The organism is Enterococcus sp. AZ126 (assembly GCF_051714545.1).
Classification (GTDB): Bacteria; Bacillota; Bacilli; order Lactobacillales; family Enterococcaceae; genus Enterococcus_L.
Window position 1 is genome coordinate 1 of sequence record NZ_JBIOSB010000001.1, and the last position, 57,671, is coordinate 57,671.

A 57,671-nucleotide genomic window follows, 5' to 3' on the forward strand; every position below is an offset into this window, starting at 1 on the left:
TTTGCTTGTCATGTAATTTCTATGTGCTTTTTTCTCTTCATCGGAGTTGATTCTTTTTCTGTAGTTTTTACTCGCTCTAATTTGTGATTCTGGCGTGCTGTTTTCCTTTTTCATATCTAGTTCTCCTTATAATTTTTAATAGCTAAGACGAGCCCCACAACTGCTATTATAGCCACAATAATATAAAATATTAGCATTTTTGTTTTCCTCCTTATATTTTGATATAATGGAGATAGAAGAGGGGATTAACCCTCTCTATCAATTTACTCTTTGAGTTTCTTTTTCTTCTTAGTTTGCTTGGAGGCTGTTAAGAAGTTTAGAATCGCTGTGGCTAATAGTGTGAGTGCTGTTAGCCATTTTATTATGTCTTCTATCATTTTTTTACCTCCTTAACTATATATATATTATATCGCATGCGTTATAATATATCAATACTTTTACCAAATTGAACAAGAAAAACCCCCACTTTGTTAGTAGGGATTAAGCTATTCTAGATAAGGGTTTAACCACAAATTTACGAGCAAAATTATCAGGATTTCGCACTGTAAATTTCTCTACTATAAATTGTTTCCTTCTATTATAGTGACCAAATATAGCGAGTTCAAATTTTCCGTCCTCAAGAAACAGTATTAGGTTAGCAAGTTCTTTTTTACTGACTAGGCAATTAATGTTCTTGAAGTCTGTATGCAAAGTAAAACGAAGTAACATATCAGGAAACGATTTTATAACTCTTATCTTATCAACTACACCTACATAACTATTCTTCTGCATAATATTCACCTTCCTCAGCATTTAAATAAAAAATAAACTTTTCCAATCCGACTTCATTAATCAATCTTTGACCACAACCCCATATATAAGTTTGTAATTCTTGGTAGGTTAATAGTCCAGCTTCATAATCTTCTATGATGTTCATGAATCGGCACGCTTTATATCGTCGAATAGATATTCAACTTGTCTTGTTTTCATTTTAAAGTCAGTCCTTTTATAAACTTTATTGGTTGGTAAAGTTAGATATTGCTGTTGATCTGTATATTCTAAAACAATAAAATGATCAATCTTTTCGAGGGGAAACGCAAGTAAGTAATCTCGCTTTTTTATCTTAGGAAATGCCCATAGATTATAAATGGTTCCCTCAATATTCAATCTTTTGGAAGATACTTTTCTAAATGGTACAAGATTCAACGAGTAAAAATATTGTGCTGGTCGTATATGTTCTTTTAGATGCACCGTTTTTACGTATCTCATTATTATCACCTTAGGATATTATACGAACTTTCGTTCGTGTTGTCTACTAGAATTGTCTATTTAAGTGCAACATTTAATATATTTTTCAGAAAAAAGAATTTTGAAAAAGAAGCTACATACGCTAGTGTGTCAATCGGTGCCGTCAGACGCGCCAGCTTGAGGGGCTGGTGGGGGCAACCCCGTGGAAGTTCGAGTCTTCTTGGCCGCATAGTTCAGTGATAAACCTTTACATGATAAGGTTTATCACTCTTTTTTTATGTCTTTATAAAAGTTCTGTTGCACCTAGTGATGCAGTTTTTGTTAAAACTTTATTTTTTAGATAACAGATAGTGGTAGGTTCAATGATAAAAAAAGAGAACATAAAAATAGAAAATTTGGTATAATTAGATATTAAATAAGATAATAAGTTGTATTTATAAAACTAAGGAGGGGTTAAAGAATGGGTGTTAAAAGTAGTATAACTGTTGCAGGCAGTGTATCCGCTTCCTTCAGCAAATCTGCTAGTGCCTTAAATAGTATCAATGCTTCTACGAGTGTAGCAGGAAGAACGAATGTTAGTGGAAATGAGATAGCAAAAAGTTCCACAATTAATTACGGAAAAGGATTAAAACAATTATCTACAAGTATTGTTTCAGCAGGTGATGCTATTCATTCAGTCGCAAAAGACTTTGCTACTATAGACCAACAAGCTTCTCAACAATTTCAATCCAATTCATTAGGGAGCTGGTTTAAATAATGGAGGTAGATTATCAGACAAAAATCCGTCAAGTTCAAGATGAACAAGATTCAATAAGACAAGAAATTCGTTCTGTTGAACAACAACAAGAAGAATTTTTCTCTCTACAACAAGAGGAACAACGTCTTTACTCAGAAATAGTAGAAACAAGTCCTCCAGAAGAACGTCAGTACTTTAAAAGCAGAGGAGAAGATAGTTTCTCTTTAGCCAAAAAAGCACAACGGCAATTGGAAGAACAAGAAGATGAACTGAAAAATACTAGAAGACAACTGATTGATAAAGAGGAAGAATTATATATTGAACAAAGAAAAAAGCAAGTGAAAGAAAAGGAGCAGTAGGATGGGGTTAAAATTTTATGTAGGAGAGATACAGCAACAAGGAAATGAAGCTTCTCGTATGAATAATCAAGCGAATCAAGCAATTTCCTCATTGCAAAGCAGTATTTCACAATTTTTATCTGCACCGCTTTCTGGTAAAGCCTATGATTCAGCAAAAAGTTATTTTAGTACTGTGTATACACCACTCTGTCGGTCTGCTATTTTAACTGGAGAGGCTCTTGAGAGTGCACATAAACGATTGTTAAGTGAATATCAAGGAATGGTCAGCAGTATCGATACCGATGAAGACCAAATCCAAAGCCAAATTCAGCGGTTTGAACAATTAAAACGAGAATTAGAAAGACAAATGCATGTGGCTAAAACTATGCGTCCAGACTTAGAACGACGATACATGAATGCTTGTGATGTTATTTCCAAGAAGAGAGAACAGTTGGAGAAATTCCATGCGTATAATGCCCGTTCTGCTAGTATTTTTGCAGAATATGAAGCCTGTCAGCTAGAATTTAATAATGGTTTAGCACAGGTTAAAGATTGCAAAGCATGGAATTCAGCCTCAGGAACTTTTGACATTGGTCGGTTAAATATGACATGGGCAAGCCCTATTAATGCACGATGGCAACAACGAGAGAAAATGAAACAAGAAGTGAAGAATCGAGAAATGAAACAAACAATTGCAAGTTTAAATGGTTATACTATTATTTGTAGTACCTTAGGAACTAAAAAAAATTGGTATTTAATGAAAGATGGAAAAATTGTATCACCAAATGCTCATCCTAATCTCTATAATCAACTAGAAAAATGCAAAAATTATCTAGGAAAAGACCAATATAAAGTTGAAGAAGTAAAAGTAATGAGAAATGAAATGCCATTATCACCGGCTTTTGGAGGAATATTAGGAAACATTGGTAAAATAGGTAAAGGTATTGATATAATACGAAAAGGTATCGGAACAGTAAAAGTCGGTAAATCTGCGGTAGAAGCAATAAATTCTGCTAGAAGTGTTGAAGCAAGTAAACGAGTAAAAGCCGTTAATCCCAAAGACTTATTACCACAGCAAGGATTAGTAACAGGTGAAGTCGAAGGTGCCCCTCCAGTGGATGCTGGTAAACAAGGGAAACATCAAGAAGGTCCTAAAAATAATGAACAGTCAACAGAAGATAAATCAACTTGGATTGATGGAGAAAATGGTGTATTAGATACGCAGGAGGCTTGGCAAAAAGGGAATTGGCAAAAAGGGAGAGAAGGAACTGTCAAAGAATATGATTCTGGTAGAGTAGTTGGTAGTGATGGGGTAACAACTGAAATTGTAGTCCATATCGACGGAAAAGGAAACATCCATGGATATCCTAATATACCTAAAGAAGTACGGAGGAAATTTAATGAACTCAAATGAGAGAGCAATTGATTTTGTAAATAGAAGTTTGAAAGAAGGGGACTATGGATATGTCCTTAGAAAATATGTATACAGCGATGAATGGGATGAACATTTACTAAAAAACATGGAAGGAATAGTGTTTAAGCCATCAGGTGGTTTTGATTATACTCGGTGTTTTTCTTATTATTTTATGGAAGATATTCAGCTATCAAAACCATTTTTTTCACAAGAAGCAACAAAAGAAGTAATGGAGCGTGGTTATATAGAGTTCATCAATTTACAAATCTCAGCAATAAGTCCATTTTTTATAATTGAAAAGGCACAATATCAAAAACCTGAAGAAGGTATAACTCTTGATATAATCGATTTAATAGAATTTAAAAATAAGAAGTTAGAAAAAAAATATACAGAACTAATAGAAGTATTAACTGAACAAAAGCTAATTTTGGTTGACAGGGAAGAATTAAAAAAAGTACCTTTAAATATTCCATTGGAAAATTATGAACCAGAAGAAGTAAATTGTTTAAGTTATCTGTTTGAATAATAATAACTTAAAGTAGGAAGTGTAGAAACTTCCTACCTCTTTTTTTATGTTTCCCATTAACCCCAGAGAGGCTTTCTAAGGTCTTTTAAAGGGTTAGGGTATTATATCAAATCATATTTAAAATAACGCGATTAAGAAATTTAAATCATATTGAAAAATAAAATAAATCGAATAATATTTCAAAAATAAAGGAGAAGATAGCTTCTCTTTAGCCAAAAAAGCACAATGGCAATTAGAAGAACAAGAAGATGAACTGAAAAATACTAGAAAACAACTGATTGATAAAGAGGAAGAATTATACATTCAACAGAGAAAAGAGCAAATCGAAGAAAAGAAGAAATAGGATGGGATTAAAATTTTATGTAGGGGAGATACAGCAACAAGGAAATGAAGCTTCTCGAATGAACAATCAAGCGAGTCAAGCTATTTCTTCGTTGCAAAGTAGTATTTCACAATTTTTATCTGCACCACTTAAGGTATTTTTGACAAGACATGTATAAGATATCTTGATTTCCTCCTTTTGATTGGTTTTCGTCGACTTAATTCTAAAGGATATCAGGGTGTCTTTTCTATTTTTTACATTAAAAAAAGATGCCGGTGATAGCTCACCGACATCAGAAAATACAGAGTTATCCTTTTCAAAAGAGTCGATTTTCCGTATACGAAAATCACTCTTTAACAGCTTTGAATAGCACTTGGAAAAAGTAAGCTAATCCTATTGTAATAATGATATGCCCCAATCCAGCAATACCTGAAATGGCCGCCGATTCTGGATAGTCTAAGACTTGTAAAATGCCTCGAACAATCATCATCGTCAATGTGACACCTAGCCCGATATTATAGATGATATAGAATTTTTTATAATTTTTCTCTTTGGTTAATTGAAAATTCTTTTCTAAAAGTAAAACAATCAAGAAAAAGAACATGCCTAAAATCAACACGTGTGTGTGTAAAACACTAAGTTGGGTATCACCGGTAAAATTATTCCATTTTGTAAATTCTCGATAAAAAATACCCGCTAATAATCCAAAAATCATATAAGACATACTGACTCTAACTAATTTTTTCATTGTCCACCTCAAATTTTTATTATTCAAACACTTTAACTATAGCAAACCTAAATTCTATTTTCTATAAATTTTTACATTAAATTAAAATTCATGAAACACTATGCATTTTAGACACACTTTTTCACCATATCTTATATAATGAAAAGAAACATCACTTAGGAGGGATATAGATGACGATCAAGCGAACGTGGTGGAAAGAAGCAGTTGGTTATCAGATTTATCCAGCTAGTTTTATGGATACAAACAACGACGGTATTGGTGATTTAAACGGTATCCGATCGAAACTGGACTATCTTAAGGATTTAGGAATTGGCTTTATCTGGATTACGCCGATTTATGAATCGCCCAATGTTGATAACGGCTATGATATTAGTGATTATCAACAAATTCTCAAGACATTTGGCACAATGGAAGAATTTGACTTGTTATTAGAGGAAGCACATAATCTTGGCATTAGAGTAATCATGGATTTGGTCATCAATCATACATCGAATCAACATCCGTGGTTTATAGAATCAAGATCTTCTTTAAAGGACGATTATCGTGATTACTATATTTGGGCAGATGGAACAATCAATGGGCCGCCGAATGATTGGGTTTCAATTTTTGGTGGATCAGCCTGGGAATATGATGAAACAACGAATCAGTATTACCTTCATGTTTTCGCTAAAGAACAACCAGACTTGAATTGGGAAAATCCGCGAGTCAAAAGAGAGTTGTTTTCAATGGTGGATTGGTGGTTAGATAAAGGAATCGATGGATTTCGTGTAGATGCAATTTCTCATATAAAAAAAGCACCACTAGAAACCTCTTCGACAAATGATCCGTTTGAGTCATTTAAAAATGTTCCTGGAATTGAAACTCATCTAGAAGAGTTAAGAGAAATTTTTAAAAAGCGAGATATTTTAACCGTAGGAGAAGCAAATGGGGTTAGTGCTGATCAAGCACACCAATGGGTTGGCGAAACAACAGGCTATTTCAATATGTTGTTTGAATTTGATCATATATCTCTTTGGAATAAAGAAGAGCATGAAATTTTAGATGTTATTCATTTCAAAAAAATGCTCACTAAGTGGCAAAATGCTTTAGCAGATGGAAGAGGTTGGAACGCCTTATATATGGAAAACCATGATATTCCTCGTTCAGTCTCAAGCTTTGGTAGTGAAGAAACCGTGTTTTGGCAAGCTTCTGCAAAAGCTTTGGCATTGACATTTCTCTTGTTACAAGGAACTCCTTTTATTTATCAAGGTCAAGAAATCGGTATGACCAACATGCCATTTGCTTCAATCGATGACATCGATGCAGTGGATACTAAAAATTTTTACTATGAAATGATCCATTCAGGAGTGGCTCCTACAAAAGCGATGAATGTAATACGTAGAACAGCGCGTGACAATGCACGAACGCCAATGCAATGGACAGCAGAAGAATATGCTGGTTTTTCAAAAAGAAAACCTTGGATGGTGATCAATCCAAATAAACAAAAAATCAATGTACTAGATGAGTTATCTGAACCAGATTCTGTCTTAAATTTTTATAAACAGGTCATTCATTTGAGAAATCGAAATGATGCATTGATTTACGGTAGTTATAAACTTTATTTAGCTGATCATCCTCAATTATTTGTTTATGGGCGTCGCTTAGGGGAAGAACGATTTGTGATTATTATCAATTTGTCTAAAGATTTTGCTTCAGCTGATTTACCAGAAAATGTTCAGATTGAAGAGTGGGATCTAGAATTATCGAATCTAAATGATCAAGTGATTCACCAACATACAATTTTTGCTCCTTATGAAGCAAGAGTTTACAAACATAAATAAAAAAACGAGCAATTTTTCTTTACTATAAAGAACGTTGCTCGTTTTTTTATTCAGCTGTTAGAATAAATTTGTTTATAGAGAAAAAAACAACTCCAAAGAAAAGTAAATCTCCTATCCATAATAATTACTAAAAATATCATTATCGTAACTTAAATAGTTAAGTAGAAAGCAGATCGAGTGAAATCAAGAAGAATATTTTTTTAGAAAATTTTCAATTTTCCATTGCTTTTTTTTTCTAGGTGGCGTAACTTTAAAGATATAAATTTTGAAAATGAGGGATACAGTATGAGAAATTTTGAAAAATCTAACAAACTTGATGGTGTAAGTTATGATGTTCGTGGTCCAGTTTTAGAAGAAGCAGACAGAATGCATGAAGAAGGCATTCGTATTTTAAAACTTAATACTGGTAATCCCGCCCCGTTTGGTTTTGATGCACCAAATGAAGTTGTACGTGATATGATCATGAATGTTCGTAATTCTGAAGGTTATTCTGATTCAAAAGGAATCTTTTCAGCACGAAAAGCAATTGAACAATATTGCCAAGTCAAAGGATTTCCCAATGTAACGATCAATGATATTTATACAGGTAATGGTGTTAGTGAGCTTATTTCAATGTGCATGCAAGGACTTTTGAATAACGGAGATGAGGTTTTAGTACCAATGCCGGATTATCCTTTGTGGACAGCTTCAGTTTCTTTAGCTGGCGGTAATCCTGTTCACTATATTTGTGATGAACAAGCGGAATGGTATCCTGATATCGAGGACATTAAATCCAAAGTCACAACGAATACAAAAGCAATCGTTTTGATCAATCCTAATAATCCAACGGGTGCATTGTATCCTAAAGAAATCCTTGAACAGATCGTTGAAATCGCAAGGCAAAATGATTTGATTATTTTTTCAGATGAAATCTATGATCGCTTAGTTATGGATGGATTAACACATATTCCGATTGCAACACTAGCCCCTGATTTGTTTGTCGTCACTTTAAATGGACTCTCTAAATCACATAGAGTAGCTGGTTTCCGTTGTGGCTGGATGGTTCTTAGTGGAAATAAAAAACATGTTAAAGGTTATATAGAAGGCTTAAATATGTTGGCGTCAATGCGTTTGTGCTCAAATGTATTGTCTCAGCAAATTATTCAAACGGCTTTAGGTGGTTATCAAAGTGTAGATGACTTGTTATTGCCAGGTGGGAGAATCTATGAACAACGAGAATACATTTACAACGCAATCAATGATATTCCAGGACTTTCTGCTGTAAAACCGAAAGCTGCTTTCTATATATTTCCTAAAATCGATACCGCTCGTTTTAATATTTATGATGATGAGAAATTTGTACTGGACTTTCTACATGAACATCATATCTTACTTGTACATGGTGGAGGCTTCAACTGGACTCAGCCAGACCATTTTAGAATTGTATACCTACCGAAGATGGAAGACTTAAAATTTACGACTGAAAAAATGCGTGAGTTTTTAAACACCTATAAGCAAAAATAACTACGTTATCATGAAACCAAAAAGAGTGACTCAAAACTGAAAAAGTTTTGAGTCACTCTCATTTTAAGAACTTGTCTTACAAAGAGATTAAAAAATAGTAGTTAATCTGTAGCTTGACAATCTTTTTTACTAATTACCATGCGATTTGTATACTTTTCTTCCATATCCGGACTTGGATCCGAAACAACAACCAAATAAGCATTTTCATATTCTTTTTCTACATAGCCATTATAACTACTTTTATCCCAACTAAAACTAATTTGTTTCTCTTGTGTCATGAGTAACACCCCTTATTTGCAAAGCAAAATTATTTTAAATCGTAGCAGTTTAGCGTTAGGTAATGTTCTTGCAGTATATTATGCAATAAAGTACAATAAATGCATAATGCGAATTCGCATATTTTGGTTCATTTAGTCTAATAAAATTTTTTTGAAATCAAAATAGATAATTGAAATTGCTTAGGAGTGAGCGCGTGGATTCATTTGGAGAGGTCATTAAAGAAATTCGTAAAAATAGAAAATTAACACAAAAAATGTTATCAGAAGATATTTGTTCACAAAGTGTGCTAAGCAGGATTGAAAATAATGAAGAATTACCCAATGTTGTGGTGATGCAGCAAATTTGCCAACGCTTAGGTGTGACTATGGATCAAATCATGCAGTTTAAATCAGATGAAGTTCGTTTGATTACTCAAATGTTTGAAAAAATAGCCGATTATTTTCGACATAAAAAGTATGAAAAAATAATGGATTATATGAGAGATACCCAAATCGAAGAACGGCTCCATTTGGATACGGATTGGCAGCGGTATTATTATTATTTAGGTAGTTGTAAATTTTATCTTTGTAATGATTATGAACAGGCGATACTTGATTTGAAAAAAGGCTTGTCCTTTACTTACCAAGCAAATAAAGTCAATTTGTCTGATTTTGAAATTCAAGTGATCAGCTGTATTGGGAGTACTTACAGCCGTATTGGAAAATTTAAAGAGGCTGAAAAATATTTAAAGTTGAGTATTCATTATTTTCATAAATTACCAAATGAGCGGGTAACAGCAGAACTGACAAAGATATTTTATAATTATTCTAAATTTTTAACGGATCAAAATCGTCTGGAAGAAGCGCAAATATACATCGATCAAGGCATTGTGTGGTCACGACATAGAAATAGTTACTATTATTTAAGCGAATTATTTCAGTTGAAAAGTCAATTGATGGTTGTAAAAGGGATTCAAGATAAAGCAGATGAATATCAAGTTTTATCTGAACAAATATGTCGAATTGAAACAATTAAAATCTAACGAAAGTTAAGTAAATTTTTTTAGAAAAGGTCTACACCATTCTTGACTTTAACTGATTTTAAGAGTACGTTTAAAGTAGAAAATTATAGAAAGAAGGATGAAGATGAGAACGTTTATCTTTGCTGAAAAGTTCTTTTTAAAAAGCGATGTAAAAGGACCTGGATATTTAGAAATCACAGATGGTCTGTTTGGAGAATTTTATAAGGAAGTACCTGTTAGTGATGCAAAAGTAATCAAAGAAGAAGGAAAATGGATTGCACCTGGATTAGTGGATACACACATTCATGGCTATATGAATCATGATGTGATGGATAGCAATGCGGAAGGCTTAAAAGTAATGTCAGAAGGCTTGTTATCTTGTGGTGTTACATCATTTTTACCAACAACATTAACATCAAGTAAAGAACGTTTAAAAGATGTTGCTAAAACAATTGGTGAAGTATACCAAGAAGTTCCTGGCGCAAAAGTCCAAGGAATTTATTTTGAAGGACCATTCTTTACGGAGGAACATAAAGGAGCTCAAAATCCAAGTTATTTTAGTGATCCGGATTTAGCAACATTTAACGAATGGCAAGAAGCTTCTGGTGGGTTGATCAAAAAAATAGCATTAGCACCAGAACGTAAAGGTGTCAAAGAATTTGTAAAAGCTGTAACGGATGAAGGTGTTGTCGTGGCTTTAGGTCACAGTGATGCTACATTAGAACAAGCAACAGATGCAGTTGAATCTGGTGCTAGCGTCTTTGTACATGCCTATAACGGCATGCGTGGCTTAAATCATCGTGAACCTGGAATGGTCGGCGCATTGATGTCATTGAATCATGTCTTTTCTGAATTGATCTGTGATGGACACCATGTGCATCCGAATGCAGCAGATATTTTAATGGAAAAAGCAGGACATGATCATGTGGCATTGATTACTGACTGTATGATGGCAGGTGGTATGCCAGATGGTAATTATAATTTGGGCGAATTTCCAGTTGTTGTTAAAGAAGGAACAGCACGTTTAGAGTCTGGAAATTTAGCAGGTAGTATCTTGAAATTAAAAGAAGCAATCAAAAACGTTGTTGACTGGGAAATTGCTACACCAGAACAGGCCATTATGATGGCGACATTAGTCCCGGCAGTTAGTTGTAAAATTGACGATAAATGCGGTATGATTGCTAAAGGTAGAGATGCTGACTTTATCGTATTGAAACCAACTATGGAATTAGAAGCAACGTATTTAGATGGAGTAGAACGCTATCGCGGATAACAAAAGAGATGAACTTTTAAAGAGTGAAATTATCGACAGATGATTTCCTCTTTTTTTATTAACAAGATTCAAATGATCAAATAGCCCTTCACACCAAAAAACTGTATGATATAATCAGTTGGAAGGGAAGTTGACTAATGAGAAATAATGAAAAACAAGACATATCATTTTCAGTGTCAGATGTAAAAAAATCACCTATGACAATATTTGAAACAGCTCAAAAAATGAATACAGGTGTTTATATTTACAATAGAAAAAAAGTTGCCGGTGTTATGTTGACCGCAGAGCAATATGAAGCGTTGATCAAGAAAAAAACGATGAAGCAAAGTCAAGATGTAAGGATGACACAATTAAACCAGGAGATTCGCCAGAAAATTGCTTTCGGTTCTTTAATATCTACTAAAAATTTAGATGATCAACTAGTTTCATTCGGCTTTATTACTAGAAAAATTGAACTAGATGATTACAGTGAAATGATGAACGAGTTAAATGAAACTGGCAAGATCGAATATCATTTACAAAAAAAAGAAGATCGAACCAATATTTTTGCTGAAGTGATCGGAGAACAAAGTAACCAATCACATTTATCAGACAAATTGATCGTGAAAAAAATCCACCTTAGAGTGGATTAAATTTAAATTGATATGTACAATTCTTGTGAAAGGTTGTATGTATCTTTTTTTTAAACGCATAAATTTAGTCAAAATCGATCATATGACTACGGTATCGTTTAGGTAAATGAGAAAGTTGTGCACGTTCATTTTTTCGTTCTTGAAAAGTAACAGCTTGAAGGAAAGTTCGCCAATTGTCTTGGACTTTTTGCTCTGTTTCTTTAGTATTAAAGGTTGGTAGGTCACTATTTTCAATGAAACGAGTGTGTCCCTGTTCTATAATGCCAAGCAATCGATGTGTCTCATCATAGATTATGATCAGCTCTTGCGGATATCTTTTTGCAAAATGAGGACATAGATAAGGTAACGAAAAATGTTTTGGTTTAATAGAGCTGTAAAGTAATTTTCCAACATATTCAAAGCGAATAAATCCTGTAAAAGAGTGAACTTCACTATACAAAGCTTTTACGGATTTTTGCAAAGCTAAAATGGAAGAATGTCCAAGGTGATTTGTTAGCAAATCACCTGACTCCAATGAAATTTGAATCGCATCTAACAAATATCGTTCCTTTTCTTTAAGCGAGCAATAGAAGCTATCTATAATAAACTGACTATTTTCTTTTCTCACTCGTTTGGTCAACCGTTCATAGATTCTTATTGCCAGTGTTTCATCTGTATCAATATAATAAGGTTGAAATAGGCTTTCTAGAGCGGTAGTTGGCGTTAAGATGATTTCCGGGAATTTTTTTTTAGAGAATGCGTGATAGACAATTGTTAAAAAGCCATAGAAACTACCGTCATATTCCCAAATTTCGTTTGTCTTTTCAATATGCATGACCGGATTCCTTTCGTTTGGTTGTTTCAAAACGTTCTACATCAAATAAAGACAGCTGTTCTTGTTGTGATTGGCTGTTTGCTTTTTTTAAGGTTTCATATTGACGTGATGAAATTAGAGAGGAAATGACCCATTCAGGATCATGTATCAATCCAAACTGTCGGATACCATTACAGCTAACAAAATATTGGGCGCGCTTAATAACGACACCAAGTTTTTTCAAATCAGATAAATGTAATTTATAGTATTTACGTGCTTTTAAAATAGTAAGTGCACTTTTAGGGCCGATCCCAGGAATACGTAACAATTGCTCATAAGTAGCAGTTTGGACATCGATTGGGAACTGGTCATAATTTTGAACAGCCCAATTAGCTTTAGGATCTAAATATAAATTAAAATTAGGCTTGTCTTCAGACAAAATTTCGTCAGCAGAAAAACGATAAAATCGTAGTAACCAATCTGCTTGATATAAGCGATGCTCTCTTAATAAAGGCGGATCAGTCGTGATTGCTGGTAATAGAGAATCTTTATTTACAGGGATGTACGCAGAGTAATAGACTCTTTTTAATTCATACTTTTGATAAAGGTTTTCAGCAATTTTGATTATAGAATGATCGCTTTCAGGAGACGCGCCGATGATCATTTGTGTGGATTGACCAGCTGGGACAAAGGAAGTGGTTTTTTGTGTCGCAGGAACTTGAGAGAGTTCTTTTTTCTTATGTGTGATTTGCTTCATAGGTCGATATAAAGCAAATGGATCTTTGTCAGGAGCTAATAGATTAAGGCTTTCTCGTGAAGGTAACTCGACATTGACACTCATTCGATCAGCTAAAAAACCTAATTCCTCGATCAATTTCGCGTCTGCTCCGGGAATTGCTTTAACGTGAATATAGCCTTTGAACCCTTTTTCATAACGTAAAATCTTTAATGTTTTGATCAATAATTCACTAGTATAGTCAACATTTTTGATAATGGCCGAACTTAGAAAAAGACCTTCTATATAATTTCGCATATAAAAATCCATCGTCAAATCAGCAACTTCTTGCGGGGTGAATGTCGCTCGAGGAATCGAATTTGATTTTCTGTTGATACAATAATGGCAATCGAATATACAAGCATTTGTAAATAACAATTTTAAAAGCGAAACACATCGCCCATCACTTGTGAAAGAATGGCAAATTCCAGCTGTGGAGGTGTTTCCTACGGTTCCTTTGCGAGTGTTGTCAGTCACACCGCTGCTGGAGCACGACACGTCATATTTTGCTGATTCGGCAAGAATTTCTATTTTTCTGGATAAATCCATCATAACTCTCCTTTTCTGAAAGAAATCGAACGTATGTTCTTATTTTAGCAAGAGTTAATGATTTTGTCAAAAAAAGACTAGAACGAAAAGCCACAAGCTTTGTTCTAGTCTTTAAAGTTTATTGATCTTTTAAATTTAAATACCGCTCTAGATAATCAGCCAAACCATCCTCGTCATTGCTTTTTTCAGTAATATCGTTTGCTACAGATTTGATTTTATCCGTCGCATTTTTCATAGCAACGCCCCAACCAACATAGTCCAACATTTCTTCGTCATTATGTTCATCACCAAATGCAATGATATCTGAACGCTTGATGTCTAGATAATTCGCGACTTGTTCCACACCTTTGGCTTTTTGAATTCCTTTAGAAACGATTTCTAAAATAGGTGTTGGCCCACCCCAAGTTCTAACATCCACATAATCACCATATTGCTTCATCAAAGTATCCGAAACAAGAGCTGCTTGATCTTTAGAAGTTCGAACCATCATCGATGTTGGATCTGTAATCAAATTTTTAGCAGTCAAAAGATTGTCTGGAGTAACTTCTGAGGCAAAGAAAGCTGAATCAAAATAATCTAAACTGTCTATATAAAAAGTTTCTTTATTCTCTGCTGCAACAAAATCAAGATTCAATGCTTTCTTTTGGGCTAAAATGTCAAAAACTAAATCTCGTTTTATTCCTGTTTCTTTTTCATCTGCCCATTGTTTCTCAGGCATATGAACGAGCGCTCCATTAAAATTGACCATCGGAGTAGCTAATCCTAATTGGCGATAAAACTGACCACTCATTCGATAAGGACGACCTGTGACAATACTGACATAATGACCCTGTTTCATCGCTTTTTTCAACGCTTTTTCAGTTGTTTCACTAATCAGTGATTGTGTATTTAAAGTTGTACCATCTAAGTCGATTGCAATTAATTTTTTCAAAATCGTTCCTCCCAAAGATTTTTCTTAAACTTAGTCTAGCACAAATTAGCAGAATGACAAGTTTTCAAGAAAATTTTAGAAAAATTTTTCTTTATGATACACTAGATAAAAAAGGATGGTGAAATAGTTGATTCAAATCTCTCGTTGGTCAATACGAATAGCAACTTTGATTTATTGTACGTACATGTTATTTTTTTCTGAAATGTATTCTTTTATGGCATTGAATGTTTTATTGGGGTATATTCCGCTGGAAATTAGTTTCCATTTTAAAAAACTAAGAAACCAGCTTTTTCTTATAGTAGGATTTTTTTGGTTATTATTTTATCCCAATGCTCCGTATTTATTTACAGATTTTTTTCACTTAGAAAATTTGCCTATCAATCAAGGAATGGATCAGATATTCAGTCAGTCGTTGTCTGCCTGGTTCTCATTTAGCCTATTGACAGTTGGGATCTGTGTGTATGGTTTTTTAGGAATGGCGACAGTATTTACGGTACTTAATGAAAGTTTTAGTAGAAATATTTTGCAAAAGAAATGGCAAGGAGCAATCTTTGTTTTGTGTGTAAATATATTGTCCAGTTTGGCAATTTTTGTTGGGCGATTTGATCGTTTACATAGTGTCTATTTATTTACGAAACCGATTGAAACACTGCAAATTATATTTTTGACATGGTCAATAGAAAAAGTATTATTTATTCTTTTATTTACGGTGATGCAGTTGATTTTACTAGCGGCGATTGTTATGGAAAAAGGCTTGGAATTGGTAGATAAAAACGAAAAACTGCATTGACAGAGTGTGAGGAATTTGTTACTCTTTAATTATGTGTTTTTGGAAATAATTGCAGAGGAGTTACAAATATGAAAAAGTGGCAAAGTTCTTTGTTGACTATTTTATTTACTATTGGAGGCATCACTAGCGGCGTCGTGGGGACGACTAAGATCGGTGAGGCACAAACAAATAACGGATCGGATAAGAATAATCTGCCAGTTGTACAACAATCGCAAGCAGAAAACATTCCTTTTCAAATTTTAGGAATCAATGATTTTCATGGTGCTTTGAATACAACGGGTTCCTTCTTTGACGATCAAGGCAATAAAGTAGCGAATGCTGGAAAAGCTCCACTTCTTGCAGGTTACTTGAATCGTGCACAAGAACAATTTAAAGCAGCAAATACGGGTGCTCAAACATTACGTGTACAAGCTGGTGATATGGTTGGAGCAAGTCCAGCCAGTTCAGGGTTGCTTCAGGATGAGCCGACGATCAAAGTATTGAATCAAATGGATTTTTCTGTAGGGACTTTAGGGAATCATGAATTTGATGAAGGACTTCAAGAATTCAATCGAATCATGCTCGGTGAAAAACCAGAAAATGATCCATATGGTATCTTGATGTCTTACCCAAGAGAAGCATCGAAAACTCAGATCGTGATCGGAAACGTCGTAAAAAAAGGAACAGAAGAAATTCCTTTTGGTTGGAAACCCTATACAATCAAAGAAGTAGGAACAGTCAATAATAAGGTGAAAGTTGGATTTATCGGCGTTGTGACAACTGAGATCCCAAATTTAGTTTTAAAAGAACATTATGAAGCATATGACTTTTTAGATGAAGCTGAAACGATAGCCTACTATTCTAGCCAACTTAAAAATCAAGGTGTGAATGCAATTGTCGTGTTGGCTCATATTCCCGCTACGAGTAAAGCGAATAAAGTAAATGGCGAAGCAGCTGAAATTATGACGAAAGTTGATGAAATTTATCCTGATAATAGTGTAGATGTATTTTTCGCAGCGCATAACCATCAATATACGAATGGGGTTGTCAACAAAACAAGAGTGGTCCAGTCAACTTCACAAGGAAAAGGTTATATTGATGTACAAGGAACTCTGGATCCAAAGACCAATGATTTTGTTGATACGCCTAAAGCAAGTGTCCTGCCAGTCGACCCAGCAGCAAAAGATACACCTGAGATTGATGAAAAGGTCGAAGCAACGGTGAAAGATGCTGAAGAACGTGTCGCCAAAGTTACGAATAAAAAAATCGGAACAGCGAAAGAAGCTGGCGCGATCACTCGTGAAGTGAACGAGTCAAAAGAATCACCACTAGGTAATTTGATCACAGATGGTCAAATTGCGATGGCAAAAGCGCAAGGTATTGAAGCAGACTTTGCTATGACGAATAATGGTGGGATTCGTGCGGATTTGGCTGTTGGAGAAAATCGTGCTATTACCTGGGGAGCAGCTCAAGCAGTACAACCTTTTGGAAATATTATGCAAGTAGTCGAAATGACAGGTGCACAAGTAGAACAAGTATTAAACGAGCAGTATGATGAAGAAGAACGTTACTTCTTACAAATTTCTGGTTTGTCGTATACCTATGTTGCGACTGAAGATAAAAATCAACCGTTCAAAGTCCAAGATATGCAGACAAAAGAGGGGACACCTATTCAAGCAGATAAAACCTATCTAGTTGTGGTCAACGACTTTTTATTTGGTGGGGGAGATGGTTTCTCTGGATTTACGAATGCTAGTTTCGTTAATGCGATCAAGCCTGATACAGAGACGTTCATTGAATATATCGAAAGCAAAGAAGCAGCTGGTGAGACGATTGGTGCAACCGTTGAAAACCGTAAAAAACAAGTAGCGCCAACAAAGCCTCTAGAACCAACAGAACCAGAAAAACCAGAAGTGCCTGATACAAGAGAAGCTGAAGAGAAAATCAAAAAAGCAACGATTTTCGATCCCTTATATGAAGACGATGAACTTTTAAGAGGGGTTACGCTAGCAAATGCGACAATTTTACTTTATGATGGAGAAATTCCTCAGATGAGCGTAAGAACAACAGAACCACCAAAAGCGAATTTGATTGGACATGCTGATTCAGAAGGTCGTATTAAAATCAACGTTACGTCATTAAACATAAAAGGGAAAAAGAAGTTGACGGCTATAGTGTTAGATGAAGAGAAAAATAACGTTAGGTTTCCAATAGAGATTTTACCGAAGAAAGAAGCAATCATTGAGTCATCAAATACAAAAGAGCTTTCAGAAAAAGGAGCTAAAAAGAATTTACCTAAAACAGGTGAAAGTCAATCTTCTCTTTCTCTTTTATTTGGAGCAATAACGATCAGTACCAGTTTTATTGTTCTATTAAAACGTAAAGTTTTATAAAAAAGAAGCTCGACAGTTATGGATTTCACATAATAACTGTCGAGCTTCTTTGGCAATAATTAGATAAAATCAAGGAATTGGATGAAAGTATTTAGTTGAAAAAACAAAGAATGGCACTATATTTTTTGTCATTTATCCAGATTTAGAGTTATAAATAAAACGAATCTTTCGTTTTGTCTCGGACTCATTCTCCATGTTATACTATACTTAATGTTATGAATTGAAAAAAAGCAAATCAGCTATAAAATAAGGGAGGTTAATGTATGAAAAAAGATAAGTACCACGTTATTTTGATGGTTTCTCTAGTTCTTTTATTTGTTGTTTCAAACTTTTTTCTTTTTATTTTAGGAGAAACATCCAGAAATGTAACAATCAACCTACTATATGGCCTTTCCTTTGTTCCGGTTGAGGTTTATGCGACAGTTTTCTTGTTGGAACGCTTTTTAAGCAGACGGGACAGACTGCGTGAAGAACTTCGAGAAGATTCCGATTATTTTTCTATTGCAAAAGAAGCGCAGGAGCAATTGATATGGTCGATCAAACAAGGCTTGTTGGAAAATTTTATGGGAACTACCTCTAATGTAGAATCGAATTTTGAGTTATTGTATCAAAAAAGAAAACAAATTTTAACTGTTGATTTGTGGCAAAAAAATTTACTTAAAGAACATTTGCTGATTTCCTCAAAGAAATATATGATCAATGAGGATCAACTTGAAGAAAAAGAGTTGACAGCCCTAGAACTTTCCACAGAAGTTGGGGAGTATATTACAAACGAAATAACTGAATTTTACTCCATTTACCTGAAATTTATTCTTTTAGATATTTTCAAAGAACTTCATGGTATCTACAAAGCGTTGGAGTTAAGTATGATTTTTAGTGATAATCCCTATGTTTTCAAAACGAAACACCAGTTGATCAATCAACAAAAAGCAGGAGAACTAAAATTGAAAGATTGCGAAGAGTTGTCTAGAATTTCACAACACTTGATTGAATCCATTTATCAACATTTAAATGAAATCGATTCCATGACAGAAAAACACTTTGCTGAGTTTTCAAAAACAGAAGATAATAAATAATCTGAAAAAAACGAACATTAACGACTTAAATTGATTATAAAGTTAATAATTTATTGAAATAGACTTTGCTCTACCTTATACTTTAAAAGTATTCATCAGAAAAAAGGAACATGCACTTGTTCTGTAGAAATCGTTGGCTGTCTAAAATAGTTACTTAAACGAGCGAAACGAATCATTCTGATAAACTTAGAGTAAAAAAGGAGAGAGACAATTTCATGGAAAAGTTTTTCAAATTAAAGGAAAACAAAACGACTATCTCAACGGAAATGGTTGCAGGGATAACGACATTTTTTGCAATGAGCTACATTTTATTCGTAAATCCGTCGATTTTATCTCAAACAGGAATGCCGTTTCAGGCAGTATTTTTAGCAACAATTATCGCATCAATCATTGGAACCTTGATCATGGGACTATTTGCAAATGTTCCTTATGCTCAAGCGCCAGGTATGGGTTTAAATGCCTTTTTCACGTTTACAGTTGTTTTCGGTTTAGGCTATACATGGCAGCAGGCCTTAGCAATGGTGTTTATCTGCGGGTTGATCAATGTTTTGATTACGGTAACGAAAATTCGTAAATTGATCATCAAGGCGATTCCAGAGAGCATGCAACACGCAATTGGCGGTGGTATCGGTATCTTTGTTGCTTATGTAGGACTTAAGAATGCAAAATTATTAGATTTTACTATTCAAGCAGAACCTGATAAAGGCATCGTTAATGGAAACAGTATCGTTCCAGCATTAGGAAACTTTAATAATCCTGAAATTATATTAGCAGTTATTGGCTTGGTTTTAACTACAGTTTTAGTAGTTTTAAATGTTCGTGGTGCTATTTTGATTGGTATTGTAGCTACGACGATTGTTGCGATCCCATTTGGTGTCGTTGATCCGTCAAGTATAAACTGGCAAGAGAATTCTTTGGGGCATTCTATTAGTGAATTAGGAACAACTTTTGGTGCGGCATTTGGCGCAGATGGTATGCAGTCGTTATTTAGTGATGCATCAAAAATTCCTCAAGTACTGATGACGGTTATTGCTTTTAGCTTATCTGATACATTTGATACGATTGGTACGTTTATCGGAACAGGACGTCGGACAGGGATATTCTCTAAAGAAGATGAGCTTGCGCTGGAAGACAGTAAAGGTTTTTCAACAAAAATGGACAAAGCCTTGTTTGCGGATGCGATTGCAACTTCGATCGGTGCCGTGTTTGGAACATCTAATACTACGACTTATGTGGAAAGTGCTGCAGGAATTGGTGCTGGGGGCCGAACAGGATTGACGTCAGTAGTGGTTGCTGTTTTATTCGCATTAAGTAGCTTATTTTCTCCACTGATTGCGATTGTTCCAGCACAAGCAACTGCTCCTGCATTGATTTTAGTTGGGGTCATGATGCTTGCGTCATTCAAAGATATTGAATGGACAAATTTAGAAGAAGCAATTCCAGCATTTTTTGCATCGATCTTTATGGGGCTATGTTACAGTATTTCTTACGGGATTGCAGTAGGATTTATCTTTTATGCAGTAGTTAAAGTTGCAAAAGGAAAAATTAAAGAAATTTCTCCAATTCTTTGGGTAGTAAATGCTCTGTTTGTTTTAAACTTCATTATTTTGGCAATTTTATAACGTATGATCGTGTTAAAAAGAAGTCAAAATGGCAATTAATTTTTTTGGTGGTTATTTCTTCTTTTGTCATGTATTGCTATTTAGGTTGTGAAACGAAAGTGAATTTTTACTTTTGTTTCACAACCTTTTTACTTGTTTACGTAAAAATTTTTTGAGAGATTGGAGAATTTGGAGTATAGTTAATAGTGAAGAACTTGTGAGGTGTATTTTAAGATGAAAATTGAATGGAAAAAGAATTTAATGGTTGCCTGGTTGGGCTGTTTTTTTACGGGTGCAAGTATTAGTTTAGTAATGCCTTTTATTCCTGTATATGTTGAGCAGTTGGGGACTCCGAAGAATCAGGTAGAGTTATTTTCTGGTCTTGCCATATCTGTTACGGCTTTTGCAGCAGCAATCGTTGCACCGATTTGGGGGAATTTAGCGGATAGAAAAGGTCGGAAACTGATGATGATCAGAGCAGCGGCTGGAATGACGATCACGATGGGTTCGTTGGCTTTTGTTCCAAATGTTTATTGGCTTTTGATCATGCGTTTTTTTAATGGGATACTCTCTGGATATATTCCTAACGCAACTGCGATGATTGCTTCACAAGCACCAAAAGAAAAAAGTGGATGGGCACTAGGAACTCTTTCGACAGGAGCAATTGCTGGAAACTTGATTGGACCATCGATTGGCGGGGCACTTGCTCAATGGTTTGGGATGGAAAATGTTTTTATTATCACTGGAGTGGTGTTGTTGATCACAACTTTACTAACGATTTTCATGGTGAAAGAAGACTTCCAACCAGTTGAGAAGAAAGATTTATTGAGTACAAAAGAGATTTTTTCAAAGATGGACCATGTATCCATTTTGATTGGATTATTCATTACAACATTGATTTTACAAATTGGTGTTACAAGTATTAGCCCGATATTGACACTATATATTCGCTCGTTGAGCCATGATACTGGCAATATTTTGTTTATTAGTGGGCTAATCGTTTCAGTTGCTGGTGTATCTGCTGTGATCTCTTCACCGGTGTTGGGGAAACTAGGAGATAAGATTGGTAATCATAAGGTTTTATTAGCTGGATTGATTTTATCAATGATCTGTTATATTCCTATGGCCTTTGTCAAAACGCCTTTTCAATTAGGATTACTACGTTTCTTTCTTGGGTTCTCAACAGGGGCGTTGATGCCGTCAATCAATACGCTGATCAGTAAAATCACGCCATCAGAGGGTGTAAGCCGGGTTTACAGTTACAATCAGATGTTTAGTAATTTCGGGCAAGTTTTGGGTCCGATGGTTGGATCAACCGTTGCTCATGGTATGGGTTATAGTGCAGTATTTATTGTAACAGCGTGTTTTGTATTAGGAAATATTTGCTTGTCGTTGTTTAATTTTCGGAAAATTTTAAATAAAAGTCTTTAAACGGTTGAAAACATAAAAAAACCAGTTACAATGTTTGTAATAACTGGTTTTTTTATAATCATCACTTTCACGGAACAAAAGGCGATTCAAAAGCTATTTTTGGAAAGTCAGCTTAAGGAGACGACCTGAAAGTTATTGAGCACTTTTAGTGGTTTCTTTTTTTGGTAATGCAAATTGACCAATCAATAAGATAATCACGCCGGTAATCAATGACATAATCGTTGTCAGCATAAAATCGTAAGTTCCGCCGTTTAAAGCACCACCGATATAACCGACTACTTGTCCTAGTAAGAAGGACCACAACAATACAAGAATGTAACGCATGGAATGCACCTCTTTTCTAGCTATAGTTTAGCACAATTTTTGCAAATGTAAAGAAATTGAAAGTTACATTTTTGATTTAAAACCATCATATATAGAAGGAGATGTCCTATGCCCTTTCCACAATTATATACAATTACTTCCTATTCCTTACTCTCCAGTACTATTCGGATTCAAGAATTAGTGCAACAAGCAAAAAAACTAGGCTATACGACCCTAGGAATTACCGATATCAATGTGCTTCATGGGGCAATCGAATTTTTTGAAGCCTGTAAGAAAGAAGCAATCAAACCGATCATTGGTTTGACAGTAGAATATACGCCACAAAAGTCTGAAGAATCTGCTCAGTTATTATTATATGCAAAAAATTTAGAAGGCTATAAAAACTTGATGCGGATCTCCACTGCCAAGATGAATAGTGAAAGACATTTTTATTTGGACGATATTAAAGAGCATTTAACGCATTTATTTGCCGTGATGTCGTCTGAGAGAGGGGAAGTGGCTTTTGCTTTAAAACAAAGTGAGGTAGAGGCAGCTGAAAGTTTAGATCGGTTAGTGCAATTATTTGACCCAAGCTCCTTTTTTGCGGGCGTCTCATTTACGTGCAATCCAGAAACTGATGCTGCACTTTTTAAGTTTTACGAAGCAAAAGATCAACCACTCCTTGCTTTACAGGAAACACGTTATTTAAATCGAGAAGATGGCTTTGCATTAAAAGTATTAACTCACATTGATAAAGGACAACAAATGACGCTTAATGCGGAAGAAACAGAAATTGAAGGCCCTTTTTATCTCAGAAATCAGACAGATGCAACTGAGCAGTTACGTACAATTGTGAATGAACAAGCTATTCACAATGCGGAAAAACTTGCCGAGCACTGCACGGTGGAGATTCCTTTACATCAGCGCTTATTACCGCATTACCCGATTCCAGAAGGGAAACAGGCAGGCGAATTTTTGAAAGAGTTATGTTTGAAGAAACTTCCTGAACGCATTTCAATTGTTTCACCTGAATATGAAGAGCGCTTAGAAAAAGAGCTTGATATCATCCATACAATGGGGTTTGATGACTATTTCTTGATTGTTTGGGACGCAATGGCATTTGCTCATGATAAAAAAATCGTGACAGGTGCAGGTCGTGGTTCTGCTGCGGGTTCTCTGGTGTCATATGTTTTATCAATCACGGACGTAGATCCAATCAAATATGATCTGCTTTTTGAACGATTCTTAAATCCTGAAAGACACTCGATGCCAGATATTGATTTAGACATCCCAGATAATCGCCGTGAAGAAGTGCTGCAATATGTTCGTGAAAAATATGGGCACTATCATATGGCACAGATTGCTACATTTGGAACGATGGCAGCAAAAATGGTTTTGAGAGACGTTGCTAGAGTCTTTGGTTTGTCTCAAAGTGAGTCAAACCGTTGGTCAAATGCTGTGCCTAGTGCATTGAAAATGACGTTGAAAATAGCTTATGCTGATTCAAAAAATCTTGTGGAATTAGTGAATTCTTCTGAAACGAACCGGTTATTATACGATACGGCTATGCGCTTAGAAGGCTTACCACGTCATGTTTCCACCCACGCAGCTGGTGTGGTGATCAGTGATTTGAACCTTTTAGATATTGTCCCATTACAACCGGGTTCAAATGATATTTTTCTGACACAATTCACGATGAATGACGTTGAAAAAATAGGTTTGCTAAAGATGGATTTCTTAGGACTTAGAAATTTATCGATCATCGATGATACGATTAAATCGATCAAACGAGTGTACAAAAAAGAAGTGATTTTAAACCAAATTCCTTTAGATGATGAATTGACATTGTCCTTATTTAGACGCGGAGAAACGAGTGGTGTTTTTCAGTTTGAGTCAGCAGGTATCAGAAATGTTTTACGAAAACTTGGGCCAACAAGTATTGAAGATATTGCAGCTGTAAATGCCTTGTATCGTCCAGGACCAATGCAGAATATTGATTTGTTTATTCGTCGAAAAAAAGGGCAAGAACCAATCAATTACCCTGACGCTGTTTTAGAACCGATTTTAAAGAATACGTATGGCGTTATTGTGTATCAGGAACAAATCATTCAAGTTGCCTCTACGATGGCAGGTTTTAGTCTAGGACAAGCAGATATTTTACGACGTGCAGTTAGTAAAAAGAAAAAAGATGTATTAGATGAAGAGCGCAAACACTTTGTTGAAGGTGCAATGAAACAAGGGCACAGCGAAGACGTTGCAATGATGATTTACGATTATATCGAGCGTTTTGCTAACTACGGATTCAACCGATCTCATGCCTTTGCTTATTCGTTTATTGGGTTTCAAATGGCGTACTTAAAAGTACATTTTCCTGGCGCTTTTTATGCAGCAATTCTTCATTCGGTAAGACATAATCCTACTAAAATCAAAGAGTATATCGGAGAAGCACGTAAAAATAAAATGGTCATCGTGCAGCCATCGATCAATTCTAGTAACTATAGCTTTTACTTAAATAATGATGATCAAATCATGTTCGGTTTTAGTTCTTTAAAAGGAATCCGCAGAGATTTTATCCAAAATATTTTAGATGAACGAAAAGAGCGAGGTCCATTTAAAACATTTGATCAATTTTTATTACGCATTGATCGAAAGTGGCTGAAAGCTGAGAATATTCAACCATTGATTGCCATTGGTGCCTTTGACGATCTGCAAGCAAATCGTCGTCAATTAGCAGTTAGTCTAGAGAGTGAAATTCAAAACATCATCTATAGTGGCGGTAGCATGAATCTTTTAGAAGATACGTTAAAACTAAAAGAAGTAGAAGTTGCAGATTACTCATTAGAAGAGAAGCTAGAACAAGAAGAACAATATTTAGGTGTATACTTGTCAGGTCATCCTACTGAAGAGTTCAAAAAAACGCGTTTAGCAAAACAAGTGATGCTAGTCAGTGATGTAGTAGAAAACCAAACAGCCCGCTTATTGATCTATGTCAAAGATATTCGCGTGATTCGTACAAAAAAAGGCGAACAAATGGCTTTTGTTGAAGGGGATGATTTAACAGGTTCGTTATCTTTGACGCTTTTCCCTACAGTTTTCAGAACACTCCGTCAAACTGTTGAGCAAAATCAAGTTTACTTTGTAGAAGGAAAAATAGAAAAAAGTAATTATAATCAAGAACTTCAATTATTGGTAAACCAGATTGAAAAAGCGAGTGATATTGAAAACAGTATCAGTGCAACAACGTGTTATTTAAAAATTATTGAAGCGAAAGACCAAAAAGAAATTTTGCAAAGTATTCAAGACGTCATTCAAAAGCACAGAGGGAATACACCAGTAATTATTTACTTTGAAAAAAATGGTAAAAAATTAGTTCTGGGAGAAGAAAATTGGATAGCTGATACAGTAGATGTAAAAGAACAACTAGAAGCGATTTTAGGTGATCAAAATGTTGTTTTCAAATGATTTACGGTAAAAAATACTAATTGTTTTCATCTTTTTTCAATTATTTCTTCTTTAATCAAGACATTTTGCACTATTAATGGTAAAATGAATGACGTGATATTTTTGAGTAATGAATAACTGTGACAAAACTTGTTGCAGCTTAAAAGTATATTATATGAGGTGAAAGAACGAATGAAACGTATCGGTATTTTAACCAGTGGGGGAGACGCCCCAGGAATGAACGCTGCAATTCGTGCAGTGGTACGTAAAGGGATTTTTGATGGAATCGAAGTTTATGGGATCAACTACGGTTTTGCAGGCTTAGTCGCAGGAGATATCCGCCGTTTAGATATTGCGGATGTTGGTGACAAAATTCAACGTGGAGGAACATTTTTATATTCTGCACGTTACCCAGAATTCGCAACAGAAGAAGGACAATTAAAAGGGATCGAACAATTGAAAAAATTCGGCATCGAAGGATTAGTTGTTATTGGTGGTGATGGTTCTTATCACGGAGCAATGGCTTTAACAAAACGTGGATTTCCAGCTGTAGGAATTCCAGGGACGATCGATAATGATATTCCTGGGACTGATTTCACGATCGGGTTTGATACAGCAATCAACACAGTCCTAGAATCAATCGACCGTATTCGTGATACTGCCACTTCACATGTACGTACATTCGTCATTGAAGTAATGGGACGTGGTGCAGGCGATATCGCACTATGGTCAGGTGTTGCAGGTGGAGCGGATGAAATCATCATTCCAGAACATGATTTTGACATGGTTAATGTTGCCAAGCGTATTAGAGAAGGTCGTGATCGCGGCAAAAAACATTGCTTAATTATTTTAGCAGAAGGTGTGATGGGTGGTAACGAATTTGCCGATAAACTTTCTGAACATGGCGATTTCCACACACGTGTGTCTATTTTAGGACACGTTGTCCGTGGCGGCTCACCAAGTGCTCGTGATCGTGTCTTAGCAAGTAAATTTGGTTCTTACGCTGTTGAATTATTAAAAGCAGGTAAAGGTGGACAATGTATCGGCATGCTGAATAACGAAGTTGTTTCTGCAGATATCGTTGATACTTTGGAAAACAACAAACACAAACCAGATTTATCACTTTATGATTTAAATCAAGAGATTTCTTTTTAGATACAAGTTTCATAAAGTATCGCTTGAGGAAAATAGATAATCTTCATAATGTATAAACAAAAATGGAATAGGAGCGTTTGGTAATGAAAAAAACGAAAATCGTATGTACGATCGGACCAGCTAGTGAAACTGTTGATATGCTAGTAAACTTAATGAATGCAGGAATGAATGTTTGCCGTTTGAACTTCTCACATGGTGATTTTGAAGAACATGGAAACCGTATCAAAAATATTCGTGAGGCTGCAAAAATTACAGGGAAACGTGTAGCAATCTTACTTGATACAAAAGGACCTGAAATTCGTACGAACGAAATGGAAAATGGTGCTATTACATTAAAAACTGGCGATTCAGTACGTCTCTCTATGACAGAAATGTTAGGAACAAACGAAAAATTTTCAATCACTTATCCAGAATTGATCAACGACGTAAATGTTGGCTCTCATATTCTTTTAGATGATGGATTGATCGACTTAGAAGTGACAGATATCGATCGTACTGCGAACGAAATCGTTACACTTGTTAAAAACGAAGGCGTTCTTAAAAATAAAAAAGGTGTTAACGTACCTGGCGTTTCAGTAAACCTTCCTGGTATTACAGACAAAGATGCTGCTGATATCCGTTTTGGTATTGAACAAGGTGTTGACTTTATCGCAGCAAGCTTCGTTCGTCGTGCAACAGACGTTTTAGAAATTACTAAAATTTTAGAAGAAGAAAATGCAACACACATCCAAATCATTCCTAAAATCGAAAACCAAGAAGGAATCGACAATATTGACGAAATCCTAAAAGTTTCTGACGGTTTGATGGTTGCTCGTGGTGATATGGGTGTTGAAATTCCAACAGAAGATGTACCTGTTGTTCAAAAAGATTTAATCCAAAAATGTAATGCCTTAGGTAAACCAGTTATTACAGCGACACAAATGCTAGATTCTATGCAACGCAACCCACGTCCAACACGTGCGGAAGCAAATGACGTTGCCAATGCAATTTATGATGGAACAGATGCAGTTATGCTATCTGGTGAAACTGCTGCTGGGGATTACCCATTAGAAGCCGTTCAAACAATGGCTCGTATCGCAGTTCGTACAGAAGAAGCATTGATCAACCAAGATTCATTTGCATTAAAATTATACAGCAAAACAGATATGGCAGAAGCGATTGGTCAATCAGTTGGACATACTGCCCGTAATTTAGGTATTCAAACAATCGTTGCGGCAACTGAGTCAGGACATACTGCCCGCATGATTTCTAAATACCGTCCAAAATCACATATCGTTGCGATTACATTTACAGAACAAAAAGCTCGTAGCTTATCATTATCTTGGGGTGTTTATGCAACAGTGGCAGACAAACCTGCAAGTACTGATGAAATGTTTAATTTAGCAACTCACACTTCTCAAGAAGAAGGTTTTGCAAGTGAAGGTGATTTGATCATCATCACGGCTGGTGTACCAGTAGGTGAAAGAGGTACAACAAACCTAATGAAGATTCAAATGATTGGATCAAAATTAGTTCAAGGTCAAGGAATCGGCGAAGCTTCAGTTATTGCCAAAGCAGTTGTAGCTAATACAGCTGAAGAAGCAGTAGCAAATGCAGTAGAAGGTTCTATTCTAGTTCTTAAAACAACTGACAAAGATTACATGCCTGCAATCGACAAAGCAATTGCTTTGGTAGTCGAAGAAGGCGGATTAACTTCTCATGCAGCAGTAGTTGCAATTGCAAAAGATATTCCTGTAATCGTTGGTGCTGCTGATGCAACAAGCTTGATTGAAAATGATGAATTAATCACTGTTGATCCTCGTCGCGGTATTGTATACCGTGGTGCAACAACAGCAATCTAGACCTTTTATTACAACGTTTAAAGAGCGCGAATGAATCATGCAATGTGATTCATTTTCGCTTTTTTTATATTTTTTGAATCAAATTTCAATGATTTTAAATTTTTTTCTAAACTATATAATCCATTTAAAATAATCCATTTAAATTAAAATTTAATTGAATAGCAAAGCTGCCTTAAGAAGAAGACTTAAATTTCTATCGTTCAAGAGACGATTTTTATATAAAAGAGCGTTCGATTTATCTTAGATAAATAATCATCATTCATAGGTACTTTAATAGCTTCTTAAAATAGATTCTGTTACTATAAATAATAGCGTTTATATACAAGTTGAACCACACATTTTATAAAGGAGGAATCGTTATGAAAGAGAGTGCAAAAGCAGGAGTTTCGTTTGGTTGTGCATTAGCATTGGTCATCTCTTACGTGAACTGGCACAGTATTATTTGGGCAGTATTTCATGGTGCTTTGAGTTGGTTTTATGTCATCTATTACGCAATTGTTTATGGCTTAAATTAAAATAAAATACTAGAAAAAATCAAAATAATACCGAGATTTTAGCAGCAACGGTGATTACTATATACAGTTGAGCCAGATTTAATTTTAAAAGAATATTGAGACTGCCACTTATTTCTGTTTGTTAAGATAGTAAAAAAATTTTTAACAGAGGATTTTAAGAAAAGTTCTGTTAATGAACAGACAAATTATGCTATAATTACATAATTAAGATGGGAGGTTTAGTGCAAATGGAATCCATTTCAAAAGAATTTGCCGTTCAGCTGTTAAACGATGATGCAAACAGGATCATTATGTTGATCCGTAATCAAAAAAATAGCTTGTGTATTTCCCAGTGTAAGGCTTTTGAGGAAGTTGTAGATACACAAATGTATGGTTTTTCTCGTCAGGTGACGTATGCCATTCGAATTGGTATTTTAAGTTCAAAACAAGGACATCAATTACTAAGTGACTTAGAAAAAGAGCTTAATCAATTATATAGTGACGTTTATGAAGAGACACAAGAAAAAAAAGAGAGTGGCAAGGAGGGTTAAGCTTTGCCAAATAAGATAAAAAAGAGACATCTGTTAGACTATAGCATTTTGATCCCGTACTTAGTCCTTAGTGCAATCGGATTGATCATGGTTTATAGTTCGACATCTTCATTATTAGTATCAAAGGGATTATCACCAACAAGTATGGTCATCTCTCAATTACAATTTTGGGTTTTAAGTTTAGTTGCAATGTTTTTTATTTACAAGATGAAAACAACTGTTTTTCAAAATAAAGCCTTTATTATGTTTGCAATTAGTGTGATCTCTGTTTTGCTAATGGCCGTTAAATTTACACCATTGGGAAGAACAATCAATGGGGCTTCTGGCTGGCTATATTTGGGCGCGTTTTCGATGCAACCAGCCGAGTATCTGAAAATTATGGTGATTTGGTATTTAGCTTTTATTTTGGGACGTAGACAGAAATATATCGATAAAGAATTTAAAAAAGCTGTGTTTAGACCAATGCTTTTGGTTGGTTTTTTGATTTTTTTAGTGGCTATACAGCCCGATTTTGGAAATGCAGCGATTCTAACACTAATAGTCATTATTATGTTATTGGCTAGTGGTGTAAACTATATGTATACTTATCTTGTTGGTGGCGCTGGAATTTTAGGTAGTATTGTTGTCATTCAGGCTTTGATACTAAGCAAAGGTAGTTTTATTCCTCAAAGGTATCAATATGTATATCAACGTTTTGCTATATTTTTAAACCCATTTAAAGATGAACGCAATGCCGGACATCAGTTAGCAAATTCATATTATGCGATCAACAATGGTAGTTGGTTTGGAAAAGGTTTAGGTAATAGCATTCAGAAAAAAGGTTTCTTACCAGAAGCACATTCGGATTTTATTTTTGCTATTACGATCGAAGAGTTAGGTCTGTTAGTTTCCTTGATCATTTTAGCAATTTTGATGTTTATGATTGCGCGTATCATTCTAGTCGGAGTGCGTTCTAAAAAACCGTTCAATTCATTGATGTGTGTCGGTATTGGTTCAATGTTATTGTTGCAGGTTTTTATTAATCTTGGCGGTATTACAGGTGTTATTCCTCTAACCGGGATCACATTCCCATTTCTTAGTCATGGAGGAAATAGTGTGTTGATTATTTCTACAGCAGTGGCATTTGTACTGAATATCAGTGCAGATGAAAAAAAACAAAAAATGGATCAGGAATACCGATTACTTAATAATCAATAACTATAAATGAAGGTAATTGTATGGCAAGACAGAAGTAATTTCGATTTATTTTGGCGTTAAATACTTCTCAGTCAGCCTAAATAAACAGGTAGGAGTGAAAGAATGAAAAAAGTTTTAGTAGCAAATCGTGGAGAAATTGCAATTCGAATTTTTAGAGCCTGTACAGAGATGCACATCGGGACAGTGGCGATCTATGCAGCAGAAGATGAATATTCAGTTCATCGTTTTAAAGCGGATGAAGCGTATTTAGTCGGTAAGGGTAAAAAACCAATTGAAGCGTACCTTGACATGGAAGATATTATCAGAATCGCTAAAAAATCTGGTGCGGATGCTATTCATCCAGGCTACGGGTTTCTTTCTGAAAATTTAGAATTTGCTCGTCGCTGTGAAGAAGAAGGGCTCACTTTTGTCGGTCCATCATTACACCATCTAGATATTTTTGGAGATAAGATCAAAGCAAAAGAAGCGGCTGTTGCAGCTGGGATTTCATCAATACCAGGTTCTGATGGTCCAGTTGATACTGTAGAAGGTGTCTTGGATTTTGGACGGACACATGGTTTTCCGATCATGATCAAAGCAGCACTTGGTGGAGGCGGTCGCGGTATGCGAGTTGCTCACGATGAAAAAGAAGCCAGAGAAGGCTATGATCGAGCGAAAAGTGAAGCTAAGGCGGCATTTGGTTCGGATGAGGTCTATGTTGAAAAATATATTTCAAATCCGAAACATATAGAAGTTCAAATTTTAGGGGATACGCATGGCAATGTGATTCACTTATTTGAACGTGACTGTTCAGTACAACGTCGTCACCAAAAGGTCGTCGAAGTAGCGCCTTGTGTTTCGATGAATGAAGAAAAACGGAAAGAAATCTGTGATGCTGCCGTTCAATTGATGAAACATGTTCAGTATATCAATGCTGGAACAGTTGAATTCCTGGTTGAAGGAGATCAATTTTACTTTATTGAAGTGAATCCTCGTGTTCAAGTAGAACATACGATTACTGAGATGATCACAGATATCGATATTGTAGTATCTCAATTGCAAATCGCTCAAGGGCTTGATTTACATAAAGATATGAAAATTCCGAAACAAGAAAAAATTACGTTGAATGGTGCAGCAATCCAGTGTCGAATCACAACAGAAGATCCACTGAATCACTTTATGCCAGATACTGGTAAAATCGATACTTATCGTTCGCCAGGCGGTTTTGGTGTCCGTTTAGATGTTGGAAATGCTTATTCTGGTGCAGTCGTTACGCCTTATTTTGATTCATTGCTAGTAAAAGTTTGTACCCATGGCTTTACCTTTGAAAAAGCAATCCAAAAGATGGAACGCTGTTTAAGAGAGTTTAGAATTCGCGGCGTTAAAACAAACATCCCATTCCTTCACAAAGTGATTGGTCACCCTGAGTTTCAGTCAGGTGAGGCAAAAACAACGTTTATTGATAATACTCCGCAATTATTTGAATTTCCAAAATTAAGAGATCGCGGAAATAAAACAATGAAATATATTGGTGAAGTAACGGTCAATGGATTTCCTGGCATTGAAAAGTTAGAAAAAAAATATTTTGATGCACCGCGTATTCCGACAGATTTAGAATTACGTAGTGATTATGTGACAGCAAAGAATATTTTAGATAAAGATGGAGCGCAAGGTGTGATCGACTGGGTCAAAAAGCAAGAAAATGTTTTATTGACTGATACGACCTTCCGTGATGCACACCAAAGCTTATTAGCGACTCGTATAAGAACACAAGATTTTAAAGAAATTGCACGATTGACAGGTGAAGGATTGCCAGAGCTATTTTCAAGTGAAATGTGGGGTGGCGCAACATTTGATGTTGCCTATCGTTTCTTAAATGAAGACCCTTGGCAACGACTACGTAAGATTCGTAAATTAATGCCGAATACATTGCTCCAAATGCTGTTTAGAGGTTCGAATGCTGTTGGCTATCAAAATTATTCTGATAATGTTATTGAAGAGTTCATTAAAGAATCAGCAAGACAAGGCATTGATGTTTTCCGTATTTTTGATAGTTTGAATTGGCTGCCTCAAATGGAAAAAAGTATTCAAACCGTTAGAGACACAGGGAAAATTGCTGAAGCGGCTATTTGTTACACAGCTGATATCAATGATCCATCAAGAGCAAAATACAATGTTGAATATTACAAAAATATGGCGAAAGAACTTGAAAAAATGGGTGCTCATATTATTGCGATCAAAGACATGGCTGGTTTGTTAAAACCACAAGCAGCCTATCGTTTGATCAGTGAATTGAAAGATACGACAGATTTACCGATTCATTTGCATACACATGATACAAGTGGAAATGGTATTATCACTTACTCGGCTGCGACAAAAGCCGGCGTTGACATCGTTGATGTCGCGACAAGTGCAATGAGTGGGGCAACAAGTCAGCCAAGCATGAGCAGTTTGTATTATGCTTTAGTTAATGGCGATCGTACGCCTGATGTCAATATCGATAATACGCAAAAAATCAACCATTATTGGGAAGATGTTCGTATGTATTATCAGCCATTTGAAAATGGCTTGAATGCTCCGCAAACGGAAGTCTATATGCATGAAATGCCAGGTGGACAATACTCTAATTTGCAACAGCAAGCAAAAGCGGTTGGTTTAGGTCATCAGTGGGATGATATTAAAAAAATGTATCATACTGTCAATCTGATGTTTGGCGATATCGTAAAAGTGACACCCTCTTCAAAAGTTGTAGGGGATATGGCACTATTCATGGTTCAAAATAATTTAACAGAAGAGGATATCTACGCTAATGGAGAAGAATTAAGTTTCCCTGAATCAGTCGTTACATTTTTCCAAGGAGACTTAGGCCAACCAGTTGGTGGATTTCCAAAAGATTTACAAAGAATTATTTTGAAAGGACGTCCAGCATTTACTGAAAGACCTGGAAGTTTGGCAGCACCTGTAAACTTTGATAAAGTAAAAGCAGAATTAGCTGAAAAAATCGGCTACGAACCAAAATTAGAAGAGATATTGAGTTATTTGATGTACCCACAAGTATTCTTAGATTACCGTACTTCTTACCAAAATTTTGGTGATGTTACTTTATTAGACACACCAACGTTTTTCCAAGGGATTCGCCAAGGTGAATCGGTTGAAGTCCAGATTGAAAAAGGTAAAACATTGATTATTCGTTTAGATGAAATTGGTGATCCTGATATTGAAGGAAATAGAGTATTGTTCTTCAATTTAAACGGACAACGCCGTGAAGTAGTCATCAAAGATACCTCTATCAAATCTTCCGTTCAAGCAAAACGTAAAGCAGAACCAACGAATAAAGAACAAATTGGCGCAACGATGTCAGGCTCTGTCCTTCAGGTTTTAGTTAAAAAAGGCGATAAAGTCAAAAAAGGCGATGCCCTATTAGTAACAGAAGCGATGAAGATGGAAACTACGATTGAAGCTCGTTTTGATGGTATTGTTGAGCATCTTTACGTGTTTGAAGAGGAACCGATCAGTTCAGGCGACCTCTTAATTGAAGTAAAAGAACATTAAACGAAAAGTGGGGGAAAAGATGAAACGATTTTTAGCTTTCGTAGGCGTTTTCTTGGTAGTCCTGATAGGCGGATACTTGCAGCCAGTCTTTTTCCCCGCTGAAAAAATGCAGCAAAAAGCAGAAAGTGGGAGACAAGATATCTCCCATACTGCTTTACCATATGAGGAAATTTCCACATCTGGTTATGCTGCTTACATAGGTGAAAAAACAGATGACTTTGTAAAAGTGTTTGGTGAACCAATTGAAAAACTGAACACAGCTATGGGATATGAGCTATGGATCTATGGCGAAAAAGATGCAGATTATCTAGAAATGAATGTCCAAAACGAAAAAATTTCTGCAATTAAAGCATTCAACGATTCAAAAGAAACAAAACCATTCTCAATTGGTATGAAGTTATCTGATGTTTCAGAACTGATGACAATATATTCAAATTTTGCGTTTACATACAAAGAAAGCAACTATGATGTGGAACTGATGGAAGAAGATATGAATTATCGACCATTGATTGCTTTTGATAACAAAACATTTGCTATTTTATTTTTCAATCATGGTACAGGTAAACTTTCAGCTGTTACGTATTTAGACAAAAAAACATTATTGACATTAATGCCTTATCAATTGATTGAAGGAGAAGTTGTGCCTTTCTTTATAACAGAACAGACCTCTGGATTTGATGCTATTAGAAGCAATCAAATAATCAGAACGATCAATTTGCTGAAACTTGAGGAAGATTTACCTAGTTATCGTGTGAATACTGAAAGTCAAAAAAATGCTCAAAAACTATTTGATACTTTAAATAAAAATCAAAAAAATATTTTTTCGCTTGAAAGAGCAGAAATTTGGCAGTATAGCAAAGAACAAATGATGGCAACTGCTAGTTTTACACTCACAAATGATGAATATCAAAAATTATTGAAAATTGCTCAATTAGACAAGAAAAAAGCAACGGGTATGTATACAGAACCGGTTTATGACTCAACGTTCACTGTGCTTTCTTGGTTTTCTGATTCACTGTATTATTCTCGTTTCGCACATCAAGAAAACGAAAACATAGGCGTTGCTTTCTCTAAAGCAAGTATGTTAGTCTTATTACAAGAATCAGAAAAAGAAATATCACAAACAGAGGAAAGTGAATAAGGATGATAGTAACAGAAAAACTTTTTGAAATAGAAGATCAAACAGAAAAACTTGTTCAAGCCATTTTGACAAGTGAAAGCATTGAATCTTATAAAATAAATCGTCAAACAATGTACGGATCAAAAGATGTTCGAGACAAACAAAAGGCATTTTTAGACGCAAAAGATTCATTTGAGCGAATCGAAGCCTATGGGAATCATGCACCAGATTTTCGGACTAAACAACGTGCCGTTCGTCAAGCAAAGCGAGCTTTGGATATGAGCGAAGAAGTCGCAGAATTTCGTTTTTCTGAGACAGGTGTCCAAACGATCTTAGATTTAGTAGGTATGGCAGTAGCAAAAACAATTTCAGACGATATTAAAGTAGATGCTGGAAATCCCTTTTTTGAAAAAGGAAAACACTCGGGTTGTGGGGGTAATTGTCATGCAAGTTAAAGAAGAAAAAGAATTTACTATTCAAAAACGACGTTGTTTAGTTGTTTTTGTGTACAGTTTAAAGCAATTAAAAACGCTGAAGCGCTTTGGGTTGATCCACTATGTATCACGCAGAATGAAGTATGTTGTCATTTATATGAATGAAGAAGATATCGAAAGTTCAGAAGCTAAAATCAATGGTCTGCATTTTGTTCGTAAAGTAGAACGTTCTTACCGTCCGGATGTAGAGATGAATTTTGCTGAAAAAATTGGCACAAAAGCTGCTTATCAGTATAAGAAAGAAGAAGGATTTGAAGTGGAAGAATTAAGTACTCAAATTCGTTTAGCTGAAAATGTGTAAAAATTGAGATGAAAAATGTGAAAGAACGTCAAACATTTTTCATCTTTTTTCTGTATAATTACTATACTATTAAAGTATAGTAGTCGATTAAGTAAAGGAGCGTTAAAAGATGCGGGTTATTTCTGGAGAATATGGCGGACGCCGTTTAAAGGCATTGGATGGTGACAATACACGTCCTACAACGGATAAGGTAAAAGAATCGATTTTTAATATGATCGGTCCGTATTTTGATGGAGGTACAGTATTAGATTTATATGCAGGTAGTGGAGGTCTCGCAATTGAAGCAGTCTCAAGAGGAATGGATATTGGGATTTGTATTGAAAAAAATTTCTCTGCTGTTAAAATCATCAAAGAAAATATTGAAGTAACAAAAGAATCTTCCAAGTTTATAATCAAGAAAATGGACGCCAATAAAGCGTTGGCATTTTTAAAAGAAGAAAAAATAACAATCGATTTGGTTTTACTTGATCCACCGTATGCTAAACAGGAAATCGAAAAACAAATAGAACTAATGCTTGACTATAATTTACTAAGTGAAGATGGCGTCGTTGTTTGTGAGACGGATAAATCTGTCGTACTTCCTGAAACGATCGGTACATATGCAAAAACGCGCGAAACAACTTATGGTATCACTCAAATAACGATTTATAAACGGGAGGTACATGATGACTAAAATTGCTCTTTTTCCTGGCAGTTTCGATCCGTTGACAAATGGCCATCTAAATATGATAGAACGCAGCACAAAAATGTTTGATAAAGTCATTGTGGGAGTCTTTGTGAACACAAACAAAACGGCACTTTTTACCTTAGAGGAAAAACTTGTTTTAATTAAAGCAGCAGTTGCCCATTTAGAGAATGTGGAAGTAATCATTCAAGAAACGAAACTCACTGTTGAGGGTGCAGCAGAATTAGGTGCAACCTTTTTAATTCGAGGAATAAGAAATGTAAAAGATTATGAGTATGAAAAAGATATTGCTAGAATGAATCACCATTTAGCACCTGATTTAGAGACTGTTTTTCTACTAGCCGATGAAGCGTATGCCCACATCAGTTCAAGTCTATTAAAGGAAGTACTTAGATTTGGTGGAGATGTTTCTATGTATTTACCTGACTCTATTAATCAAGCACTAAATCAAAAGAATCGTGAGATGAAACTAAATGAAGAATAAACATGAAGAAAAACGATCAATCAAGTCGATGCTCCCTTTCATAATAGTTATTTTATTAATTGTTATAATGATTTTTCCCATACCTTATTACATTGAAGGCCCAGGAACAACCGAAAATTTAAAAGATTTTGTGACAGTGAATAATAAAAAAGATGCCGAACCAGGTGCTTTCTATTTAACAACAGTTGGGGTTCGTAAAGCAACATTAGGCTCAGCATTAAAAGCAAAATTCTCTGATTTTCAAGAATTAGTTAGTAAAGAAGAGCTGATGGGATCAAGTACCAGCAGTGAATACGATCGAATTCAGCAATATTATATGGATTCGTCAAAAAATGCTGCAATTGAGCAAGCGTTAAAACTTGCTGATGTTCCATATAAAATGATTTTTAAAGGTGTCTACGTTTTAGCAATTGAAGATAATTCTAGTTTTAAAGGGAAAATTTCTGTTGGAGATACTGTGACAGGAATCGACGGAAAAACATTTAAAAGTAGTGAAGAATTTGTCGACTATGTAAAAAAACAAAAAGTCGGACAAAACGTCACTGTAAGCTATTTACAAGATGGTAAATCTAAAGAGGCGGAAGGTAAATTGATCGAATTGCCAACAGATAAAAAAGCAGGGATCGGAATTGGCCTGACAGATCATACTGAAATTGAATCTTCAATTCCTGTTGAAATCGATGCAGGAAATATTGGAGGACCTTCAGCAGGTCTGATGTTTACCTTGGAGACGTATGAACAATTAACACAAAAAGAAATCCGCAAAGGACATAAAATTGCTGGGACAGGAACGATCAATACTCAAGGAGTGGTTGGACGAATCGGTGGTATCGACAAAAAGGTTGTGACTGCTAGCAAAAATGAAATGGAAATTTTCTTTGCTCCTGATGATGAAATCACGAAAGAAATGAAAAAAGCTGAGCCAGGAATCAAAACCAACTACGAAGAAGCAAAAGCTGCTGCTGAAAAAATTGGAACTAAAATGAAAATCGTACCTGTAAAGAACGTGCAGGATGCATTAGATTATCTTGATGCGTTGAAAGAAAAATAAAAAAGGAAAGTTGGGACAGAAAGAGTTTTTTCTGCTACCGTTTATTCGGATTCCTTAAGTCTAGGGTATAACTCGTAGAGTTATGTCCTAGGCTTTTTTTATTTTAGTGTAAAAGTCAAATGAACTTCATATCAGGCAGATTCAGTGGGACAAACTACTAAAAGTTCTTAAAAACTATAATTTTTCGACGAATGAACTTTCATATTTTCTAACATGAAAAAATAAAAAGAATGCGTATCTTTATTTAGAAGGGGGAAAATCATGGGATATCGTATGTTGTTACAGAAATACAAGCAATATATCATCGGCTGCATTATTCTGCTGATAATTATTGGTAGTATCATACTCTTTACTTTTTTTAAAGCTGCACCTGATAAACTACCAGATGACGAGTTGATGATGAGCTCAGTCCATTCATCCCAGTCAAGTGAGATAGAATCGTCTTCTCAGCAAATATACGTAGATATAAAGGGAGCTGTGGAAAAACCAGGAATGTATGAAGGGACAACGAACATGCGTGTCTGGGACGCTGTGATGCTTGCTGGAGGTGTTAGTGATGTGGCAGATACAAAACAAGTCAATTTCTCTGAGCGAATTTCAGATCAAATGGTCATTTATGTACCAAAAATAGGTGAAGAAATTCAAATATCTGAGAAAAATAGTGAGTCACAAGAGAGCCAAAGTAAAGATACAAGTAAAATCAATCTAAATCAAGCTAGTGAGACCGAATTACAAACTTTACCTGGCGTTGGTCAAAAGAAAGCACAAGAAATCATTCGTTATAGGGAAGAAAATGGCGGGTTTAAAACCATTGAAGATTTAAAGAATATTTCAGGTTTTGGTGAGAAAACATTCGAGAAATTAAAAGAGTTAATCACTTCTTAAAAAATTTTACTTAAGTGAAAAAAAAACAACTATTTTCAAAATATTTTGTGCAGGTTCTTGACGGGACTTTTTCTATAATTTACTATTTGTATATCCTATTCATAATTTAAACTCAGCAAAAATAGATTTAACAATAACAAGTTAAAAAAAGGAGCAGAATATGACATTAGAACGAATTCCTTGGGATCAATACTTTATGGCACAAAGTGTCTTATTATCATTAAGAAGTACTTGTACACGTCTAGAAGTTGGTGCAACTGTAGTCAGAGACAAACGCATAATAGCTGGTGGATACAATGGATCAGTTAGTGGCGATACTCATTGTATTGATGACGGTTGTTATATGGTTGAGGGTCACTGTGTTCGAACGATCCATGCTGAAATGAATGCCATTTTGCAATGTGCTAAGTTTGGTATTCCGACAGATGAAGCTGAAATTTATGTGACTCATTTTCCTTGTTTGCAATGCACAAAGATGATTTTACAAGCAGGAATCAAAAAGATCCATTATTTAAAAGACTACCGAAATGACGAATATGCTATGGCATTGATCAAACAAGTTGGTGCAACTGTAGATCAAGTAACACTATCGAAGAAATACTTTGCTGAATTACAATTAGGAGAAGATGAGACTGCTTCAGTGGAAGAAGCACCTCAAACAGATCAATAATTACTGGATTTTTCCAGTATTATTAACTATAGGAACGGTTTTTTTAATTTTAGAACCAAGCTTATTAACAGGTATGGTTTGGTTCTATCTTATCAGTCGAGTGCTTTACACACGAAATAAAATGATTATTGGCGTAAGTTTTTTGTGCATGTTCATTCTGACAATTTCTTGTTGGCAGACCTTAAACAGAGAAAAACAAGAAAAGTTTGTGGAATCAATTGAAATGACAGGTTATTTATCTGTATTACCGGATAAGATTAAAATCGATGGTGATCGTCTTCAATTGGAAGGTCATTTTTCTACGCGTAAAAAACAAAAACAAAAAATAATAGCCTTTTACAAAATTACATCAGAACAGGAAAAACAAAACTGGCAAGAAGAGAATCTACCTTTAAGAATGAAACTTGTCGGTGAATTTGAGACACCATTACCACAAACCAATCTCAATGGATTTGATTATCGAAAGTATTTGAAAGAAAATGGAATATATCAAACCTTATCGGTCAGTAATATTCATAAAATCGAAAGAGAAAGTCCAAAATGGTACGATGTTTTAGCTTTTTTTAGTAGTTTTAGAAAAAGAGCGATTGATTATTGTGACAATGTATTTTTGAAAGAAACAGCTTTGCATCTTAAAACGTTGATTTTTGGGTTTAAATCCAATGAGTTTGCTAAAAAAGAAAGTGTATTAGCAAACTTAGGTATTCTTCATTTATTCAGTTTATCTGGAATGCATGTGACGTTTTTTGTTGGAAGTTTTAGGTATTTATTTTTAAGATGTGGTATCACAATAGAAAAATTATTTTGGTTGCAGCTGTTGTTTTCAATTGTTTATGCAGGATTAACTGGTTTTTCCATCAGTGTTGTTCGGGCATTATTGCAAAGTATGATTTCACTTAGTAATCGCGAATTTAAATGGCGTTTATCGGGGTTGGATTGTTGGAGTTTATCATTGATAGGTGGCTTAATTTTCCAACCTTACTTGTTATTTTCTGCAGGTGGTCAGTTAAGTTACGGTTTATCTTTTTTTATTTTGTATGTCCATCCTATTCTAGAAAGAATCAGCAATCAGTATATTCGAATGTATTGTTTTTCTCTATTATTGAATATTACGATGATTCCGTTGATTGGGCTAACATTTTTTGAATGGCAATTAACAAGTAGTCTTTTTACATTTTTGTTATTGCCGATTTTTGAGCGAGCAATCTTACCTGTATTAACCATTAGTTTGTTAAGTTCATTTCTCTGCAAGATCCAACTATTGATAGATGGTTTAGAAATATATTTTGTGATTCAGCAATCAATATTTGAGTGGTTCAGTCGTTATAGTACGTTCACATTGATTACAGGAGTTTTTCCACCAGTTCTTTTTTTGTTCATGTGTCTCTTACTTTTTTCATTACTTCATATGATGTACACACGTTCAAAAAAAGCCTATTTGATAGGTGCAGGATTACTGTTGATGATGAACAATAAATATTTTTCTCCCAAAGGGACGATTGCTTTTATCGATGTTGGGCAAGGGGACAGCATTTTTATTCAAACACCATTTCATAAAGAGAATATTTTGATCGATACTGGTGGGAAGATCGAGTTCGAAAAAGAAAAATGGGCTGTTAAGGCAAAACAATCAGCTAATGCAGACTACTCGGTAATTCCTTATTTAAAAAGCAAAGGGGTAAAGTATCTTGATAAAGTTTTGATCAGTCATGGGGATATGGATCATTGCGGTGATTTGCTTGCAATCAATGAAAAGATACCGATTCGTTCATTGTACTTTCCTGTAGGAACAGAAAATAAACTCGCTTTTCAACAGATACTAGAGCAGTTAAAATTGAAAGGGACAAAAATTTATCCAATCTTAGCTGGTGCATCAATCAGTCGTTCGATTTCTTTGAAAATACTGGCTCCAATCGTCTCAGGAGTTGGGGAAAATAAAGACTCGATGGTGGTTTATACAAAAGTTTCTGATCGACGTTTCTTATTTACAGGTGATTTGGAAAAAGAAGGCGAACAGCAATTAATAAGACACTTTCCAACACTGAAAGTAGATGTACTAAAAGTGGGTCATCACGGAAGTAAGACATCATCTGATCCTTTGTTTATCCGAAAAATTGGCCTCGAGGACGGAATTATTTCTTGTGGGCGTAATAATCGATTCAACCATCCTCATACAGAAACCGTTGAGGTATTAAACCAAGAGCAGATAACCCAGTTCCAAACAGATAAAAACGGAATGATTTATTATGAATGGACACCATTTTCAAGAATGTCTCCAGCTAGAACAGTCATGGAATAAGACTAGCATTTCTTGAATTGCCATGATAGGATGGAAAAGAGAAATGAGGGAATTTATGAACTTACAAGAGGCATTAAAACAGGTGAGACAACAGCATTTTGCTTCTGTTTATTTAATTCAAGGAACAGAAGAATATTTAAGTGAGTTATTTAAAACAGAATTAATGAATCAATTGATCAAAACAGAAGATGATCAATTTAATTATTCTTCATTTGATATGGAAGAAGTACCACTTTCTGTAGCAATGGAAGAAGCTGAAACGATTCCTTTTTTTGGTGATTATCGATTAGTTTTTATCGAAAATCCTTATTTTTTAACAGCAGAAAGAAAAACGAATGGATTGGATCATGATATCGATAGTTTAATAAACTATTTGGAGCAACCTTCACCGACGACTATTTTAGTATTTAGTGCAAATGTTGAAAAATTAGATGAACGAAAAAAAGTAACAAAAGCAATAAAAAAGAAAGCTGAAGTCATTGACGTTAATCCAATGGGAGAACGTGAAGTAAGGCAATATGTGGAACAGACGATTCAAAGTGAAGGGTATGAGATTCGCCCAGAAGCATTTGATTTATTGTTACAGCTGACAGATTTGAATTTATCGAAAGCGATGGGAGAACTACAAAAATTATTTTTGTATTCTTCTGACAAAAAGATAATCTCGTTAATCGGCGTCAAAGAACTTGTCCCAAAATCATTAGAACATAACGTATTTGATCTGACCAATGATGTTTTGTCTGGTAACGGGGAAAAAGCAATTCAGTTGTATGAAGACTTATTACTTCAAGGGGAAGAAACGATTAAATTAAATGCGATTTTGTTAAATCAAATTCGCTTATTCTTACAAACAAAAATCTTAGCAAAATTAGGTTATCAACAAGCGAATATTGCCGAAACGCTAAAAATTCATCCCTATCGTGTAAAACTAGCTTTGCAGCAAGTCCGTCGATTTGAGTTGGACCGTTTGGAAGCTATTTATGATGAACTAGTGGAGAATGATTTTAAAATGAAAACGGGTAAGATGGACAAAGAGCTGTTGTTTGAATTGTTTATTCTTAAACTATCTGGACAAGTGAACAGATAGTTTAAGAATATATATGATCGATTGCTATGATACACTCAAGAAATATAGCTGATGTCAAGAAGGTCTATAGCTGCTTTAAGCTGGGCAAAAAATTAAAATGGACATAGAATATGATTATCTAAATCGTTAGCGCCTTTTATTTAGTTGAAAGAAGAAAGTTTGTTGAATATAAGAGTTAGATCGATCGTAAAGATAGTGAGGTTCAACTAAAATAAATAGAAAGTATGGAATTAAACTTGAAGCGAATTTAATTCCATACTTTTTTACCATAAAAAAGAAGCTAACACGAGGTTAGCTTCTACAATATCATTATTTTGCTAATTGTTTGCTTAGACGTGATTTGTCACGGCCTGCTTTGTTTTTATGGATTAATCCTTTTGTTTCAGCCATATCAACAGCTTTAATAGCTTCTGTATATAACGCATCAACGTTGTCAGCACCAGCAGCTACAGCATCTTCAAATTTCTTGATAGCTGTACGCATTGCATTTTTTTGAGATGAATTTTGAGCATTCTTATTAGCGTTAGTACGTACACGTTTAATTGCAGATTCAATATTTGGCATTTCTTTCACCTCCGATAAATTAAGGTCTTACACAGGAAAATCCATATGTAATTCAACACTAATCATTATACCTAATCCAAACAGGCATTGCAATAAAAGATGACAAGTTTTTTTCCTTAACAGTAAAAAATATTGATTTCATCAATTGGAAATTAGTTTGAATTTAAGTGTGACAAGAAAAAACAGATACATTTTATAAAAAATATGTTATTATGACAGGGGAAAAATGAAATGGTGGTGTTACTATGAATATTGCTCTAATTACAACAATTACTCTTGTGATGGGCGTTATTTTTGTTAATGGTTGGACAGATGCACCAAATGCTATTGCAACCGCTGTCTCTACTCGTGTCTTAAAACCAAATGTTGCGATTTGGATGGCTGTTGTAATGAACTTCTTTGGTGCATTAGTAATGACATATTTTAATGCACAAGTTGCCGAAACAATCAGTAACATTGTTAGTTTTGATGCACAGGGAAATGCATCGCAGGTCGCTTTAGCAGCGTCTTTATTTTCGATTGTCGTGTGGTCTGTGGCGGCGTGGTATTTTGGCATTCCAACGAGTGAAAGTCATGCGCTGATTGCTGGTTTGACCGGTTCTGCAATGGCCTTAGGTGGCATTGGCGCAGTAAATGGTTCTGAATGGGCGAAAGTGCTTATAGGCTTAATTGTCTCCACAGTTATGGGCTTTGGTGGCGGTTTTATTGTTACAAAGCTAATTGTAATCCTTTTCAAAGGAGTAGCGAGAAGAACAGCAAATAAAGTCTTCACTTATGGACAAGCGATCGGTGCAGCTGCAAATGCTTTTTTACATGGCGCTCAAGATGGTCAAAAATTCATGGGTGTATTTATGCTAGGTCTATACTATAATAATCTGGCGGAAAAGTCTGGTTCAGGATTTATTATCCCGATTTGGGTCATGGTTCTTTGTTCTGTTACAATGGGATTTGGCACATCAGTAGGTGGTATGAGAATTATTAAATCAGTTGGGATGGACATGGTAAGATTAGAACGCTATCAAGGATTTGCGGCCGATTTAAGTACAGCAGTTTGTTTATTTGCAGCGTCCCTTTTCGGTATTCCAGTTTCTACTACGCACACCAAAACAACTGCGATCATGGGTGTAGGCGCTTCAAAACGAGTATCTAGTGTGGATTGGCGGATTGTAAAAGAAATGCTGATTGCTTGGATCTTGACGTTTCCAGGTTGTGGGATCATTGCTTTTATTATGGCAAAATTATTTATAGCACTATTTTAAGGAGAGAGTAAAATGGCTAGAAAAAAACAATTTGATTACTTTAGTGAATTGGAACATTTAGCAAAAAGTGCTCATCAAGCAGCAGAGCTTTTAGAGCTGATTGCACTCAATTATTCGCTTGAAACATTAGAAGATGAAGCAGAAAAAATTCATGTCTTAGAACGTGAGGGAGACCAAATTGTTCAAAAAATTATGAGTGAGTTATATATTTCATTTATCACGCCTATTGATCGAGAGGATATCGTTAAAATTACACAACGTTTAGATGATGTCCTTGATACCATAAATAGTATTGTTTATTTACTCAGTAGCCTAGTGGTAAAAGAGTTGAAGGATAATGCTATGATATTCATTACGTACGCTGTAGAAGCTACGGCCGGCGTATTAACAGCAACAAAAGAGTTTGCAAAGTTTAAAAATTCAAAAACGTTGCATACGATGATAAATGAAGTAAGTGAAATAGAGGGGAAAGCTGATAAATTATATAGTGATTCTCTCAAAGATTTATTTACGAATGAGCAAAATCCGATTGAAGTGATTCGCTGGAAAAATGTCTATGATCAACTAGAAGAATTATTAAATGCTAGTGAATCGGTTGTTGATGTAATCGGTGGTTTGGTCATAAAAAATAGTTAAGCGTGTAGAGATCGAAGCAGAAAGACTTGATCATTGTTAGAGGTGAAGAAGTTTCTTATATGCACTCATTATTTTATTCGTATTTCAAATTTTAAACGAAAAAGGAATTTACTGTTGTTCTTGTATACTCAGTCGGAGGGATTAGATGGATAATCAAAAAATTCTAGCAATAAAACAATTTGCACAGTCGAAAATGAAAAAAGATCAATCAGGTCATGGCATGGATCATATAAATAGGGTGGTCCGCTTAGCGGAAAAAATTTCAGCTACTGAAACGTGCGATCGTTTTATTATTACAGCAGCAGCTTATCTTCACGATACTGTCGATGATAAATTGGTTTCTGATTCTGAGCTAGCGTTTCAAGAACTAACTGAATTTTTAAAAGAAATTCAACTTTCAACTATCCAAATCCAGCAAATCACACATATAATCAAGAATCTTTCTTTTAGTCAAGCACTTAATGGGAACTCAGAAAAACTTACAATCGAAGGTCAAATTGTGCAAGATGCGGATCGTTTAGACGCTATGGGGGCTATTGGTATTACACGAACAATTTATTATGGTGCATCTAAAGGAAATCAACTCTATGATCCTAAAATCAAACCTAGAACACTTGGCTCAAAAGCTGAGTATAGAGAAGAAAGTACGATTATCAATCATTTTTATGAAAAAATTCTTTTGCTTAATGAGACGCTCAATACGGATTATGCTAAAGTTTTAGGTAAAAAAAGACATGAGTTTTTAGAGTCTTTTTTGACAGAGTTTTTTGAGGAATGGGATTAAGAAAAAGAGATTGTTTCTGCTCCACCGTTTATTTGGATTACTTAAGGCTAGAATGTAACTCGTAGAGTTATATTCTAGTCTCTTTTTTGATTAAACTAATTCTGTTTTTTGTGTATGAAATGGTTGAAGAGATTTTTTTTCAATGGGAATTGTTTTTAACATTCTTAATCCATTTAAAATGACAAAGATCGTACTTCCTTCGTGTCCTACAACGCCAAGAGGCAAATTAATAATTTGAAAAAAATTGGAGAGAATAAGTATTGCAATGACTCCAGCAGAAAAAGCAATGTTTTGAGTAACGATTCGTTTTAATTTTTTTGAAAGCAAGTGACTCATTTGTAATTTTTTTAAGTCATTTTTCATTAAGACCATATCTGCTACATCCATTGCTATATCGGTGCCTTGGCCCATAGCAACACCAATAGCTGCATTCGCTAAGGCTGGCGCATCATTAATACCATCTCCGACCATCGCATTGATTCCGTACATCGCTTTTTGTTTTTTGACCAAAATTGTTTTGTCTTCAGGCAAACAATCTGCATAAATATCATCCACTTCAAGCTCAGCTGCTACAGCCGTAGCTGTTTTCTCGTGATCTCCAGTAATCATTGTGGTATGAATACCCGATTGTTTAAAATAAGTGATTACTTCCTTAGCTTCAGGTTTTGGAACATCTAATAATCCAAAGTAAGCGACGATCTCTTGATCCTGAAATAGATAAATGACCGTTTTTCCAGCATTTTGTAGTTGCTCGATTTCAATTTCTAATTCTTTACTTATCGTTGTATATTCATTGAATGCACTTTTTCCGACACGCCAAGTTGTTGCACCAATCGTTGTTTCCATTCCAAAACCAATAATATTTTTCACTTCGATTTGGTCATAGACAGCAGTATTTTCATGTTCAAATCGAGTAATTATTGCCTGAGCTAAAGGGTGGGTGGATTGTCTTTCCATTGCTAACAATATATTTAGGCTTTCTTGCTTATTTTTTAAAAATATAGCATCTGTGACTACAGGAACACCAAGAGTCAGAGTTCCCGTTTTATCAAAAGCTATTGCTTTTAATGAAGCTAAGTTTTCTAAATAAGCGCCACCTTTGAATAGTACGCCATTTCTTGCGCCATTAGAAATGGCAGCTAGTGTTGCTGGCGTGGCTGATGCAACCAGAGCACAAGGTGAGGCAACAACTAATAATACCATTCCTCTATAAAAGCTTTCATTCCATGACCAGCCTAAAAATACAAACGGAATGATGATCATCATAGGAATTGCAACTAAGACGATTTTTACATAGGTATTTTCCAGTTTTTCAATAAAACTAGCTGTTTGTGATGGTGTATTTTGCGCTTCTTCTACTAAACGTATAATTTTAGCAAATAATGTATCTTCACTATTTTTGTTGACGGTCATCGTGATCGCTTCACCTAAATTAATTGTTCCGCCAAATAATTCATCGTTGATTCCTTTTTCAACGGGAACAGATTCCCCTGTGATAGCTGCCTCATCAATAGTTGAGGACCCTTTAATCAAAATACCATCGATTGGAATACGTGCACCTTTTGGTACAAGCAAACGATCACCTATTTGTAATTGAGTAACAGTGACGTCTGTTGTTTTGCCTTGATCGTCAAGTAAAAGAGCTGTTTCAGGCTGCATATTCATCAAACTGGCGATTTCTTTTTTACTTTTGTTAGTTGTGTATTCTTCCAGTGCACTACTAAGACAGAAAATGAAGGTCAACATTGCGCCTTCAAACCAATTTCCAATGATACAAGCTCCGATTGCTGCCAAAGCCATTAGTAAATCGACATTTAGATGCTTATTTTCAAACGTATCTACTATGCCTTCCTTTGTTTGCTTGAAGCCGCCAAAAAAGATAGCGAGAATAAAACTGATTGGGTAAAATACTGTTCCTGATTTTTCTAAGATAAAGCCGATGATCATAAAAATTAAACATAAAATAGTGGATAATAATGCTTTTTTTTCTTCTGAAAGTTTCATGGTTATCACTCCTCATAACGAGAATAGCATAAAATAAATATAATTGATAATGAATTATTCTAAATGAGAACGATAGTGATTATCAATTAGTTAAATCCTTTATTTTAAAGGGAATTTGATTATGTTTTTTGAATACTTATTCTAATTAAGAGTGATAATCATTATCACTGGTTTAAGTTGATTTACTCATTTTTCTATAAAAAAAGAACCGATTCAATCGGTTCTGATATGAATTATGAAAATAGCCAATAACTGATAAGTAAAACACCTAATATTATACGGTACCAACCAAAAACAGTGAAATCGTTTCGTTTTAGATAGTTCAATAAGAACTTGATGACGATTATAGAGACAACAAACGCCACAATAGAACCAGTCAATAAGATAACTATTTCACTAAATCCAAATGAATTTCCTTTCATAACAAACTTCACTATCTTTAGAAAACTTGCTCCAAACATGACAGGAATACCAAGGAAAAATGAAAATTCTGTTGCTACAAATCGCGATGCGCCGATAATAATAGCGCCAAGAATCGTTGCTCCTGAGCGAGAGGTACCTGGAATCAAGGATAGGACTTGAAAGAATCCTACAATTGCTGCAGCTTTATACGTAAAGTCTCTCAAATCTGTGCATTTTGGGTTGCGATCTCTATTTCTTTTTTCAATCACTACAAATGCAATTCCATAGACGATCAGCATCAAAGCAACGGTAAAGAAATTATGAAATTTTGCTTCTAGCCAGTCATCTAATGGGATTCCTATTATTGCAGCCGGAGCACACGCAACAACAACTTTTGACCATAGAATCCAAGTATCTTTTTTCTCAACTTCATTTTTTTGTGGTGAGAAAGGGTTTAACTTATGGAAATAAAGAACAACGACAGCCATGATCGCACCAAGTTGGATCACGACATTAAACATTTCCATAAAATCTTTGCTGAGGTTCATTTTAATAAATTCATCGACTAAAATTAAATGACCAGTACTACTAATTGGAAGCCACTCTGTTACTCCCTCGATAATACCTAAAATAATTGCTTTCCATAAATTTGATAAAAGCATAGCTTCAATCCTTTCCAGCATAAAATAATAAATCAATAATAGTATACCTTTTACAGTCAGAAAAACCAACTAACTTTTGATAAGTGTAAGAAAATTTTAGATTCAAGCATATTGAGTGTTGTAATTATCCGTGGAATTTCCTATACTGTTACTATTCATGAAAATTGGAGGGAAAAGAAATGTTCGGATTTTTAAAAAAGAAAGAACCAGTTCAATTAAACGAAACAATGTATGCAGTAGCAACAGGAAATTTAATTCCAATCAGTGAAGTCAATGATCCTGTCTTTTCACAAAAAATGATGGGTGATGGTTTTGCAGTTATTCCAGAATCAGGCGAGATTTATTCACCAATTGATGGCGTTGTATTAAGTGTTTTTCAAACAAAGCATGCTGTTGGGATGAAGATGGCAAATGGACTTGAAATTTTACTTCATATGGGAATCGATACTGTTGAACTTAATGGAGCCCCTTTTGAGGTAAAAGTAAGTGAAGGTTCTAAAGTATCTCAAGGAACGTTGATTGCGACGGTTGATTTAGAGGCTATTAAAAATGCAGGAAAAGCAATCGATATGGTTGTTGTGATCACGAATATGGATGCAGTAAAAAGCTTTGATCTTAGCCGTACTGGACAAGTTAAAGCAGGAGATGAAGTTGGTACTGCTAAAGCATAATTAAGTTGAAAAGAGTAGAAAACATTAAATTGTTTTCTCTTTTTTTTGTTCCTTTATGAAAAAAAATTTCATTTTAAAAATAAAAATGATGTTTAAGTTGAAATAATATTTCAAATGATCTATAATGAAAGCGGATTAGGAAGGAGCGACTAAAATGTATGGCATTTCGATTTTTTTGAGTGAAGAGATGACAGATGAAACACGCACATATATTGAAAAAATGAGCGAAATTGGTTTTAAAGGAATTTTTACTTCTCTACATATCCCAGAAGATGATGCTGCGTTATATGCTCAAAGATTAAAAGAACTTGGTCAAATTGCACAAAATACCGATATGAAACTGATGGTTGATATCTCAGGTGAAGCAATAAATCGAGCGGGATTTTCTTTTGAACGACTGGATGAAATTTTATCTATAGGAGTTACTGGTTTACGTATGGATTATGCTATTTCAAACCAAGAGATTGCGAAGGCTTCTCAATATTTAACAATTGGATTGAATGCTAGCACAATCACTGTAGAAGATGTGAAAGAATTGCAATCCTTCAACGCCGATTTCACAAATTTTGAAGCTTGGCACAATTATTATCCGAGACCCGAAACTGGGTTATCTAGTCAATTTTTCCGAGAAAAAAATCGTTGGCTAAAACAATCAGGTTTTCAGGTATTTGCGTTCGTTCCAGGAAATCAGCAGTTAAGAGGACCATTATATGAAGGTCTGCCAACACTAGAAAAGCATCGATATGACAATCCGTTTTCAGCAGCTTTGGATTTGAATGAAAATTATGAAGTGGATGGTGTTTATCTGGGTGATCCTGAGATTACCAAGCGTACAATGCATCAATTTGAAGCCTATAGTTGTGATCAAATTCTGTCACTTGAAGTAGCGGATATCGGCAGTAGCTATTACACACATATTCTAGGGGTCCACAAAAATCGTCAAGATGAAGCACGTGATGTAATTCGTAGTGCAGATGCGCGATTTAAAGAGATACCAACAGTTGATCCGGAAAGAGTATTAGAACGAAATCAGGGCAGTGTGACTATTGATAATCTTCACTACGGAAGATATATGGGCGAAATACAAGTAACAAAAAAAGATTTACCGGCGAATAAAAAAATTAATATTGCAGCAAAAATTGTATCAGAAGACTGCTCATTGCTTCATTTAATAAACGCAGGTAGAGTCTTCAATTTAATAGAGAAGGGAACTTTGTAAAATGAACTTAGAAAACTTAACTACAGAACGTAGAAATCAGGAAACTATGAACTTGGATAAACTAACGATAAAAGAAGCCTTAGATAAAATGAATCAAGAAGACCAGAAAGTCGCTTTGGCAGTAAAAGAAGCACTTCCTCAAATCGAACCAGTGATAGAATCGATCATCGCAGCCTTTAATAACGGTGGCCGTCTGATATATATGGGTGCTGGAACGAGTGGACGTTTAGGTGTACTTGATGCAGCAGAGTGTGTACCAACATTTGGCGTAGATGCATCTATGGTCCAAGGCCTGATTGCTGGTGGCCAAAAAGCTATGACTGTAGCGGTTGAAGGCGCAGAAGACTCTAGAGAGTTAGGACAACAAGACTTAGTAGACCTTGCGTTGACAGACAAAGATGTTGTGATTGGAATCGCAGCCAGTGGTCGGACACCGTATGTAATCGGAGCTTTGATATATGCAGATTCAATTGGTGCTGCTACAGCGTCGATATCTTGTAATAAAGAAGCTGAAATCAGTCAATACGCTCAAATGCCAATCGAAGTCGATGCAGGACCAGAATTTTTAACAGGATCTACTCGATTAAAATCAGGTACAGCACAAAAATTGATCTTAAATATGTTGTCGACGATTTCAATGATTGGAATCGGCAAGGTATACAACAATTTAATGGTCGATGTAAAACCTACAAACGAAAAATTAGTTGAACGATCAAAACGAATTATCATGGAAGCGACGAATTGTGACTATGAAACGGCCGCAGATTATTTTGTAAAGGCAGATGAAAATGTAAAACTTGCTATTGTCATGTTGCTAACAAATTCTTCAAAAGAAGAAGCAGTAGAAAAATTAAATCAAGGCAATAATTTTATAAAGAATACAATTTAAAAAAAGTTTAAAGGAGAAAAGACTATGGCAGAAGATAAAATCAAACGTATAGCGAGGGAAATCTATGATGAAGTAGGTGGCCAAGGGAATGTTTTGAAACTTAGACATTGTATGACTCGTGTTCGTATGGATATTCGTGATTATGATGAAGTTAATTTAGAAGGATTGAAAAATATTGATGGCGTAATGGGTGTTGTAGAAGATGATACGCTACAAGTTGTAATCGGTCCTGGAACAGTCAATAAAGTAGCACAAGAAATGGTCGATATGGCTGGTGTAAAACTTGGAGAATCCTTTGCAAGTTCTAATGAGCAAGATTCAACTGGAAAAGAATTAGTTGAAGAAAAAGCAGCACAAATGAAAGCGGCACAAAAAGAAAAAAACAAAAGTAATTCTAAGTTTAAAGTAGTTTTGAAATCTATTTCCAATATTTTTGTTCCACTGATTCCAGCATTTGTTGGAGCGGGTATTATTGGTGGGATCGCGGCAGTTATGTCCAATCTTTTAGTCGCTGGAACAATTGGTGATTCTTGGCAACAATATATTGATGTTTTAAATATTATTAAAAATGGGATCTTTGCTTATTTAGCATTATATACGGGGATTAATAGTGCCAGCGAATTTGGTGCAACTCCAGCACTTGGTGGTGTAATTGGAGCAGTGACAATGTTGACAGGAATGAATCCTGAGACACCTCTACCAAATATTTTGACTGGCGATAATTTATCAGCAGGGCAAGGGGGAATTATCGGAGTTATCTTTGCAGTTTGGTTGCTTTCTTTAATCGAAAAACGACTACACAAAGTAATTCCTGATTCAATTGATATCATTATTACTCCAACAGTCTCATTGCTTGTGATCGGATTGATTACAATATTCCTCATAATGCCTGTCGCGGGATTAATTTCAAATAGTCTCGTAGGGGTAATCAATGTTGTATTAGAAAAAGGTGGTATTCTAGCCGGGTTTACTCTAGGTGCTACATTCTTACCAATGGTAATGTTTGGATTGCATCAAATATTGACACCTATTCACATCGAAATGATAAACCAAACGGGAATGACTTTATTGTTACCAATCCTAGCAATGGCTGGTGGTGGTCAAGTTGGTGCGGCATTGGCTTTATGGATTCGTTGTAAAGATGACAAAAAACTTGTCGAAATGATCAAAGGTGCGTTGCCAGTAGGAATTTTAGGTATTGGGGAACCGTTGATTTACGGCGTGACATTGCCTCTGGGACGTCCGTTTATTACAGCTTGTATTGGTGGCGGTATTGGTGGAGCTGTGATTGGTGCTTTTGGGAATGTAGGCTCGATTGCAATTGGTCCAAGTGGTGCAGCTTTAATCCCATTAATCGCAAATAACCAATGGTTGGTTTATATTTTAGGATTACTGGCAGCGTACGCAGGTGGTTTTATTGCAACATTTTTCTTTGGTATTCCAAAAGACCTACAAGAAAAATAAGTCTAAATAATTGTTAGTTAAAGAACAACTGGTTTCTTAGCATAAGGCATTTGAATGCTGAGCTAGATAAAATCAGTTGTTTTTTTTATTAACTCTTTCTGATTTAATAGACGGATTTCCTTTCTGTTTTTTTTTAGCTATAATAAAGAAGTAAACTGCTGAAATAGATATTAAAATAAAATTGATTTCGGTAAGAAAAAGGATGTGTAGGAAATGCAGCAAAATATAATTTTAACAATTCAAGATCATCAAAAACATTTGCCTGGTTCTGAGCAAAAAGTAGCAGAATATATTTTAAAAAATACGAGCGAAGTCATTAATTTAAGTGCCCAAGAATTAGCTAAAAAGTCTGGGTCTAGCCCGGCAGCAATCATTCGTTTTTGCCGATCGATTGAGGTCAGTGGTTTTACTGATCTAAAATTATTGCTTTCAGCGAACCTTGGATCTGTGCATACTCAAATGTCTACCGAAGTCGAAAATGGTGAGACTACGAATGCGATTAAAGAGAAGCTTCAGCACCGCTTGATTCATATTTTAGAACGTACCAATGAACATTTGGAAAGTGAAGCAATTGATCAGGCAGTTGTGGATTTGCAATGTGCTGAAATTATTTTTGTTTATGGTCTTGGGGCATCGTCATTAGTTGCTCAAGATATTTATCAAAAATTTACCCGTTTAGGATTGAATGTGTTTTTTACGATGGATCATCATTTGTTTGCTTCTGCGCTGGGGACAAACGGGTTGAAAGGGATTTTTATAGGCGTTTCAAATTCAGGGAAAAATCAGGAAACAAATGCATTGGCAGATCTGGCTATTGAAAAAGGGCTGATGGTGATTGGATTGACTGCTGATTCTGATTCATTATTGGCGAAGAAAAGTTCTATTTTACTATTGACACCAGCAGGAGGAGAAGCCCCATTGCGAAGTGCAGCAACTGTTTCATTAACAGCACAACTCTATGTAGTTGACGTCTTATTCTTTGCTTATGCTGCTAAAAATTATCAGGAAACATTAGAAAAAATCCAATATTCTAAGCAAGCTGTTGAGATTGTAAAAAAAGACTTGAATTAAAAAATATGTAAAAGTAAGAGAGGGTAATTTTTGTACCCACCTCTTACTTTTTAAATATCGTGAAACAAAGCTGAAGGTTACTAATGTTTCACAATGTACTTATTCTGGATTGATTAATTATATGAGGCACTACGTCCATTTTCAATATAGTGGGTATCATTGACGGAATCAATCGTAAATTTTCCATTTTCATAGATAAGTTTAGTCACACTGCCATTTTCAAGACCAATCTGCATAGGTAAGCTATCATCGATCAAGGACATTAAAAATGAAATCGTCAATCCATGGGAAACAATCAAAACATTGCCACCACCATTTTTTTCTCGATAATAGGCAATATCTTCAAAACCACTCCAAACGCGTTCACGAATTTTTTCATAAGGTTCAGCCCAGTTAGCTGTGTCTGCAGCAACGATGGCTTCAGCCAACTCTTTATAACTGATCCGATTAGTCATCATATCTTCATAATTGTTAAACGCTAGAATTCTAGGAACGACGCCCCAAAGTTCTCCATCATAACCGCCATCTAAAGAACCGAAGCACCATTCACGAATACGGCTATCTGTGCCATAAGGAATAGCTTCGCCTTTAAGATGTTCTTGTAAAATAATGCGTGCGGTCTGCATTGCACGACCGCTATCACTGGAATAGGCTTCTTTGAAATCAATCTCTTTTAAACCAAGCCCCAAATAGTGAATGACTTGTTCCCCATCTTTCGTCAAGGGGGTATCAGACCAGCCCTGAGTTCTGCCTATTGTGTTAAACATCGTTTTGCCATGTCGAACAATGTACAGCGTTGTTGGTTCATTCATACTTTATTTCCTCCCTTATTAGATAAATAACAATAGTATACGTTGTTTTTAGTTAAAAAAAGGATTTGTTTTCTTCTCATGCTCGATCGTAGTTGCATCGCCATGTCCAGAGTAAGCTGGAAATTCATCTGGTAATGTGAAAAGATAGGTATTGATACTGTGAATAAGTTGTTGCATGTCACCCGTGTGTAAGTCAGTTCTACCGATGCTTCCTTTAAATAAGGCATCACCTGTAACAACAAAGTCATCAAATACAAAACTCACACTGCCGATCGAATGTCCAGGTGTCGGTACAACAGAAAAGGTCATTCCACCCAACTCATAATCGGTCAATTCAAATTCTACTTCAGCAGGCTGAACGATAATATCTGCAATATCGTCATGACGGCCTAGTCCAGATAAATTAAGGATAGGGTTTGACAACCATTCTTGTTCCAGCGGACTGACATAAACAGGGATAGTATATTGGTGACGTAGCTCTTCGACCGCACCGATATGATCATAATGTGTGTGTGTTAATAAAATAGCAATTGGTTTTTTTCCTGTCTTTTCAATAAATGTGGCTATTTTGTCTGCTTCAGCACCTGGATCAATAATCAATAAATTTTCTTCATTATAAATTAAATAGCAATTTTCTTGAATAACACCAGTTTGAATACGTTCGATTTTCAGCATAATTAGTTGCCTCCTAGTAGTATGATTCATTATTAAGTATAACTCAATTCTACTCAGAATCAAAAGGCAGTGTAGTAATTTTAAGCATAAAATCAAAATTTAGCTGGATGGTTGAACGCAATGATTTTTTACTTTTATTTTGCTATCCAGCATAATAGAGAGAGTTTTCTAAAAGAGAATGCAAGATAAGGAGTTGATCGGAAATGAAAAAAATAAATCAATTTTTAGAACAAATTCCAGCGTTGTTAGCTAGTAAAATATCTATTTTCATTTACCTGTTTCTTTTTTTCTATTTAGTTGTTTTCGCTGTTTTAACAATGTGGATCCCTCTATTAAAAAATGTACAACCATCCGCTAATGTACAGTTGATTCTGGGAAATTATACGAATGTTTTGAGTGCTTTAGGTGCTTCTTTGGCAGCAGGTAGCGGCACACTTATTCATCACAGCTTGTCAACGCTACACAAAAAACACGATAAAATGCATGATGAACTGCAAAAAACAATCGCTGAACTTCATGATAAGATCGACCGTTTAGAAAGAGAAAAGCAATAGCTTGAATGGTGAATCAAATTATTTAAAAGAAGATAAAATGTTTTATCCGATTATAACGAGGACGCAAAACGATATTTTAGTTTTGTGTCTTTTTTTGCTAAATTCGATTAAAGTTCGTGTTTTGAATGATTCGAGAAAGTTTTTACAGATGTTTGACAGAAAAACATAGAATAAAAACGAATTATTTTATATAATGTTTTTGTATCGTTATGAAAGGGGTTTTCATTTTGTATAAGTTTGTCGTAAAAGGAACAGCATTTTCAAGTAGTGATTCAAAGAA

The 57,671-nt window shown here is 35.2% G+C and carries 56 protein-coding genes (1 of these 56 running past the window's edge); 42 read left to right on the forward strand and 14 right to left on the reverse strand.

What is annotated here, in order from left to right; all coding sequences use genetic code 11:
• Positions 1 to 480 precede the first annotated feature (480 nt).
• Genes IGI43_RS00005 through IGI43_RS00015 form a run of 3 tightly spaced genes read right to left on the reverse strand, consistent with a single transcriptional unit; the run spans position 481 to position 1,248 of the window.
• Positions 481 to 771 carry a hypothetical protein gene (locus IGI43_RS00005; protein ID WP_438755745.1) on the reverse strand — a complete coding sequence of 97 codons (291 nt, stop codon included), beginning with the start codon at positions 769 to 771 and terminating at the stop codon, positions 481 to 483.
• Positions 758 to 916: a hypothetical protein gene (locus IGI43_RS00010; protein ID WP_438755746.1), complete on the reverse strand. Its 159-nt coding sequence runs from the start codon at positions 914 to 916 to the stop codon at positions 758 to 760. Before IGI43_RS00010 ends, IGI43_RS00005 begins: the two co-directional genes overlap by 14 nt.
• The gene (locus tag IGI43_RS00015) at positions 913 to 1,248 is read right to left on the reverse strand and encodes a hypothetical protein (RefSeq protein WP_438755747.1); all 336 of its coding nucleotides are present in this window, start codon (positions 1,246 to 1,248) and stop codon (positions 913 to 915) included. Before IGI43_RS00015 ends, IGI43_RS00010 begins: the two co-directional genes overlap by 4 nt.
• A gap of 439 nt (positions 1,249 to 1,687) precedes the next feature.
• On the opposite strand from IGI43_RS00015, the gene IGI43_RS00020 reads away from it, so the two are divergent.
• The 5 genes from IGI43_RS00020 (at position 1,688) to IGI43_RS00040 (ending at position 4,741) form a co-directional block, all read left to right on the forward strand.
• Positions 1,688 to 1,984, forward strand: a complete 297-nt coding sequence (locus IGI43_RS00020) for a TIGR04197 family type VII secretion effector (protein WP_438755748.1) — start codon at positions 1,688 to 1,690, stop codon at positions 1,982 to 1,984.
• The gene (locus tag IGI43_RS00025) at positions 1,984 to 2,322 is read left to right on the forward strand and encodes a DUF3958 family protein (protein WP_438755749.1); all 339 of its coding nucleotides are present in this window, start codon (positions 1,984 to 1,986) and stop codon (positions 2,320 to 2,322) included. The genes IGI43_RS00020 and IGI43_RS00025 overlap by 1 nt, the downstream gene beginning before the upstream one ends.
• Position 2,323: 1 nt before the next feature.
• On the forward strand, positions 2,324 to 3,715 hold the full coding sequence (locus tag IGI43_RS00030) for a T7SS effector LXG polymorphic toxin (RefSeq protein ID WP_438755750.1): 1,392 nt from the start codon (positions 2,324 to 2,326) through the stop codon (positions 3,713 to 3,715).
• Positions 3,702 to 4,241: a hypothetical protein gene (locus IGI43_RS00035; RefSeq protein ID WP_438755751.1), complete on the forward strand. Its 540-nt coding sequence runs from the start codon at positions 3,702 to 3,704 to the stop codon at positions 4,239 to 4,241. The genes IGI43_RS00030 and IGI43_RS00035 overlap by 14 nt, the downstream gene beginning before the upstream one ends.
• 344 nt (positions 4,242 to 4,585) lie before the next feature.
• Positions 4,586 to 4,741 (forward strand): hypothetical protein, encoded by a 156-nt coding sequence (locus IGI43_RS00040; protein WP_438755752.1) that lies wholly within the window; start codon positions 4,586 to 4,588, stop codon positions 4,739 to 4,741.
• A 168-nt stretch (positions 4,742 to 4,909) separates the two neighbouring features.
• On the opposite strand, the gene IGI43_RS00045 is transcribed toward IGI43_RS00040, so the two are convergent.
• Positions 4,910 to 5,311: a DUF2871 domain-containing protein gene (locus tag IGI43_RS00045; RefSeq protein WP_438755753.1), complete on the reverse strand. Its 402-nt coding sequence runs from the start codon at positions 5,309 to 5,311 to the stop codon at positions 4,910 to 4,912.
• 170 nt (positions 5,312 to 5,481) lie between these two features.
• Here IGI43_RS00045 and IGI43_RS00050 point away from each other — a divergent pair, with 170 nt between their 5' ends.
• Together IGI43_RS00050 and IGI43_RS00055 are read left to right on the forward strand one after the other, a co-directional pair.
• Positions 5,482 to 7,131, forward strand: a complete 1,650-nt coding sequence (locus IGI43_RS00050) for a glycoside hydrolase family 13 protein (RefSeq protein ID WP_438755754.1) — start codon at positions 5,482 to 5,484, stop codon at positions 7,129 to 7,131.
• Positions 7,132 to 7,416: 285 nt separating this feature from the next.
• Positions 7,417 to 8,634, forward strand: a complete 1,218-nt coding sequence (locus tag IGI43_RS00055) for a pyridoxal phosphate-dependent aminotransferase (RefSeq protein ID WP_438755755.1) — start codon at positions 7,417 to 7,419, stop codon at positions 8,632 to 8,634.
• A 101-nt stretch (positions 8,635 to 8,735) separates the two neighbouring features.
• On the opposite strand, the gene IGI43_RS00060 is transcribed toward IGI43_RS00055, so the two are convergent.
• Positions 8,736 to 8,912 carry a hypothetical protein gene (locus IGI43_RS00060; protein ID WP_438755756.1) on the reverse strand — a complete coding sequence of 59 codons (177 nt, stop codon included), beginning with the start codon at positions 8,910 to 8,912 and terminating at the stop codon, positions 8,736 to 8,738.
• 194 nt (positions 8,913 to 9,106) lie between these two features.
• On the opposite strand from IGI43_RS00060, the gene IGI43_RS00065 reads away from it, so the two are divergent.
• The 3 genes from IGI43_RS00065 (at position 9,107) to IGI43_RS00075 (ending at position 11,818) form a co-directional block, all read left to right on the forward strand.
• Positions 9,107 to 9,934, forward strand: coding sequence for a helix-turn-helix domain-containing protein (locus tag IGI43_RS00065; RefSeq protein WP_438755757.1), 828 nt, complete (start codon positions 9,107 to 9,109; stop codon positions 9,932 to 9,934).
• A 103-nt stretch (positions 9,935 to 10,037) separates the two neighbouring features.
• Complete coding sequence (gene nagA, locus IGI43_RS00070) at positions 10,038 to 11,186, forward strand: N-acetylglucosamine-6-phosphate deacetylase (protein WP_438755758.1); 1,149 nt, start codon at positions 10,038 to 10,040, stop codon at positions 11,184 to 11,186.
• Between the two features lie 137 nt (positions 11,187 to 11,323).
• Positions 11,324 to 11,818 (forward strand): type II toxin-antitoxin system Phd/YefM family antitoxin, encoded by a 495-nt coding sequence (locus IGI43_RS00075; RefSeq protein ID WP_438755759.1) that lies wholly within the window; start codon positions 11,324 to 11,326, stop codon positions 11,816 to 11,818.
• Positions 11,819 to 11,882: 64 nt separating this feature from the next.
• Here IGI43_RS00075 and IGI43_RS00080 read toward each other — a convergent pair whose 3' ends face one another.
• The 3 genes from IGI43_RS00080 to IGI43_RS00090 form a co-directional block, all read right to left on the reverse strand.
• Positions 11,883 to 12,632 (reverse strand): TIGR03915 family putative DNA repair protein, encoded by a 750-nt coding sequence (locus tag IGI43_RS00080; RefSeq protein WP_438755760.1) that lies wholly within the window; start codon positions 12,630 to 12,632, stop codon positions 11,883 to 11,885.
• Complete coding sequence (locus IGI43_RS00085) at positions 12,622 to 13,935, reverse strand: putative DNA modification/repair radical SAM protein (protein ID WP_438755762.1); 1,314 nt, start codon at positions 13,933 to 13,935, stop codon at positions 12,622 to 12,624. The genes IGI43_RS00080 and IGI43_RS00085 overlap by 11 nt, the downstream gene beginning before the upstream one ends.
• A 118-nt stretch (positions 13,936 to 14,053) precedes the next feature.
• On the reverse strand, positions 14,054 to 14,866 hold the full coding sequence (locus IGI43_RS00090) for a Cof-type HAD-IIB family hydrolase (RefSeq protein ID WP_438755763.1): 813 nt from the start codon (positions 14,864 to 14,866) through the stop codon (positions 14,054 to 14,056).
• Between the two features lie 184 nt (positions 14,867 to 15,050).
• Here IGI43_RS00090 and IGI43_RS00095 point away from each other — a divergent pair, with 184 nt between their 5' ends.
• From IGI43_RS00095 to IGI43_RS00115, 5 genes are all read left to right on the forward strand, one after another.
• The gene (locus tag IGI43_RS00095; protein WP_438758786.1) at positions 15,051 to 15,656 is read left to right on the forward strand and encodes a DUF1361 domain-containing protein; all 606 of its coding nucleotides are present in this window, start codon (positions 15,051 to 15,053) and stop codon (positions 15,654 to 15,656) included.
• A 68-nt stretch (positions 15,657 to 15,724) separates the two neighbouring features.
• A complete protein-coding gene (locus IGI43_RS00100; protein ID WP_438755764.1) occupies positions 15,725 to 18,028 on the forward strand; it encodes a 5'-nucleotidase C-terminal domain-containing protein in 2,304 nt (767 codons plus the stop codon).
• 263 nt (positions 18,029 to 18,291) lie between these two features.
• Positions 18,292 to 19,104: a hypothetical protein gene (locus IGI43_RS00105; protein WP_438755765.1), complete on the forward strand. Its 813-nt coding sequence runs from the start codon at positions 18,292 to 18,294 to the stop codon at positions 19,102 to 19,104.
• Positions 19,105 to 19,319: 215 nt separating this feature from the next.
• Entirely contained in the window at positions 19,320 to 20,726 is a 1,407-nt protein-coding gene (locus IGI43_RS00110; RefSeq protein WP_438755766.1) for an NCS2 family permease, read from the forward strand.
• 213 nt (positions 20,727 to 20,939) lie between these two features.
• Positions 20,940 to 22,136, forward strand: coding sequence for a multidrug efflux MFS transporter (locus IGI43_RS00115; protein WP_438755767.1), 1,197 nt, complete (start codon positions 20,940 to 20,942; stop codon positions 22,134 to 22,136).
• Positions 22,137 to 22,268: 132 nt separating this feature from the next.
• Here the strand turns inward: IGI43_RS00115 and IGI43_RS00120 are convergent, their stop codons facing one another.
• Positions 22,269 to 22,460 carry a YjzD family protein gene (locus IGI43_RS00120; protein WP_206841920.1) on the reverse strand — a complete coding sequence of 64 codons (192 nt, stop codon included), beginning with the start codon at positions 22,458 to 22,460 and terminating at the stop codon, positions 22,269 to 22,271.
• A 108-nt stretch (positions 22,461 to 22,568) separates the two neighbouring features.
• Here IGI43_RS00120 and dnaE point away from each other — a divergent pair, with 108 nt between their 5' ends.
• The 17 genes from dnaE to holA all read left to right on the forward strand — a co-directional run bounded on the left by dnaE (position 22,569) and on the right by holA (position 43,725).
• Positions 22,569 to 25,901, forward strand: coding sequence for a DNA polymerase III subunit alpha (gene dnaE / locus IGI43_RS00125; protein ID WP_438755768.1), 3,333 nt, complete (start codon positions 22,569 to 22,571; stop codon positions 25,899 to 25,901).
• Between the two features lie 171 nt (positions 25,902 to 26,072).
• Positions 26,073 to 27,035 carry a 6-phosphofructokinase gene (pfkA, locus tag IGI43_RS00130; protein ID WP_438755769.1) on the forward strand — a complete coding sequence of 321 codons (963 nt, stop codon included), beginning with the start codon at positions 26,073 to 26,075 and terminating at the stop codon, positions 27,033 to 27,035.
• An 83-nt stretch (positions 27,036 to 27,118) separates the two neighbouring features.
• A complete protein-coding gene (gene pyk, locus IGI43_RS00135; RefSeq protein ID WP_438755770.1) occupies positions 27,119 to 28,876 on the forward strand; it encodes a pyruvate kinase in 1,758 nt (585 codons plus the stop codon).
• Positions 28,877 to 29,235: 359 nt separating this feature from the next.
• The gene (locus tag IGI43_RS00140) at positions 29,236 to 29,391 is read left to right on the forward strand and encodes a hypothetical protein (protein WP_438755771.1); all 156 of its coding nucleotides are present in this window, start codon (positions 29,236 to 29,238) and stop codon (positions 29,389 to 29,391) included.
• Between the two features lie 227 nt (positions 29,392 to 29,618).
• Positions 29,619 to 29,921 (forward strand): YlaN family protein, encoded by a 303-nt coding sequence (locus IGI43_RS00145; RefSeq protein WP_438755772.1) that lies wholly within the window; start codon positions 29,619 to 29,621, stop codon positions 29,919 to 29,921.
• Between the two features lie 3 nt (positions 29,922 to 29,924).
• Positions 29,925 to 31,118: an FtsW/RodA/SpoVE family cell cycle protein gene (locus IGI43_RS00150; RefSeq protein ID WP_438755773.1), complete on the forward strand. Its 1,194-nt coding sequence runs from the start codon at positions 29,925 to 29,927 to the stop codon at positions 31,116 to 31,118.
• A 102-nt stretch (positions 31,119 to 31,220) separates the two neighbouring features.
• Positions 31,221 to 34,649: a pyruvate carboxylase gene (locus tag IGI43_RS00155; protein WP_438755774.1), complete on the forward strand. Its 3,429-nt coding sequence runs from the start codon at positions 31,221 to 31,223 to the stop codon at positions 34,647 to 34,649.
• 19 nt (positions 34,650 to 34,668) lie between these two features.
• Entirely contained in the window at positions 34,669 to 35,790 is a 1,122-nt protein-coding gene (locus IGI43_RS00160) for a CAP-associated domain-containing protein (protein ID WP_438755775.1), read from the forward strand.
• Between the two features lie 2 nt (positions 35,791 to 35,792).
• Positions 35,793 to 36,224: a YlbF family regulator gene (locus tag IGI43_RS00165; RefSeq protein ID WP_438755776.1), complete on the forward strand. Its 432-nt coding sequence runs from the start codon at positions 35,793 to 35,795 to the stop codon at positions 36,222 to 36,224.
• A complete protein-coding gene (locus IGI43_RS00170) occupies positions 36,214 to 36,564 on the forward strand; it encodes a YlbG family protein (RefSeq protein WP_438755777.1) in 351 nt (116 codons plus the stop codon). Before IGI43_RS00165 ends, IGI43_RS00170 begins: the two co-directional genes overlap by 11 nt.
• A gap of 109 nt (positions 36,565 to 36,673) precedes the next feature.
• On the forward strand, positions 36,674 to 37,237 hold the full coding sequence (gene rsmD / locus IGI43_RS00175) for a 16S rRNA (guanine(966)-N(2))-methyltransferase RsmD (protein ID WP_438755778.1): 564 nt from the start codon (positions 36,674 to 36,676) through the stop codon (positions 37,235 to 37,237).
• Positions 37,230 to 37,733, forward strand: coding sequence for a pantetheine-phosphate adenylyltransferase (gene coaD, locus IGI43_RS00180; RefSeq protein ID WP_438755780.1), 504 nt, complete (start codon positions 37,230 to 37,232; stop codon positions 37,731 to 37,733). The genes rsmD and coaD overlap by 8 nt, the downstream gene beginning before the upstream one ends.
• Positions 37,723 to 38,784 carry a SepM family pheromone-processing serine protease gene (locus IGI43_RS00185; protein ID WP_438755781.1) on the forward strand — a complete coding sequence of 354 codons (1,062 nt, stop codon included), beginning with the start codon at positions 37,723 to 37,725 and terminating at the stop codon, positions 38,782 to 38,784. Before coaD ends, IGI43_RS00185 begins: the two co-directional genes overlap by 11 nt.
• 261 nt (positions 38,785 to 39,045) lie before the next feature.
• Entirely contained in the window at positions 39,046 to 39,669 is a 624-nt protein-coding gene (locus IGI43_RS00190; RefSeq protein WP_438755782.1) for a helix-hairpin-helix domain-containing protein, read from the forward strand.
• 160 nt (positions 39,670 to 39,829) lie between these two features.
• Positions 39,830 to 40,339 carry a ComE operon protein 2 gene (locus tag IGI43_RS00195; protein WP_438755783.1) on the forward strand — a complete coding sequence of 170 codons (510 nt, stop codon included), beginning with the start codon at positions 39,830 to 39,832 and terminating at the stop codon, positions 40,337 to 40,339.
• Positions 40,296 to 42,638, forward strand: a complete 2,343-nt coding sequence (locus IGI43_RS00200; RefSeq protein WP_438755784.1) for a DNA internalization-related competence protein ComEC/Rec2 — start codon at positions 40,296 to 40,298, stop codon at positions 42,636 to 42,638. The genes IGI43_RS00195 and IGI43_RS00200 overlap by 44 nt, the downstream gene beginning before the upstream one ends.
• Before the next feature lie 55 nt (positions 42,639 to 42,693).
• Positions 42,694 to 43,725, forward strand: coding sequence for a DNA polymerase III subunit delta (gene holA / locus IGI43_RS00205; RefSeq protein WP_438755785.1), 1,032 nt, complete (start codon positions 42,694 to 42,696; stop codon positions 43,723 to 43,725).
• 309 nt (positions 43,726 to 44,034) lie between these two features.
• On the opposite strand, the gene rpsT is transcribed toward holA, so the two are convergent.
• A complete protein-coding gene (rpsT, locus tag IGI43_RS00210; RefSeq protein WP_438755786.1) occupies positions 44,035 to 44,289 on the reverse strand; it encodes a 30S ribosomal protein S20 in 255 nt (84 codons plus the stop codon).
• A 245-nt stretch (positions 44,290 to 44,534) separates the two neighbouring features.
• Between rpsT and IGI43_RS00215 the strand changes: the two genes are divergently transcribed.
• The 3 genes from IGI43_RS00215 to IGI43_RS00225 all read left to right on the forward strand — a co-directional run bounded on the left by IGI43_RS00215 (position 44,535) and on the right by IGI43_RS00225 (position 46,968).
• A complete protein-coding gene (locus IGI43_RS00215) occupies positions 44,535 to 45,548 on the forward strand; it encodes an inorganic phosphate transporter (RefSeq protein WP_438755787.1) in 1,014 nt (337 codons plus the stop codon).
• A gap of 12 nt (positions 45,549 to 45,560) precedes the next feature.
• Positions 45,561 to 46,184, forward strand: coding sequence for a DUF47 domain-containing protein (locus tag IGI43_RS00220; RefSeq protein ID WP_438755788.1), 624 nt, complete (start codon positions 45,561 to 45,563; stop codon positions 46,182 to 46,184).
• Positions 46,185 to 46,329: 145 nt separating this feature from the next.
• A complete protein-coding gene (locus IGI43_RS00225) occupies positions 46,330 to 46,968 on the forward strand; it encodes an HD domain-containing protein (RefSeq protein ID WP_438755789.1) in 639 nt (212 codons plus the stop codon).
• A 90-nt stretch (positions 46,969 to 47,058) separates the two neighbouring features.
• Here the strand turns inward: IGI43_RS00225 and IGI43_RS00230 are convergent, their stop codons facing one another.
• Together IGI43_RS00230 and IGI43_RS00235 are read right to left on the reverse strand one after the other, a co-directional pair.
• Positions 47,059 to 48,972 carry a heavy metal translocating P-type ATPase gene (locus IGI43_RS00230; RefSeq protein WP_438755790.1) on the reverse strand — a complete coding sequence of 638 codons (1,914 nt, stop codon included), beginning with the start codon at positions 48,970 to 48,972 and terminating at the stop codon, positions 47,059 to 47,061.
• 233 nt (positions 48,973 to 49,205) lie between these two features.
• A complete protein-coding gene (locus IGI43_RS00235) occupies positions 49,206 to 50,036 on the reverse strand; it encodes an undecaprenyl-diphosphate phosphatase (protein ID WP_438755791.1) in 831 nt (276 codons plus the stop codon).
• Between the two features lie 179 nt (positions 50,037 to 50,215).
• Between IGI43_RS00235 and IGI43_RS00240 the strand changes: the two genes are divergently transcribed.
• From IGI43_RS00240 to IGI43_RS00260, 5 genes are all read left to right on the forward strand, one after another.
• The gene (locus IGI43_RS00240) at positions 50,216 to 50,707 is read left to right on the forward strand and encodes a PTS sugar transporter subunit IIA (protein ID WP_438755792.1); all 492 of its coding nucleotides are present in this window, start codon (positions 50,216 to 50,218) and stop codon (positions 50,705 to 50,707) included.
• Positions 50,708 to 50,861: 154 nt separating this feature from the next.
• Positions 50,862 to 51,926 carry a DUF871 domain-containing protein gene (locus IGI43_RS00245; RefSeq protein ID WP_438755793.1) on the forward strand — a complete coding sequence of 355 codons (1,065 nt, stop codon included), beginning with the start codon at positions 50,862 to 50,864 and terminating at the stop codon, positions 51,924 to 51,926.
• A 1-nt stretch (position 51,927) separates the two neighbouring features.
• Positions 51,928 to 52,815, forward strand: a complete 888-nt coding sequence (gene murQ, locus IGI43_RS00250) for an N-acetylmuramic acid 6-phosphate etherase (RefSeq protein WP_438755794.1) — start codon at positions 51,928 to 51,930, stop codon at positions 52,813 to 52,815.
• A 24-nt stretch (positions 52,816 to 52,839) separates the two neighbouring features.
• Positions 52,840 to 54,279 (forward strand): PTS transporter subunit EIIC, encoded by a 1,440-nt coding sequence (locus IGI43_RS00255; RefSeq protein ID WP_438755795.1) that lies wholly within the window; start codon positions 52,840 to 52,842, stop codon positions 54,277 to 54,279.
• A gap of 213 nt (positions 54,280 to 54,492) precedes the next feature.
• Positions 54,493 to 55,350: a MurR/RpiR family transcriptional regulator gene (locus IGI43_RS00260; RefSeq protein ID WP_438755796.1), complete on the forward strand. Its 858-nt coding sequence runs from the start codon at positions 54,493 to 54,495 to the stop codon at positions 55,348 to 55,350.
• 113 nt (positions 55,351 to 55,463) lie between these two features.
• Here IGI43_RS00260 and IGI43_RS00265 read toward each other — a convergent pair whose 3' ends face one another.
• Positions 55,464 to 56,162 (reverse strand): histidine phosphatase family protein, encoded by a 699-nt coding sequence (locus tag IGI43_RS00265; RefSeq protein WP_438755797.1) that lies wholly within the window; start codon positions 56,160 to 56,162, stop codon positions 55,464 to 55,466.
• Between the two features lie 48 nt (positions 56,163 to 56,210).
• Positions 56,211 to 56,837, reverse strand: coding sequence for an MBL fold metallo-hydrolase (locus IGI43_RS00270; protein ID WP_438755798.1), 627 nt, complete (start codon positions 56,835 to 56,837; stop codon positions 56,211 to 56,213).
• Positions 56,838 to 57,040: 203 nt separating this feature from the next.
• Here IGI43_RS00270 and IGI43_RS00275 point away from each other — a divergent pair, with 203 nt between their 5' ends.
• Together IGI43_RS00275 and guaD are read left to right on the forward strand one after the other, a co-directional pair.
• Complete coding sequence (locus tag IGI43_RS00275; RefSeq protein ID WP_438755799.1) at positions 57,041 to 57,391, forward strand: hypothetical protein; 351 nt, start codon at positions 57,041 to 57,043, stop codon at positions 57,389 to 57,391.
• Between the two features lie 227 nt (positions 57,392 to 57,618).
• Positions 57,619 to 57,671 carry the beginning of a guanine deaminase gene (guaD, locus tag IGI43_RS00280; protein ID WP_438755800.1) on the forward strand. 1,318 nt of this gene lie beyond the right edge of the window, so only the first 53 of its 1,371 coding nucleotides appear in the window; it begins with the start codon at positions 57,619 to 57,621; its stop codon lies beyond the right edge, outside the window.

Excerpts from the sequence above, each read along its gene's own strand:
- IGI43_RS00005 (WP_438755745.1), bottom strand. The coding sequence starts at position 771 with ATGCAGAAGAATAGTTATGTAGGTGTAGTTGATAAGATAAGAGTTATA.
- IGI43_RS00010 (WP_438755746.1), bottom strand. The coding sequence starts at position 916 with ATGAACATCATAGAAGATTATGAAGCTGGACTATTAACCTACCAAGAA.
- IGI43_RS00015 (WP_438755747.1), bottom strand. The coding sequence starts at position 1,248 with ATGAGATACGTAAAAACGGTGCATCTAAAAGAACATATACGACCAGCA.
- IGI43_RS00020 (WP_438755748.1), top strand. The coding sequence starts at position 1,688 with ATGGGTGTTAAAAGTAGTATAACTGTTGCAGGCAGTGTATCCGCTTCC.
- IGI43_RS00025 (WP_438755749.1), top strand. The coding sequence starts at position 1,984 with ATGGAGGTAGATTATCAGACAAAAATCCGTCAAGTTCAAGATGAACAA.
- IGI43_RS00030 (WP_438755750.1), top strand. The coding sequence starts at position 2,324 with ATGGGGTTAAAATTTTATGTAGGAGAGATACAGCAACAAGGAAATGAA.
- IGI43_RS00035 (WP_438755751.1), top strand. The coding sequence starts at position 3,702 with ATGAACTCAAATGAGAGAGCAATTGATTTTGTAAATAGAAGTTTGAAA.
- IGI43_RS00040 (WP_438755752.1), top strand. The coding sequence starts at position 4,586 with ATGGGATTAAAATTTTATGTAGGGGAGATACAGCAACAAGGAAATGAA.
- IGI43_RS00045 (WP_438755753.1), bottom strand. The coding sequence starts at position 5,311 with ATGAAAAAATTAGTTAGAGTCAGTATGTCTTATATGATTTTTGGATTA.
- IGI43_RS00050 (WP_438755754.1), top strand. The coding sequence starts at position 5,482 with ATGACGATCAAGCGAACGTGGTGGAAAGAAGCAGTTGGTTATCAGATT.
- IGI43_RS00055 (WP_438755755.1), top strand. The coding sequence starts at position 7,417 with ATGAGAAATTTTGAAAAATCTAACAAACTTGATGGTGTAAGTTATGAT.
- IGI43_RS00060 (WP_438755756.1), bottom strand. The coding sequence starts at position 8,912 with ATGACACAAGAGAAACAAATTAGTTTTAGTTGGGATAAAAGTAGTTAT.
- nagA (WP_438755758.1), top strand. The coding sequence starts at position 10,038 with ATGAGAACGTTTATCTTTGCTGAAAAGTTCTTTTTAAAAAGCGATGTA.
- IGI43_RS00075 (WP_438755759.1), top strand. The coding sequence starts at position 11,324 with ATGAGAAATAATGAAAAACAAGACATATCATTTTCAGTGTCAGATGTA.
- IGI43_RS00080 (WP_438755760.1), bottom strand. The coding sequence starts at position 12,632 with ATGCATATTGAAAAGACAAACGAAATTTGGGAATATGACGGTAGTTTC.
- IGI43_RS00085 (WP_438755762.1), bottom strand. The coding sequence starts at position 13,935 with ATGGATTTATCCAGAAAAATAGAAATTCTTGCCGAATCAGCAAAATAT.
- IGI43_RS00095 (WP_438758786.1), top strand. The coding sequence starts at position 15,051 with ATGTTATTTTTTTCTGAAATGTATTCTTTTATGGCATTGAATGTTTTA.
- IGI43_RS00100 (WP_438755764.1), top strand. The coding sequence starts at position 15,725 with ATGAAAAAGTGGCAAAGTTCTTTGTTGACTATTTTATTTACTATTGGA.
- IGI43_RS00105 (WP_438755765.1), top strand. The coding sequence starts at position 18,292 with ATGAAAAAAGATAAGTACCACGTTATTTTGATGGTTTCTCTAGTTCTT.
- IGI43_RS00110 (WP_438755766.1), top strand. The coding sequence starts at position 19,320 with ATGGAAAAGTTTTTCAAATTAAAGGAAAACAAAACGACTATCTCAACG.
- IGI43_RS00115 (WP_438755767.1), top strand. The coding sequence starts at position 20,940 with ATGAAAATTGAATGGAAAAAGAATTTAATGGTTGCCTGGTTGGGCTGT.
- IGI43_RS00120 (WP_206841920.1), bottom strand. The coding sequence starts at position 22,460 with ATGCGTTACATTCTTGTATTGTTGTGGTCCTTCTTACTAGGACAAGTA.
- dnaE (WP_438755768.1), top strand. The coding sequence starts at position 22,569 with ATGCCCTTTCCACAATTATATACAATTACTTCCTATTCCTTACTCTCC.
- pfkA (WP_438755769.1), top strand. The coding sequence starts at position 26,073 with ATGAAACGTATCGGTATTTTAACCAGTGGGGGAGACGCCCCAGGAATG.
- pyk (WP_438755770.1), top strand. The coding sequence starts at position 27,119 with ATGAAAAAAACGAAAATCGTATGTACGATCGGACCAGCTAGTGAAACT.
- IGI43_RS00140 (WP_438755771.1), top strand. The coding sequence starts at position 29,236 with ATGAAAGAGAGTGCAAAAGCAGGAGTTTCGTTTGGTTGTGCATTAGCA.
- IGI43_RS00145 (WP_438755772.1), top strand. The coding sequence starts at position 29,619 with ATGGAATCCATTTCAAAAGAATTTGCCGTTCAGCTGTTAAACGATGAT.
- IGI43_RS00155 (WP_438755774.1), top strand. The coding sequence starts at position 31,221 with ATGAAAAAAGTTTTAGTAGCAAATCGTGGAGAAATTGCAATTCGAATT.
- IGI43_RS00160 (WP_438755775.1), top strand. The coding sequence starts at position 34,669 with ATGAAACGATTTTTAGCTTTCGTAGGCGTTTTCTTGGTAGTCCTGATA.
- IGI43_RS00165 (WP_438755776.1), top strand. The coding sequence starts at position 35,793 with ATGATAGTAACAGAAAAACTTTTTGAAATAGAAGATCAAACAGAAAAA.
- IGI43_RS00170 (WP_438755777.1), top strand. The coding sequence starts at position 36,214 with ATGCAAGTTAAAGAAGAAAAAGAATTTACTATTCAAAAACGACGTTGT.
- rsmD (WP_438755778.1), top strand. The coding sequence starts at position 36,674 with ATGCGGGTTATTTCTGGAGAATATGGCGGACGCCGTTTAAAGGCATTG.
- coaD (WP_438755780.1), top strand. The coding sequence starts at position 37,230 with ATGACTAAAATTGCTCTTTTTCCTGGCAGTTTCGATCCGTTGACAAAT.
- IGI43_RS00185 (WP_438755781.1), top strand. The coding sequence starts at position 37,723 with ATGAAGAATAAACATGAAGAAAAACGATCAATCAAGTCGATGCTCCCT.
- IGI43_RS00190 (WP_438755782.1), top strand. The coding sequence starts at position 39,046 with ATGGGATATCGTATGTTGTTACAGAAATACAAGCAATATATCATCGGC.
- IGI43_RS00195 (WP_438755783.1), top strand. The coding sequence starts at position 39,830 with ATGACATTAGAACGAATTCCTTGGGATCAATACTTTATGGCACAAAGT.
- IGI43_RS00200 (WP_438755784.1), top strand. The coding sequence starts at position 40,296 with ATGAGACTGCTTCAGTGGAAGAAGCACCTCAAACAGATCAATAATTAC.
- holA (WP_438755785.1), top strand. The coding sequence starts at position 42,694 with ATGAACTTACAAGAGGCATTAAAACAGGTGAGACAACAGCATTTTGCT.
- rpsT (WP_438755786.1), bottom strand. The coding sequence starts at position 44,289 with ATGCCAAATATTGAATCTGCAATTAAACGTGTACGTACTAACGCTAAT.
- IGI43_RS00215 (WP_438755787.1), top strand. The coding sequence starts at position 44,535 with ATGAATATTGCTCTAATTACAACAATTACTCTTGTGATGGGCGTTATT.
- IGI43_RS00220 (WP_438755788.1), top strand. The coding sequence starts at position 45,561 with ATGGCTAGAAAAAAACAATTTGATTACTTTAGTGAATTGGAACATTTA.
- IGI43_RS00225 (WP_438755789.1), top strand. The coding sequence starts at position 46,330 with ATGGATAATCAAAAAATTCTAGCAATAAAACAATTTGCACAGTCGAAA.
- IGI43_RS00230 (WP_438755790.1), bottom strand. The coding sequence starts at position 48,972 with ATGAAACTTTCAGAAGAAAAAAAAGCATTATTATCCACTATTTTATGT.
- IGI43_RS00235 (WP_438755791.1), bottom strand. The coding sequence starts at position 50,036 with ATGCTTTTATCAAATTTATGGAAAGCAATTATTTTAGGTATTATCGAG.
- IGI43_RS00240 (WP_438755792.1), top strand. The coding sequence starts at position 50,216 with ATGTTCGGATTTTTAAAAAAGAAAGAACCAGTTCAATTAAACGAAACA.
- IGI43_RS00245 (WP_438755793.1), top strand. The coding sequence starts at position 50,862 with ATGTATGGCATTTCGATTTTTTTGAGTGAAGAGATGACAGATGAAACA.
- murQ (WP_438755794.1), top strand. The coding sequence starts at position 51,928 with ATGAACTTAGAAAACTTAACTACAGAACGTAGAAATCAGGAAACTATG.
- IGI43_RS00255 (WP_438755795.1), top strand. The coding sequence starts at position 52,840 with ATGGCAGAAGATAAAATCAAACGTATAGCGAGGGAAATCTATGATGAA.
- IGI43_RS00260 (WP_438755796.1), top strand. The coding sequence starts at position 54,493 with ATGCAGCAAAATATAATTTTAACAATTCAAGATCATCAAAAACATTTG.
- IGI43_RS00265 (WP_438755797.1), bottom strand. The coding sequence starts at position 56,162 with ATGAATGAACCAACAACGCTGTACATTGTTCGACATGGCAAAACGATG.
- IGI43_RS00270 (WP_438755798.1), bottom strand. The coding sequence starts at position 56,837 with ATGCTGAAAATCGAACGTATTCAAACTGGTGTTATTCAAGAAAATTGC.
- IGI43_RS00275 (WP_438755799.1), top strand. The coding sequence starts at position 57,041 with ATGAAAAAAATAAATCAATTTTTAGAACAAATTCCAGCGTTGTTAGCT.